We start from the raw sequence: 50,140 nt of genomic DNA, 5'->3' as shown, positions 1-50,140 counted from the left end.
TTTTAAATTATTTAATGGAAATTAAAAATTGATTTAACTTTGTGCCACTAAACCTAAAAAGGGGGTTAGTATATAATGCGTTTAATGTGATTGAGAAAGGCTAGTCTTTTCCAAATCATTAACTTATCAGATGGTTCTATTGATTAATTGTGATTGCTATGAGCAATATTTCCCTTACAAAAATCAATTGATAGATTTTCTTTTTACTTTTTACTTTTTTAATTTTTTTAAAATTTCAATTCATGATTGGAAAAAGTTCAATTTCATTTGAAGCTCCTTCTATCTGAACTTGCTAATGATATGGTACTTAAAACCGTATTATTATGAAAAAATTTATTCTATTTTATCGCGAAAATACCCGATGTTTGAATGGCTCCACGCCTGATTTGAATGGGGTGTTTAAAGTTTGGCGTAAAGCTTCCTCTTTGTTGGGAGCAGAATTTAATAAAAATTGGTTCTATCGATTTACAATTTTACTTTTAGTATTTGGTCAAGTTACTTTATATGGCCAGTCAAATACAAATAATTCACAATGGGGGAAAAACGGTCCTGCTTCAGCTCCTGTTAGTCCAGTTAATTGGGCAAATGGAAATGCGCAAGCAACAAATTCCCATTTTACAGAAGGACAGTCGATACCTACTCGTATTGAGTTAGATGGACTTACTCCGAATGTCCCTGCATCGGTTACATTTAATATTAATATTATTCAAGGAATACAGGTGGAGTTCCAGCGGGTTATTATAATGAAACAGCCCTAAAAATGGCATGTCAACAGAATGCAGATGCTGCTTTCCCAGATAAGAATTCCATTTGGATTTATAATGGAACTGTTTCAAATATTACCTACGTATGGGGAAATGAAGATGGTGCAAGTACACAACAGACTTATTGTACAGTAACATTTACTCCTACATCAACAAAAGCATTATTGGTATTAGGATGTCATATTGCCGCTGAACCTTCTTTTGCTTGTGCTGGTTGGGGGTCTGGAAACGGAGCTTCAACAATTAGTGGCTCTCCATATCACTTTCATATTGATAATATATGTTCGCCACTCAGTAACTGTGTTACCTTAGGAAGTCAAGATCAACAAATGGCATCTAACACAATCATTGTGCCGCCAACATGTTCAGTAACTCCTTCATCTGCCGAAATATGCGCAGGTGCAACAGCTATTTTTACCGCATCGGGAATTAATGGTTCGGGAGGTGCTCCTTATACTTTTGCTTGGACAGGTCCAAATGGATTTAGTGCCTCTACAGCTTCAATAAATGTTGGTGTAGCCGGAGTATATTCTGTCATAGTGAGCGATAGTAATGGTGTTCCAGCCGAGGCTCCTTGTACGGTAAATTTGGTTGTTAATGATAATCCTGTTCCATCTGTAGCAGATGAAGAAGCTTGTGTTGGTTCTACGGCAACTTTCAGTACTACATCAACTCCTGGTTATTCTTATCAATGGTATCTGAATAATGTTTTGATACCTGGAGCAACAAATAATAGTTATACAACTCCGATTTTATCTTTAGCTGATAATGGGGGCATATATAAAGTAATTGTTGTTGATGGTAATCATAATACCGATTGCGATGGAGAAGACTCTGGAATTTTAACCGTAAACGCTCTACCAACTGTTGTGGCTAATGACGCAGAAGTTTGTACAGGATTTACCGTTCAATTAACAGCAAATCCAGCAGGTGGAACATGGAGTGGTGCTAATGTAAGCGCATCCGGATTGTTCGATGCCTCAGGTTTGGTTGCAGGTCCATATAATGTTACGTATACTTATTCAGACGCAAATGAATGTACCAATAGTGATGGTGCAGTTGTCACCGTAAATGCTTTACCAACTATTGTTGCTAATGACGCAGAAGTTTGTACCGGATTCACAGTTCAATTAACAGCAAATCCAGCAGGTGGAACATGGAGTGGTGCTAATGTAAGCGCATCAGGATTGTTTGATGCCTCAGGTTTAGCTGCAGGACCATATAATGTAACGTATACCTATTCAGACGCAAATGAATGTGCCAATAGTGATGGCGCGGTTGTCACCGTAAATGCACTACCAACTGTTGCTGCCAATGATGCAGAAGTTTGTACAGGATTCACAGTTCAATTAACAGCAAACCCAGCAGGTGGAACATGGAGTGGTGCTAATGTAAGCGCATCAGGATTGTTTGATGCTTCAGGTTTAGCTGCAGGCCCATATAATGTTACGTATACTTATTCAGACGCAAATGAATGTACTAATAGCGATGGCGCAGTGGTAACCGTAAACGCGCTACCAACTGTTGTTGCAAATGACGCAGAAGTTTGTACAGGATTTATGGTTCAATTAACAGCAAATCCAGCAGGCGGAACATGGAGTGGTGCTAATGTAAGTGCATCCGGATTGTTTGATGCTTCAGGTTTAGCTGCAGGGCCATACAATGTAACATACACGTATTCAGACGCAAATCAATGTACTAATAGCGATGGCGCAGTGGTAACCGTAAACGCGCTACCAACTGTTGTTGCCAATGATGCAGAAGTTTGTACCGGATTTACAGTTCAATTAACAGCAAATCCAGCAGGCGGAACATGGAGTGGTGCTAATGTAAGCGCATCAGGATTGTTTGATGCCTCAGGTTTAGCTGCAGGACCATATAATGTTACGTATACTTATTCAGACGCAAACGAATGTACCAATAGTGATGGCGCAGTGGTTACCGTAAATGCTCTACCAACTGTTGTTGCTAATGACGCAGAAGTTTGTACAGGATTCACAGTTCAATTAACAGCAAACCCGGCAGGTGGAACATGGAGTGGTGCTAATGTAAGCGCATCCGGATTGTTTGATGCTTCAGGTTTGGCTGCAGGTCCATATAATGTTACCTATACGTATTCAGACGCAAATGAATGTACGAATAGTGATGGTGCAGTTGTCACCGTAAATGCACTACCAACTGTTGTTGCTAATGACGCAGAAGTTTGTACAGGATTTACAGTTCAATTAACAGCAAACCCAGCAGGTGGAACATGGAGTGGTGCTAATGTAAGCGCATCCGGATTGTTTGATGCTTCAGGTTTAGCTGCAGGACCATATAATGTGACGTATACGTATTCAGACGCAAATGAATGTACGAATAGTGATGGCGCAGTTGTGACGGTAAATGATTTTCCTGAAATTGTTTGTCCAAGTCCTGCTTTATTTGATGTTGATTGTGGTGTTTCAGCTAGTGTTGCCCAAGCGGCTACAGATTCGAAATTTAGTACTTGGTTTAATTCGTTTGCAGGATTAAATTCCGACCCTAATATTGAAATCGTGGCGGTACAATATGTGTACAGTCCATCTAGTGCAGATCCTGACGGAGATAGTAATGCTCCTTTAAATCCTATTATTGGAGTCCCAGGTAGTATAGAAACATCCGTAACAGTAACATGGACAATTCGTAATACTGATACTGGATGTGAATCCTCTTGCTCTTCAACTTTTACTATGTCATTTAACTGTAGAATTGGATGTCAAACAACACCAACACCTGTTGCTTGTAATGGAGAATCAAGTGGATCTATTCAAGTTCTAGGTTCAAACGGAATCCCGCCTTACAATTTCTATTTATACAATTCAAGCGATCTCAATAATGTAATTGATAGTGTAATGGGAGTTAATGATGAGCCAGGTGGAGCCCTATTTTCAAATTTACCAGCAGGTACATATACTATATTAATTACAGATGCGGTTCAAACATTAGAAGATGCAACGGTATGTGACGCTACAATAAGTCAGCCAGATGCTTTGTCGCTTTCTTTGCAAATGGAACCAGAAAATTGTATTGATACAGCAACAGGAAGTATTAGCGCTACTTTTTCGGGAGGAGTTTCTCCTTATATGGTAAGTATTGATAATGGTCCAGCTTCTGAGCAATTGTCGCCTTTTACTTTTACAGGTTTAAATACTGGAAATCATACGGTTAAAATTATTGACGCTAATGGTTGTGAGATATCAGAAGATATTGAAGTTGAACTAATTCCTTGTGATGATGCTCATTGTACTTATACTCAGGGTTTCTATGGAAATTATGGAGGTTTAGGTTGTGTGCCTGATTTAGGTAGTGTTAATTCTCAAATAATGATGATTAGAGCTTTAAATCAAGTAGGCGGATCATTTAATTTTGGAAGTGTAAATACAGGTAATTATTTTCTTCTAAAACTTTCTGATGTTAATGGTGTTTCAATACCAAGAGATAATAATATTTACAAGATGCTTCCAGGTGGTGGAAGTCCAAGAAAATTAGTTGGATTTGCTACCTACGATACTCCTGCAACATGGTCTGATGGTGATCCTATATACGCATCTGGTTCGAGAAAAGGTAAGATTAATAACAATTTATTAAGTCAAACAATGGTCTTATTCTTTAATCTTCAAATCAGTAATGCATTGGCTTCGGTTGAATTAGAATCTACTTTTGCAACTGCATCAGATGTAGAATGTGGTGCAAATATGCCTGATATGGAAACCGTTCAAATATTTAATATTCCACAAAATGTTATTGATTATTTGAATTTAAATGGTGGTGCTACAGTAGGTAACTTATTCATTTTAGCGAATAAAGCACTTGGAGGTGAATACATAAACGGTCTTTCTCATTCAAATATTAACGCCGCTGTTGATGCAATTAATAGAGGATATGATGAATGTAGAATTAATGTACCAGTACCTGAAGATATTGAAATTAAAACAGTTTCACTTTCTGATGGTTTAATTGTAACGGCTTATCCAAATCCATTTAAAGAATATTTAATGTTAAATTATAAGTTTAATTACGAATCAAATGTTGATATTCAGATTTTTGATACAAAAGGTTCTTTGTTGTATGAGTATAAAGATACAGACGCTTATTTTGGCAAAGAATTAAAACTAGATATTAATTTTAATCATGCTGGCGGAGAATTGTTTATTTTGAAATTAATGACTTCTAAAGAAGTGATTACTCATAAAATATTTTCTGCAAATCAATAGCTTGATTGTTTGACTTTTTTAAAGTAAGAGCCTCTTTTGCTTGTTATAGAAGACTTAGAGTTCTTTCTAATGCCATTCCTCTAGATCCTTTTATTAACATTAAACACTCAGCTGGTTGATTTGAACTAAAAAAAGCTGCAAAATTTTCAAAACTTTCGAAGAATTTTAAATGTGAGTTTGGTGTTTGGTTAGCATAAAAATCTTTTCCAATAAAATAAGTAGTTATCGTAGTTTCATTAATTAGTAAATCTACAATTTTCTTGTGTTCGATAAGACTTTCTTCTCCTAATTCAAACATATCACCAAGAATTGCAATTTTATTGCTTTTTTCTAATTGAATAAAATTAGTAATAGCTGCCGACATACTACTCGGATTTGCATTATAAGCATCTAGAATTATTTCGTTTCCGTTTTTTTGTATCAATTGGGAACGATTGTTTTCAGGAATATAATTTTCAATTGCCTCTTTAATTAACTCGTCTGTTACTTTGAAATACTTTCCAATAGTTATTGCAGCATTAATATTATTGGCGTTATAAATACCTATAAGATGTGAGTTGATGGTTAGGTTGTTATACAGAATTTCTACCATTGGATTTGCTTTTACATCTGTAATTCTAACATCAGAATTTGGATTATATGTCGAAAAACTAAATCTTTTTATGTTATTAGTTTTTTCAGTTTGAATAGTGTCATCTTCATTTATAAAAGCGATTTTGTCATTATTTCTTAGATAATCATACATTTCGCTTTTGCCTTTAATTACACCTTCAACTCCTCCAAAACCTTCTAAATGAGCTTTTCCAAAATTAGTGATATAACCATAATCTGGTTGTGCAATTTTACATAAGAATTCAATTTCTTTCTGGTGATTGGCGCCCATTTCAACAATACCAATTTCTGTTTCTTTTGTAAATCGTAAAAGAGTAAGAGGAACTCCAATGTGATTGTTTAAGTTTCCAATGGTAGCAAGGGTGTTATATTTTTTTGATAGTACAGCATGAATTAGCTCTTTAGTTGTTGTTTTTCCATTGCTTCCAGTTAAAGCTATAATTGGTAATCCTAAATAGGCTCTATGGTATTTGGCCAACTCTTGTAAGGTAACAAGTGAATCTTCTACTAATAAAGTACGTTCATCAATCTGATAGTTTGGGTTGTCAATAATCACATATTTAGCTCCTTTTTCTAAAGCTTCTTTTGAAAAGGTGTTGGCGTCAAAATTTTCACCTTTAAGCGCAACAAACAAACAATCGTTCTCTATTTTTCGTGTATCGGTTGAAACGCTAGAGCAGTTTAGAAATAAAGAATGTAATGTGGTAATTGTGATCATATTTGTTGTTTTAAATCGAAACGAAGATAAAAAAAAGCCCTTTCAAACGAAAGGGCTTTTTTAAGTATTTTGTATGAAAATTATTTTTTAGGATTTCCTCTAGGAGTCTTTTTGTTTGACTTAGGACCTACTTTAGACATCGCACATCTAAATCCGATGTAATCTGTAGCCATGTCTTGAGGGAAGAATCTTCTAGAAGCTGGGTCTAACCAGTATGCTCTATCTCTCCAAGAACCTCCTTTGTAAACTCTAACGTTGTCATCTACTAAAGTAGTTCTCTTGTCAGATTTATCAAATTTCTTGTCCATTTTGCCTAAACTATCAGCAGTGATAGAATGTTTAGGAGCTTCGTACATTCTGAATTTGTCTTCTCCACCTTCTTGCTCTTCTTCAGAACCTCCAAATTTGTAGAAACGTGTAGATTGTCTATCACCATCTCTGTAATTTCTGTTGTCTGAAGTTGAGAATTGAGTTCTTAAATAAGTTTCGTTTTCATCAACAGGAACTTGAGCAATTTGACCAGGGAAATTTCTAGCCATAATTCTACCATTACTCAATGTGTCGTAAGTGATATTGTCAGAAGTTACTAATTCAACAACTCCGTCTTCACCAATTTTATTTTTAGTATAAACGTTACCTCTAAAATAGTTAAAGTCATTTGCTTCATCATCTACCATTGGTCTGTAAACGTCTTGTACCCACTCAGCTACGTTACCTGCCATGTCGTATAATCCGAAATCATTTGGCGCATAACTTTTTACTTTGTTAGTAATATCAGCTCCGTCATCAGACCATCCAGCAATTCCTCCGTAATCTCCTTTACCTTGTTTAAAGTTAGCTAATTGGTCTCCTCTGTACTGTCTTTTAGCAGAACGAGTATATTGACCACTCCAAGGATATTTCTTTTGTCCTTTATAGATATTGTACTCTCTGTTTCCAACTAAAGCTACTGCAGCATATTCCCACTCAGCTTCTGTTGGTAGTCTATATTCTGGTAAAATTAAACCAGAACTTCTTTGAGCATAAACATTTTTAGCAGTATCTGCAGCAGGTCTTCTTCCACCACCCATTTCTTTTTTCAATACTACTTCTTCATTTCCACCAAACGCTTTTGAAGGTGTATTGATATAAGTTTCAGTACTGAATGAATTTTCAGCAGTTACGTCAGAACCTAATTTGATTTTGTTATCTTTCTTAAGGTAGCCTTCGCGCTCTAAAATGTTTTCATTTACACGGTCAGTTCTCCATTTGCTAAATTCAACTGCTTGAATCCAGTTAACTCCAACTACTGGGTAGTCAGCATAAGCAGGATGTCTTAAGTAGTTGTTAGTCATCGTTTCGTTATATCCTAAACGATTTCTCCATACTAAAGTATCTGGAATTGCTCCGTTATAAATATGTTTGTAATTTTCTTCTGTTGGAGGGAAAACTGTTTTTACCCAAAATAAGTATTCAGAATACATTTTGTTGGTAACTTCTGTTTCGTCCATGAAGAAAGATTGTACGTGTTGTTGGTTTGGAGAGTTATTCCAATCATGCATAACATCGTCTTGTACTTTACCCATAGTAAAAGTACCACCCTCAATAGAAATCATTCCTGGAGGAGTTTCTTGTTGTTTAAACTTGTCATTAAACTGGAAACCACCTTTTTTGTCATTGATTTTCCATCCTGTAGCCGTAGAACCACCTTTAGTGCTTCCTTTTTTGCTACAACCCGTAAAACCTAATGCCAGTGCTAATACTACTAACACTTTTAAAGCCATAATTTTCTTAATTTTCATACTTTAGTAGGTAATAAATTTAGTGTCGCAAGATAATAATTATGAATTAAAATGCAACATGTTTTTAAAATTTTGTAAAAAAAAATTAATGTTATGTTAAAATCCTTTCTCTTACAACGTTTTATCCTAAGTTTTATTGTAAAAAATTAGAATAAAATAAATAATTTTTTTCTCTTTGTAATATATATGTGTTAATCACGTTTTACTGCTAATGAAAAAAACTATTCTATTTTTGCTTTTATTGTCTATTTCGTTTGTTTTTTCTCAGCAAACGGAAAATGTATCTATTAATTGGAATTCTAATTTAGATTACAATACAGGTGATGTTTTAATTAAAGTTCCACAGTTTGATTTAGAATTTTATAATATTGATATTCCGTTACGAAAAATTCAATATAAGCAAGTGGTGCCAGTTTCTGCAAATGCAAATGCCTCAAGTTTAATTGTTACTAATGTGAATTATCAAACTATTAATGAGTCTGAGCTTTATGATTTAAACAAAACATTAATTCCACTTAAGATTGATGCAAAGCTAGAAATTGTTCGTGCACGTGACGTCTACAAAGGTGTTTTGGTTTTGAATCCTATTATAAAGGAAGGAAGTGTTTATAAGAAAGTTATTTCGTTTACTTATTCGTTTCAAGAAGGGCAAGCTAATAGGATCAATAATCAGAATGTAATTCAGAGTACTTCGAATTCGGTTTTAGCAACAGGAAATTGGCATCGTTTTTATGTTGAAAAATCGGGTGTTTACAAAGTTTCTAAGTCTTTTTTGCAAAGTATAGGCTTTAATGTAAATGTAGATCCGCGAAATATAAAGATTTATGGAAACGGTGGTAGAATGTTGCCTCTTGAAAATACATTGCCTTATCCAAATGATTTAGAAGAAAATGCAATTCAATTTGTTGGAGAAGATGATGGTGTTTTTGATAACAGTGATTATATTTTGTTTTATGCTGAAGGGGTTGATACTTGGAATACCGAGAGTTTAACCAGCGTGAATTTATTTGCTGATAAATCCTACTATTATATTACTTCTTTAGGTTCTTCGGGAAAAAGAATAGAACAGGCGCTTCAGCCGATTGCTTCGCCTACTCTAACTTTTACTCAATTTGATGATGTTATTTACTATGAAAAAGATTTATTAAACGCTGGAAAAGTAGGAAGAAGATGGTTTGGAGAACAGTTTAATATTGATGATACTCAAAATTTCGAATTCACTATTCCAAATCTAGACACTTCAGTTCCTGTTCAAATTAAAGTTAATACAGCATCAAAATCATTCGGAAGCTCTTCATTTAATATAAAGGCTAATAATATCGATTTAGGAACATTAAATTTTCCGCAATTAGTTACCGGAAGCGGAGTTGAAGGTTATGAATCTGCTTTGAATACTGTTTTTAATGCAACTTCTTCCTCAATAACGATTGCATTGGCTTACAATAATGGTGGTGTGCCAAGTTCTAATGGTTTTCTAGATTTTATAAGATTAAAGACAAAACGAAATTTGATGGGTTTTTCTAAACAGTTTTTGTTTTTCAATGATCAAGAGCAAACTAATATTGGTGTTGGAGAATATAGAATTTCAAATGCTTCAGGTATAGAACAAGTTTGGGATGTAACAGATTTGTACAACGTTGTTAGTTATCAAAATACAACAGGAGCTAATTTTAGTTTTAAAACAAATTTAGGAACGGCAAGAAAATATGTAGCGGTTGATTTGTCGGATACTTTTACGCCTTTGCGCGATTCAAATGCTGCTGTTCTAAATCAAAATTTGAAGGGAACTATTTTTAAAGATGCTCAAGGGAATTTTCAAGATATTGATTATCTAATTATAACACCTGATTTTTTAATTTCTCAAGCCGAACGTTTGGCAGATTTTCATCGAGTAAATTCTGGACTTGTTGTGAGAGTGGTTTCTTTGGAAAAAATTTATCATGAATTCGCATCCGGGAAGCAAGATATTGCTGCGATAAGAAATTTAATAAAGTATGTGTATTGGAATGCTTCAACTCCTGATAAAAGAGTAAAATACGTGAATCTTTTTGGAGATGCTTCTTATGATTACAAAAATCGATTATTCAACAATACTAATATAGTTCCAGTTTTTCATGGGTTTAATCCATTTGCTTCTGAAACTAATAATATTTCAAACTTCTCTTTGTTTTCTTCTTTTATGTCTGATGATTTTTTTGGTTTGATGGATGACAATGAAGGTACAATGTTAGGAGGTTTTGATGGAATTGACATTGCTGTTGGAAGAATGTTAGTCTCATCTGCTGGTCAGGCTAAAGAAATGGTTGACAAGGTAATAGAATATCATGATGAAAAATCATACGGAAGATGGCGAAATAATTATGTAATTTATTCAGATGATGCGGATAATCTTACCGATGCTACGCTGCAATTTGGGCTTGATAATTTAGCCAATACTTTAACAACTCAAAAACCTTTTGTTAATGTTAAAAAAATCCACACCGATTCGTATTTGCAGCAAGTAGCGGCTGGAGGAGAGCGCTATCCAGAAGCAAAAAATGATTTTTTAGACGCATTAGAATTAGGAGCATTAGTGTTTAATTATTTTGGACATGGTAATGAAGAATCGCTAGCAAGAGAAAGATTGTTTGAAAAAATTGAAGCTCAAAACTTAACGAATCGATACAGATATCCGCTTTTTATAACAATAACTTGCGAATTTACACGTTTTGATGATCCAAACCGTTTCACAGGTGGCGAGTATATGTATTGGAATAAAGCAGGAGGGGCAATTGGTTTGATTGCAACTACTCGTCAAATAGGTGTTACAACAGGTTTTGTAATGAATAATTTATTAAGCGAAGATTTGTATGCTTTTGGGTCAAATGATTATCCTTCAATTGCAGAAGCTTTACGTACAACAAAATTAAGTACTGGTTCAGATAACAGAAGGGTAGTTTTTTTTATTGGTGATCCAGCATTAAAATTAGCTATTCCAAAACCTAGAGTGGTGCTTACTAAAGTAAATGATGTTCCTGTAAGTCAGCCATTACCAGTACTTCAAGCTTTAAGTTTGGCTAAGATTTCTGGTGAAGTGCGTGATGAAAACGATGTTTTGTTGTCAAACTATAACGGAGATTTAGCAGTTCAAATTTTTGATAAAGATATTAACAGAAGTACTTTGGCTAATAATGGAGTCGCTGCTCCAAGTCCGGGAGGTACAAACATTATGGGGAATTTTTTCCCAGCAGGTCAATTAATAAAAATGAATTTTACAACTTTAGGCGAAACCGTTTTTAGAGGAAACGCCTCGGTTGTAAACGGACAATTTGAATTTAGCTTCGTGGTTCCGCAAGATATTAGAATACCAGTTGGAAATGGAAAGATTAGCTTTTACGCAAAACGTAATATGCCAAATCTCGAAAATCAAACAGGATATGATAGAACAATCCAAATAGGAGGTGTTAACGTAAATGCTGTAGCAGATTCAAGTCCGCCAAAAGTAAGGCTTCATATGAATGATGAAGGATTTGTTTCGGGTGGAATTACAAATTGTTCTCCAATATTGTTGGCTTTTTTAGAAGATGAAAATGGAATCAATACAGCAAGTGGAATTGGACATGATATTGTTGCAATTTTAGATGGCGATGAATCTAATCCATACGTTTTAAATGAGTATTATGAAACCGAAAATGATGATTATACTAAAGGATTTGTAAGATTCCCATTTAGAGATTTGACGCCAGGCTTGCATACGATTTTATTTAAAGCTTGGGATGTGTACAATAATTTGGTTACGGCAGAGATTCAATTTAACGCTATTTGTTCAGATGAAGGATTACGCATTGAGAAAGTATTAAATTATCCAAATCCATTTGTAAGTTATACCGAGTTTTGGTTTAATCACAATATGCCATTTGAACCGCTTGATGTACAAGTTCAAATTTTAACTATTTCAGGAAAGTTAGTAAAAACAATTAATCAGCAAGTAACAACAGATGGTTTTTTATGTAGAGATGTAACTTGGGATGGTCGTGATGATTTTGGAGATAGAATAGGTAAAGGAGTTTATGTTTATAAGCTCAAAGTAAGATCAACTTCAACTGGTAAATCTGTTGAAAAATACGAGAAACTTGTAATACTGTAATAAAATACTATATTTGTCAAATTAATTTCTATGAATACAATGAAAAAAATTGCTCTATTATTAGTCTTATTTTCTGTAGGACAATATGTTAAAGCGCAAGAAGATAATAGCCGAGTTATAACAACTGGAGTTCCTTTCTTATTAATTGCTGCAGATGCTCGTTCTGCGGGTATGGGAGATATGGGAGTTGCAACTTCTGCTGATGCTTTTTCGCAACAATTCAATCCTGCTAAATATGCCTTTTCTTTACAAAAACAAGGTTTCTCTATAAGTTATACGCCTTATTTATCTAGTATTGCTAATGATATTTCTTTAGGTCAGTTATCTTATTATAATAGAATTAATGAAAGAAGTGCTTTTGCAGCTTCTTTTCGTTATTTTGGTTTAGGTGATATTGATTTGAGACAAACGCCAGATCCTGATGAAGTGGTTAGAACTGTAAATCCAAACGAATTTGCATTAGATGGTTCATATTCATTAAAATTAAGTGAGCGTTTTTCAATGGCTGTTGGAGGAAGATTTATTCGTTCGGCATTAAGAATTCCAGATGAAAATAATGATGTGTCAGCAGCAACAACATTTGCAGTTGATATTGCAGGATATTACCAATCTGAAGAAATTGCTTATGATGATTTCAACGGAAGATGGAGAGGGGGATTTAATTTTCAAAATTTAGGTCCAAAAATTAGTTATGACAAAGACGATTTGAATGATAATTTCTTACCAGCCAATTTTAGATTAGGTGGAGGTTTTGATTTTATTTTTGATGAGTATAGTAAAGTTGGTGTAACTGCAGAAATCACTAAATTATTAGTGCCAACACCTCCAGCAAAAGTAGCGGCTATTGATGCTGATGGAAGTGGTGATATTGATGATGCAGAGCAAGATTTGGCAGACGATGCTTACAGTCAGGCATTATCAGATTACAGAAAGACTAGTTGGACAAGTGGTCTTTTTAAATCATTTGGAGATGCTCCAGATGGTTTTTCAGAAGAGTTAAAAGAATTTACATGGGCTTTAGGGGCAGAATATTGGTATCAAGATTCGTTTGCTTTAAGACTAGGTTACTTTAATGAGAACGAATTAAAAGGAGCAAGAAAATTCTTTACTTTAGGAGCAGGGTTTAAATATAACATCGTAAAAATTGATGTTTCCTATTTATTCTCAGCATCAAAGGTGAGAAATCCATTAGAAAACACATTGAGATTCTCTCTTACGTTTAATTTTGGAGATAACTACGATGAACTTTAAACAAAAAATAAATTAATAAACAATCCAAATTCTTATTTTAGAATTTGGATTTTTTTTCCTTACATATGAAGCAAATTTCAATAAACACGACCATTTCGGTACTATCAAAAGACGAATTATCTCAAGAAGAAACTAGTTTAATGTTGCAAGCATTTGAAGCGAGAAGTAAAGCTTATGCGCCTTATTCTAAATTCACAGTAGGAGCAGCAATTCTTCTAGATAACGGAGAAGTGATTCAAGGTTCTAATCAGGAAAACGCGGCTTATCCATCAGGATTATGCGCAGAGCGAGTAGCGATTTATTATGCGGGTGCAACTTATCCAAATGCAAAAATTGTAAAAATGTTCATCACGGCATCTCCACAAGACAGAGATTTAGAAGAGCCAATTCCGCCATGTGGAAGCTGTAGACAAGCAATTGCAGAATACGAATTTAAACAAGATTTGCCAATCGCTATTTTCTTTATGGGAGCAAAAGGGGATATTTATAAATCAGATTCTTTGAAAAATATCTTACCCTTAGTTTTCGATAAGAATCATCTATAACGATTTCGTAACTTTTTTTATTGATTTTGTTATAAAAAATACAAAAATCGTAGAATTTAATTTTTTCAATCAGGTTCTATGTAGTATTTTTGCTGTTCGTAAAATTGGGATTGACAAATAATGTCTTTCGCAATTCAATTGTATTAAAAAAACAAACCAAAATGAAACCAATTACAAGAGAAGTTTACCTAAAATGGTATGAAGACATGCTATTTTGGAGAAAGTTTGAAGATAAACTTGCCGCTGTTTATATCCAACAAAAAGTTAGAGGATTTTTGCACCTTTATAATGGTCAAGAAGCTGTTTTAGCTGGAGCTTTACATGCAATGGACTTGTCTAAAGATAAAATGATTACCGCTTACCGTAACCACGTTCAGCCAATTGGAATGGGTGTAGATCCAAGAAAAGTTATGGCAGAATTGTACGGAAAAGTAACAGGTACTTCAAAAGGTATGGGTGGATCGATGCATATTTTCTCTAAAGAACATGGTTTTTATGGAGGACACGGTATCGTTGGAGCGCAAATTCCAGTAGGAGCAGGTATTGCTTTTGCAGACAAATATTTTGAAACTGGTGGAGTTACTTTAACTTATTTTGGTGATGGTGCTGCGCGTCAAGGTTCTTTACATGAAGCTTTCAATATGGCAATGAACTGGAAATTACCAGTAGTATTTATTGTTGAAAACAATGGATATGCTATGGGAACTTCAGTTGAAAGAACGGCTAATCATACCGATATTTGGAAACTTGGTTTAGGATACGAAATGCCTTGTGGACCAGTTGACGGAATGAATCCAGTGAAAGTGGCTGAAGCAATGCACGAAGCAATGGAAAGAGCGCGTCGTGGAGACGGACCAACTTTCTTAGAAATGAAAACATACCGTTACAGAGGACACTCAATGTCTGATGCACAATTATATAGAACGAAAGAAGAAGTGGAAGAATACAAAAAAATCGATCCAATTATTCAAGTTTTAGATGTAATCAAAGAAAATAACTACGCAACAGAAGCTGAAATCGAAGTAATCGATCAAAGAGTAGCTGATTTAGTGGCTGAATGTGAGAAATTCGCTGAAGAATCTCCATTCCCAGAAGCACAACAGTTGTATGATGTAGTGTACGAACAAGAAAATTATCCTTTCATTCCACATAAATTATAAGAACTATGGCACAAATTATAACAATGCCCCGTTTGAGTGATACGATGACCGAAGGAGTTGTAGCAACTTGGTTAAAAAAAGTGGGTGATACAATCAAAACAGGTGATATTTTAGCCGAAATTGAAACAGATAAAGCTACAATGGAATTCGAATCTTTCTATGATGGTGTTTTATTACACATCGGAATTCAAGAAGGTCAATCGGCTCCAGTAGATTCTTTGTTAGCGATTATTGGAACAGCTGGTGAAGATATTGCTGCTTTATTAAGTGGTGGAACAGCGACTGAAACTAAAGAAGAAAAAGTAGTTGAAGAAGCAAAACCAACTTCAGCAGCAGTTGAAATTCCAGCTGGTGTAAAAGTAGTAACGATGCCTCGTTTGTCAGATACAATGACAACAGGAACAGTTGCAACTTGGTTGAAAAAAGTAGGAGATACTGTAAAAGAAGGTGATATTTTAGCTGAAATCGAAACGGATAAAGCTACTATGGAATTCGAATCTTTCAATGCAGGAACGTTATTATATATTGGAGTTCAAGAAGGTGATTCTGCTCCAGTGGATACAATTTTAGCTATTTTAGGTCCAGCAGGAACTGATGTTTCAGGAATTGCAGCTAATTATAAAGTTGGCGCTGTGGCTGAAGTTTCTAAAGAAGAAGAAAAAGTAGTTGCTCAAGCAGAAACTACTCCCAACTCCCAACTCCCAGCTTCTAACTCAGAAGGTAGAGTTTTCGCTTCTCCATTAGCTAAAAAAATTGCTCAAGATAAAGGAATCAACTTGTCTCAAGTTAAAGGTTCTGGTGAAAACGGAAGAATTGTAAAATCGGATGTGGAGAATTTCTCACCATCTGCAGTTGCAACTCCGTCTCAAGCCGTTGCAGAAGCTACAAATGCCGTTGCAGCAGTTAAACCATTTGTTCCAGCAGGAGAAGTATTCCAAGAAGAAATCAAAAATTCGCAAATGCGTAAAACCATTGCGAGAAGATTATCAGAATCTAAATTTACAGCACCGCATTACTATTTAACAATCGAGTTAGATATGGACAATGCAATTGCTTCAAGAAATATGATCAACGGATTGCCAGATACGAAAGTTTCTTTCAACGATATGGTAATCAAAGCGAGTGCGATGGCATTGAAAAAACATCCACAAGTAAATTCACAATGGAGAGAAGATGCAATGGTAATCAATCACCATGTGAATATTGGTGTTGCTGTTGCTGTTGAAGATGGTTTAATGGTTCCAGTGTTGAAATTTACAGACCAAATGAGTTTAACTCAAATTGGTGCAAATGTGAAAGACTTAGCTGGAAAAGCAAAATCTAAGAAAATTCAACCAGCTGAAATGGAAGGAAGCACATTCACGATTTCAAACTTAGGAATGTTCGGAATTCAATCGTTTACATCGATTATCAATCAACCAAATTCAGCTATTTTATCTGTTGGTGCTATTATTGAGAAACCAGTAGTTAAAAATGGTCAAATCGTAGTTGGAAACACAATGACAGTTACTTTAGCTTGCGATCACAGAACAGTGGACGGAGCAACAGGAGCTCAATTCCTACAAACGTTCAAAGCGTTTATGGAAAATCCAGTAACGATGTTAGCATAATAAGTGTTAAATTTATCATACAAAATCCCGATTTACTCGGGATTTTTTTATTTTTACTTAAAACTAAAAACTATGAAAAAAATCGTATTCCTAATTTCTTTCGTTGGATTGTCATTGCATGCACAAACTAATGTTTCATCAAAGAATATTTCAAATGCTAACTATCAAGTTGCAGAAGAAAATGTAATTAAAACTTTGTCTTATTTAACTTCTGATGAACTAGAAGGAAGAGATTCGGGTAGTTATGGAATTGAGAAAGCTTCTGTTTATTTAGAAAATCTTCTAAAAGAGAACGGAATAAAACCTTATTTTAAAACGTATCGCGATACACTTTCAAATTTTGATAAAACTTCATGCAATATCGTAGGTTATATCGAAGGAACAGATAAAAAACTAAAAAATGAATTCGTAATTATTGGTGCACATTACGATCATATTGGGAAAATTGCAGCTGTAAATGGCGATGATATTGGAAACGGAGCAAATGACAATGCTTCCGGAACCACAGCGGTAACCGAAGTAGCAAAATATTTCGCAAAATTTAAAAACAATAAGCGAAGTGTACTTTTTGTATTCTTTTCAGCAGAAGAAAAAGGACTTTTAGGTTCAAAGCATTTGGCAGCCAAATTGAGAGAACAAAATATGGATTTGTATTTCATGTTCAATTTTGAAATGATTGGTGTTCCAATGAAAGACAAAGGAATGGATTTCTATTTAACAGGTTTTGGTAAATCTAATATGGCAACCACAATGAATGAATATGCTGGTGAAAAATTAGTGGGATATTTGCCAATAGAAACCAAATACATGTTATTTAGAGCTTCTGATAATTATCCGTTTTTTACCGAATTTAATGTCCCAGCACAAACGGTGTCAACTTTCGATTTTGAAAATTTCCAATTTTATCACCAACCAGATGATGAGTTTGAAATGATGGATACCAAACACATGACAAAAGTAATTTCGAAAACAATTCCAGTTTTAGAAAAAATGATAAATGCCCCAAAAAAAGAAATCAAATTAAATGAAAAGTAAAAACATCATTATAACGGGAACTTCACGTGGAATAGGTTACGAGTTAGCGTTACAATTTGCCAATGCCGGACATCAAGTGTTAGCTATTTCTCGAAAAACACCAAAAGAGTTAATCGAAAATCCAAGCATTACATGTTTGTCAATTGATATTTCAAATCCAGAAGAATTGCTTCAGGTAGAAAATTTTATTAATAGAACTTGGAAAAAAGTGGATGTTTTAATTCACAATGCTGGAAGTTTATTGCATAAACAATTCACGCAAATTACTTCAGAAGAATTTCAAAACATATATAAAGTCAATGTTTTTGCTGTTGCCGAATTAACAAAAATCTGTATTCCTTTCATGGAAAAAGGAAGTCATGTAGTTACCATAAGTTCTATGGGCGGCATTCAAGGTAGCATGAAATTCGCAGGTTTAGCTGCTTATTCGTCAAGTAAAGGAGCGGTAATTACACTATCAGAATTGTTAGCAGAAGAATATAAAGAACAGGGAGTCGCTTTCAATGTTTTAGCACTTGGAGCTGTAAATACAGAGATGTTACAAGAAGCTTTCCCTGGCTACGAGGCGCCACTTTCAGCAAAAGAAATGGCCGATTATATTTTCAATTTTGCCTTGACTGGAAACAAATATTATAACGGAAAAGTATTGCAAGTTTCATCTTCAACGCCTTAAAATTGAGCGAAGTTTTACAAAAATATTTACCCGAACACGCAGTTCATCATTGTTTTGAGTTAATCAAAGCGAATCATGTACATCTTAAAATCGTTAATGAGCGTCAAACCCGTCATGGCGATTATCGAAAAGATGCGCAAGGCTATCATTTGATTACGGTTAACGCAAGTTTAAATAAATACCGATTTCTAATAACTCTAATTCATGAAATTGCACATTTAGTAGCTTTCGAAAAATATGGTCGTAACATAAAACCGCATGGCGATGAATGGAAACTCACTTTTCAAAGAATGATGGTGCCGTTTATTCGACCTGAAATATTCCCAAATCAATTGTTGCCATTACTTGCCAAGCATTTTAGAAATCCGAAAGCAAGTAGCGATACCGATGCTAAATTAGCCATCGCTTTAAAACAATTCGACCAAAAAGAAACCGATAAAAATTATATCTTTGAAATTCCAATGGGAAGTCATTTTAGAATTCACAACGGAAAAATTTTCAAAAAAATTGCATTGCGAGTTAAGCGATACGAATGTTTAGAAATAAGTTCTGGACGCTTGTATTTGTTTCAACCTAATGCCGAAGTAGAATTGTTGCCGAATTAGAAAAGCAATAAAAAATCTGTCAAAAAAAATGAACAAAAATTATTACGCAATATTAATGGCTGGTGGCGTTGGTTCTCGTTTTTGGCCAGTGAGTACAGCCGAGTTTCCTAAGCAATTTCATGACATGTTAGGAACGGGTGAAACATTGATTCAAAAAACGTTTACTCGTTTGTCGCAAATTATTCCAAAAGAAAATATTTTAATTCTAACGCATGAAGATTATAATAGCATAGTTTTGGAGCAGTTGCCAATGGTAAAACAAGAGCAAATTATTCTTGAACCAGTAATGCGAAATACGGCACCTTGTATTTTGTATGCTTCATTGAAAATTAAAAAACAAAATCCAGAGGCTATAATGGTTGTTGCTCCTTCAGATCATTGGATTGAAGATGAAATGCAGTTTTGTTCTAATTTGCAACATGCTTTTGATTTTTGTGAACGCGATGAAAACTTAATGACTTTAGGGATTTTACCAACATTCGCCAACACAGGTTACGGTTATATTGAATTTGATAAATTAGATTCTCGTCCAATCAAGAAAGTAAAACAATTCAGAGAAAAACCAGATTATGCTACAGCAAGAAAGTTTATTCAAAGCAGAAATTATCTTTGGAATGCTGGAATTTTTGTTTGGAGTGCTAAAACCGTTTTAAAAGCCTATGAAGAGTTTCAACCAGTAATGTATGATCATTTTATGAATGGTTATGAGGCTTTAAATACTGAAAAAGAAGCGTCATTTATCAAAGATAATTATCCGTTAGCTCAAAATATTTCGGTGGATTATGCTATTCTAGAAAAAGCACAAAATGTCTATGTGTTACCAGCAACTTTCGATTGGAACGATCTAGGAACTTGGGGTTCATTATACGATAAATTACCAAAAGACGAACAAGAAAATGCCGTAGTTAATGCTTCTGTTTATTTGGAAAATGCTACTAATAACATTATCAGAACTGAAGGAAAAAAACTCGTTGTTATTGATGGTTTAACCGATTATATTATCGTAGATAAAGATGATGTTTTGTTGATTTATCCAAAAAATAAAGAGCAAGATATTAAGCAAATAGTATCAAAATTAAAGTAACACTATTTTACATCATCTTCTAAATACATTTTTCGAACACGTTTGAATAACTCAGAAGAATATACAAAATCGGTAACGGCTTCGTTATCGGTTTTGAATATTTCTTTGTTAGAACCTTCCCATTCTAATAAACCATTTTTTAAGAACACAATTTTTTCGCCAATTTCCATTACCGAGTTCATATCGTGTGTGTTAATTACTGTGGTAATATTGTATTCTTGCGTAATTTCCTGAATCAAATTATCAATTACAATCGCAGTTTTTGGGTCTAATCCCGAATTTGGTTCATCGCAAAAAAGATATTTTGGATTATTTACAATCGCTCGAGCAATCGCCACACGTTTTTGCATTCCACCCGAAATTTCAGATGGTCGTTTTTGATGCGCATTAACTAAGTGAACTCTATCAATAACAAAATCTACGCGCTCTTTAATCTCCTTAACCGATTTATTGGTAAACATTTTTAGTGGAAATCCAATGTTTTCTTCAACCGTCATGCTATCAAAAAGGGCACTTCCTTGAAAAACCATTCCAATTTCGGTTCTCAATTCACGTCTCTCATCATTAGAAAGTTCGGAATAAATTCTACCATCAAAAGAAATAGTGCCGCTATCAGGCGTATGAATTCCTAATAATGATTTTAAGAAAACGGTCTTTCCAGAACCACTTTGTCCAATAATAAGATTGGTCATTCCTGCTTCAAAACGAGTGGAAACTCCTTTTAAAACGGTTTGTTCACCAAACTTTTTTACGATATTTTTTACTTCAATCATTAGCTTAAAAGAAGTTGCGTTAATATAAAGTTCATTAAAATGATTACTACCGATGTCCAAACGAATGAAACGGTACTCGCTTTTCCTACTTCTAAAGCGCCACCTTTCATGTAATAGCCATGAAACGAAGGGATTGTAGCTAAAATGAAGGCAAAAACAATAGTTTTAATGAAGGCATAAGCAATATGAAACGGAATAAATTCAGTTTGAAGTCCAGTTGTGAATTCGAAACTTGTAGTAAATCCTCCATAAACGGCTGCCATCCAACCTCCAAAAACGCCTAAAAACATACTTAATCCAATTACGAAAGGATATAAAAGTAAAGCAATTATTTTTGGAAAAACTAAGTAATTCAAAGAGTTAACTCCCATAACTTCTAATGCGTCAATTTGTTCTGTAACACGCATGGTTCCTATGCTTGATGTAATGAACGAACCCATTTTACCCGCCATAATAATGGAAATAAAAGTTGGAGCAAATTCTAAAACAACCGATTGACGTGTTGCAAATCCAATCAAATATTTTGGGATTAACGGATTGGTTAAGTTTAATGCCGTTTGAATTGCCACAACACCACCTACGAAAAATGATATAAAAGAAACAATTCCAAGCGAATCGATAATTAAATCATCAATTTCTTTAAGAATTAGTTGTTTCATTGCCGACCATTTAGTAGGCTTGTTGAAAATTTCTTTCAACATGATGAAGTATTTTCCTATTTGAGATAAGTAGCGAATGAGCATCATTTTGATAGTGTTCTGTATTCAGTTTCTAGTAAGCAGTAAAAATACTATATTTTGTTTGATTTTAGACTTAATTTTTAAACTCAATCCCAACTTTATATGTGTTTTGTCTTTTAATCATATAATCATATTTTTTCCACAAAGCAGTTTCACCTTCATGAAGATATCTAAAATAAGGTATAATTTTGTTGTCTTTTGAAACTCCAATTGTGGTTATTCCAGGAGGATAATCAAACCCTAATGCTTGATAGTCTTCTTCAGAAAGATTTTTAATGATAACGAAAATACCATTTGTAGGAAATTCAAATTCTTCTTCTTCTGAAAGTTCTAAAATAGCATAATCATCATCAATTTGACATGAAACTATGAAGTTTTCTTTAAATATTTTTTCATTTGGAACTTCATAAATAGAATCAACTGTATAAAAATTTACTTGAATAGGGCTAAACTTAGCATTTCTTCTTTTATTAGCTTTTTTAGTTTCTAGGTTTTCCAGAACTTTATAATCATTGGTGTAAATCTTTAATCTTTGAATAATATTGCTTTGTTTTTTTTCATTTGGAAAATAAAGTGCAATTTCCATGTTACTACTAATTGAACTACTTTTTCCAAAGTTCTCAGGCAGAATATTTCTTGAAGAAATCTTTGGAAATAATGATTCTGTTTTCTTTTTAGATTTAGAAGATGCAATTATTTCAATATCTTTCAATTCTTCAAGTTTTTCTTCTAGAAATAACGTGTCTTGATTTTTTATATTATCAAATGTTTTTAGTTTATATTTTACATGTCTTATTAAAATTGAAGAATTTAAGTCTACTTCTTTTATTGTAACACTTCCTAAACTATCTGTAATATATTTAGGAGAATTGTTAACAATTAGTAACGCATCTGTAATTGGAGATTTTAAAGTAGAAGCAACTGTGATTTTTTTTTGAGAAAAAACATTGCTGACAAAAAGAAGTGTAAATAAGATAATATTTTTCATTAACTAAGAACTAAAACAACTTCTCTTTCATCTTCTTCCAACGATATTTTCTAACAAATTTAGCTTGTTCAGGTGTAACCAACATGTTTTTGTTCTCTCTTTTTGCTTTCCAAAATCCTTTGATATAATCAATAAATAATAAAGGTTTCCCTTTTCGCATGGCTAATTTTAAAGAAGCTACAGCCGTGATGAATAATCCGTAACCTAACGTATAAAATGCTTCTCCTTGTTTGAATCTTGCGGCTTGATTGTAGCTAGCACCTGTAGGTTTTAGATGTTTTACGTGTAAACTTTCATCCGTTACGACTTTCCAATTGTAGAATTTACAAAGTAATTCGTCAACAGTGTCCCAACCCATTTGCGGTTGTAATCCGCCAATTTGTTTAAAGGTTTCTTTTCGATATGCTTTTAAGGCACCGCGTATATGGTCTTTATCCGTAAGGCTTTCTAAAATCCAATTGCCGTTTTTTTCGATATAACAAAAGCCACCCACCATTCCAATTTTTTCATCGGATTGAAAATGTTTGATTATGGTTTCGAAGTAATTCTTTGGAAAAATCAAATCGGCATCTACTTTTACAATGATGTCGTAATTGTCATCGATATTTTTTTCGCCTTCATGAAATGCTTGAATCACTTTACTTCCAGGCAAATGAATCGCATCTGATTTTTTATTCACTAAAGTGATAAATGGATATTTGGAAACGAATTCAGAAACAATTTCCGGAGTTTTATCGGTAGAATTATCATTCACCACTACAATTTTTGTTGGTAAAACGGTTTGTTCTACTAACGATTGTAAAGTTAAGCTCATAAAAGCTTCTTCATTGTAAGCAGGAATGATAACGTAATATTTCATCTGACTATTTTACTTTTTCAGCATAAACCAAATAATATCTCGGTGTAAACCATCTTAATAAAGGTCTAAATCCGATTTTTTTTACTGGATGAGTGAATTTTACTCTATCCACAATTTTAAAGCCTGCTTTTTCAAGTAGCCAATCCAATTGCCAATCTTCAAATTCATGATAATGTCTGTCCCACATATCGGTCTTGCTTCGATAAGCTGGAGAAAACCATAAACGTAAAGGAATCGAAATTAAAATTTTATCTGCTTTTACGTTTTGTAAAACAGTGTAAGGATTTAGTAAATGTTCGAAAATTTCAAAACCTGTAAACACATCGTAATTTTCAGTTTGAAGCGTCGATTGGTCGTTGTCAATGTCTTCACCTTTTGTGTTGATAACAGTATAACCATTATCTACCATGATTTTTGAAAAAGGATTTGGAACACCTAAGTCAAAAATGGTTTCAGAAGTTTTGATATGTTTTTTTAGAAAATCTAAAGTGATATTGAATCGTTTGCTCGGATATGTTTTTTCGTACATTATAAAGTTTGTTTCAAGTTTCAGGTTTCAAGTTGGAAACAGTTTGTAAAATTAGCAATTTAACCTGAAACTTTAAACTTGAAACAAAAAATTACATTTGATAAACAATCGCGTTAATATTCATTCCAGCACCAACAGATGCAAAAATAATAACATCGCCTTTGTTTAAATTTTGTCCTTCTAATTCACCATTTACAATTAAATCATATAGGGTTGGAACCGTTGCAACACTTGAGTTTCCTAATTTGTGAATACTCATTGGCATAATTCCTTCTGGAGTTTCCATTTTGTACAATTTGTAAAAACGATTGATGATAGCTTCATCCATTTTTTCATTTGCTTGATGAATTAGGATTTTCTTTACATCCGTTATAGCAATTCCGCTTTTTTCTAAGCAAGATGCCATTGCTTTTGGGACATTAGATAAGGCAAATTCATAAATTTTTCTACCATACATTTTGATATAGCGAATATTTGGATCTTCTTCTTTACTAAAAGAGTTTCCAAAATATAAAAACTTAGATTCATCAAAAGAAAAAGTTGCAGATTCGTGAGCTAAAATTCCGCCTTCATCATCAGTAGCTTCAATGATTGTTGCGCCTGCACCATCTGAATAAATCATGCTATCTCGATCGTGTCTGTCTACCACGCGTGACAACGTTTCGGAGCCAATCACTAAACATTTTTTAGCCATTCCAGCTTTAATAAATGCTTGTGCTTGAATAACGGCTTCTATCCAACCAGGACAACCAAAAAGCACGTCGTAAGCGACGCATTTTGGATTTTTAATTTGTAATCCATATTTAACACGAGTGGCTAAACTTGGAACAGTATCCGATTGAATGGTGTTAAATTTTATATCCCCATAGTTATGGGCTAAAATAATGTAATCTAATGTTTCAGGATCAATGCCTGATTTTTCAATAGCTTTTTTAGCTGCGATTATTGCCATGTCAGAATTAACCATATTGTCATCTGCATAGCGTCGTTCTATGATTCCTGTAATTTCAACAAATTTTTCTGCAATAATATCATTTGTCATATTAAAAGCAGTGCCGTCTTCGTTCAAAAAATCGTGTTGAGCAAAATCAGAATTCGTAACTTTTTTAGTTGGAATATAACTTCCTGAACCTGTTATTTTAATATTCATAATACGTATTGTTAATCTAACGAAATTATTAATTATTTTTTAAGATAAATACAAAACAGATGTTTTATTTGGTGTAATTATTGAATCGTCATTTTAAACTAAAAAAAATATGAAAATCAACTTTTTAATGGCTTTTAATTGAATTTTATCTGCATTATCGTTGCCATGCTCAACGCTTGCGTTTTCATTTGCTCGGCATATTTACCTGTAAAATGCTCATCAATTGTCGAATTAAAATGCGTTAACCAAGTATCGAAATGTTCTTTTTTGAAAGCATGTTTATCATGTACGTCTTTATGAATAGAAAACATATTATTAAAATAACCACCTTTTAAGAATAAAGATTGCTCCCAAAAAGTTGCTAAAATATCAAAATGCGCTTCCAAATGTTGGTCAACAGATGTTACTTTGGTAAAGAAAAAATTAATTGAATCATCGGCTAAAAGTTTGTCATAAAACTTGTGCATGATGAGTAAAATATCTTCTCGGGTTTCAATGTCGTTCATCTTTGTAAATGTTTTTAAGTTTCAGGTTTCAAGTTGGTAAAAAAAAGGTTCCAAATTAAAAATTTGAAACCTTTTATATACTTTGTATTTTCAACTTTGTACTTCGTAATTTGAATTACATGTAAGCCTCAATCGGAGCACAAGAACAAACTAAATTTCTATCGCCATACGCTTCATCAACACGACGAACCGTTGGCCAGAATTTATTCTCAGCAATATAATCTAAAGCAAATGCAGCTTGTTCTCTTGTATAAGGGAAAACCCATTCGTTAGCTGTAACCATTGCTAAAGTGTGAGGCGCATTTCTTAAAATATTATTATCATCCTCTTTTGAAGAAGCTTCAATTTCTTTACGAATTGAAATCATCGCATCACAAAAACGATCTAATTCTGCTAAATCTTCTGATTCAGTTGGTTCAATCATTAAGGTACCAGCTACTGGGAAAGAAACCGTTGGCGCGTGGAAACCATAATCCATTAAACGTTTTGCAATATCCGTTACTTTGATTCCTTTTTCTTCGAAAGCTCTACAATCTAAAATCATTTCGTGTGCTGCTCTTCCCATTTCTCCAGAATATAAAACCGGATAATGTTCGTCTAAACGTGCTTTCATGTAATTTGCATTTAAGATAGCATATTTAGTAGCATTGGTTAAACCTTCTGCTCCAAGCATTGTAATATAACCATAAGAAATTAAACAAACTAAAGCCGAACCATAAGGCGCAGACGAAATAGCTGTGATTGCTTGACTTCCTCCTGTTGGAATAACTGGATTTGTTGGTAAGAATGGAACTAATTTCTCATTTACACAAATTGGTCCAACACCAGGTCCACCACCACCGTGAGGAATAGCGAAGGTTTTGTGTAAGTTCAAGTGACAAACATCAGCACCAATTGTAGCTGGATTGGTTAATCCAACTTGTGCATTCATATTCGCGCCATCCATATAAACTAATCCGCCATTTTCGTGGATGATATTTGTAATTTCAATAATAGCACTTTCAAAAACTCCGTGAGTTGATGGATAAGTAACCATTAAACAAGATAAATTGTCTTTATGAAGAATTGCTTTTGCTCTTAAATCTTCTACATCGATATTACCATTATCCATTGTTTTAGTTACGATGATTTCCATTCCTGCCATAGCTGCAGAAGCTGGATTTGTTCCGTGAGCAGAAGCTGGAATCAAACACACATTTCTGTGGTTATCTCCTCTTGATTGGTGATAAGCACGAATAGCCATTAAACCAGCGTATTCCCCTTGAGCACCTGAATTTGGTTGTAACGTTGTTCCTTGGAAACCGGTTACTACATTCAATTGTTGCTCTAATTTTTTCAGCATGATTTGGTAACCTTCCGCTTGTTCAACTGGAGCAAAAGGGTGAATGCTGTTCCAATTTGCCATCGATAACGGCAACATTTCAGCAGCAGCATTTAATTTCATCGTACATGAACCTAATGAAATCATGGAATGATTCAACGATAAATCTTTACGCTCTAATTTTTTGATGTAACGCATCAATTGCGATTCTGAGTGATGGTTGTTGAAAACCTCATGTTGTAAGAAAGTTGATTTTCTCACTAAGTTTTCAGGAACCATTACTTCGTTAGCTAATTGATTAACTGTAATTTTTTCTTTTCCAGTTGCTTCTGCGAAAATTGCAATGATTTGATTAATGTCATTTACAGAAGTCGTTTCGTTGAATGAAATCGAAATCGTTTCAGCATCTGGATAGAAGAAATTTACTTCGTGTTTTTCAGCAATCGTTTTTACTTTATTCGCATCAGCTTTAACTAAAATCGTATCGAAGAATGCACTATTTGTTTGGTAAACTCCTAATTTATTTAAAGCATCAGCAGTTGTAACCGCAGAAGCATGAACTTTGTTAGCAATATATTGTAAACCTTTTGGTCCGTGATATACCGCATACATTCCAGCCATAACCGCCAATAAAACTTGAGCAGTACAAATGTTTGAAGTTGCTTTTTCACGTTTGATGTGTTGCTCGCGAGTTCCCAATGCCATACGTAACGCACGGTTTCCGTTTGCATCGATAGAAACACCGATGATTCTTCCTGGCATCGAACGTTTGTATTCTTCTTTCGTAGCGAAATATCCAGCGTGTGGTCCACCGTAACCCATTGGAATACCAAAACGTTGCGTAGTACCAACCACAACTGCAGCTCCCATTTCTCCTGGAGAAGTTAATTTTGCTAACGATAAAATATCAGCAGCAACTGCTACTTTAATTTCGTTTTCTGCTGCTTTTGCGATAAAACCAGCGTAGTCATATACTTGACCATATTTTCCAGGATATTGTAAAATAGCTCCAAAAAATTCTGTTGAAAAATCAAACGTTTCGTGATTTCCAACAACTAATTCAATGTTTAGTGGAGTAGAACGTGTTTGTAAAACTGATAATGTTTGTGGTAAAATTTCTTCTGAAACGAAGAATTTCTTCACGTTGTTTTTCTTTTGATCGCGAGTTCTTACGTCAAAAAGTAATGCCATTGCTTCTGCAGCAGCAGTTCCTTCGTCAAGTAAAGATGCATTTGCGATTTCCATTCCAGTTAATTCGATAACCGTAGTTTGGAAATTCAAAATTGCTTCTAAACGACCTTGAGCAATTTCTGCTTGATAAGGTGTGTAAGCTGTATACCATCCTGGGTTTTCAAAAATATTTCTTTGAATAACCGCCGGAACGATTGCTGGGTGATATCCTAAACCGATATACGATTTGAATACTTTATTTTTCTTTCCTAATTCTTGAATGTGAGTTAAATACTCATACTCAGTCATAGGAGCGTCTAAATTTAAGTCGTTTTTTAAACGAATATCATCTGGAATAGTTTCGAAAATTAATTGGTCTAAAGATTCTACACCAACCGTTTTAAACATGTGATTTAAGTCACTTTCACGTGGCCCTAAATGTCTCAAAGCGAATGCATCTGTTCTCATTTATTAAAAATGTGTATGTGTGTTATTATGTGTTGTTTTGGACAACAAAAGTAATTATTAATCTTGTAATTTTTTGTTTTTAAAATGTGAAATTTTGTGATTTTATCAACTAATTTCAAGTCTTATTAACAGATTGATTAATTTTGTTGAATGGTGGTTGTAAAGAAAATTCTCGATTTTTATATCAATAGCAGTTTGCACGTTGCATTATCTGCTTTTGCTCTAGTGTTGATGACGCAATATTTCTTTGATGTTAAGGATGATTTTTCGGTAGCTTTATTTGCTTTTTTTGGGAAAGTAGTTGGTTATAATTTCTTTAAGTACGATGCCATAGCAAGGTTAAACAAAACCGAAATCAAAAAAGAACTCAAAGCTATCGTTTTTTTGAGTTTTATTTCGTTGTTGGCTTGTTTTTACTTTTTCTTGCAATTGAGTTGGATTACAAAATTAAGTGCTTTTGCTTTTTTTGGACTAACACTTTTATACACTTTACCTTTTTTCCCAAACAAACAAAACGCCCGAAATTGGAAAGGTGTGAAAATCTATATTGTTGGAATTACTTGGGTAGGCGTAACCGTGATTTTACCTTTGGTAGAAGCTGGAATTTCGTTTTCAATTGATGTGCTTTTGATGGCAGTGCAGCGATTTTTATTAGTGTTCTCAATTGTTTTAGTGTTTGATATTGTAGATGTAAAGCACGATGATATTCATTTACAAACCGTTCCGCAGAAAATAGGGGTGGAGCCGACCAAAAGGCTTGGTTATGTATTATTGTTTTTATTGCTGTTTTTAGAATTTTTCTATACCAATAATCATCACTTTTTAACACTTTTTTTTAAACTTTTGGTTTGTGGAACGATTGCTGTTTTTCTCTTTTTTGCCAATGAAAATCGTTCCCGATATTATGCTTCGTTTTGGTTAGAAAGTGTTCCGATTTTGTGGTGGTTGGTGTTAATCCTGACAGGTTTCAAAAACCTGTCAGGATTGTGAAGTTACCCATTAATAACAATTCGTTGTTCTACTTGTGCTTGACTTGCTTTTCGTTTTCCTCTAAAAAAGAAATATAAGTTTAAGAACAGCATAATCCCCAAATAAATTGAAAATCCGCCGATTTTATAACTCAGTTTTTCTATTAGAATTTGATAAGTATCATCATACATATTCATTTCTAAAATCATTAAAGCGAATCCTAAATTCAATAAATAAAATCCTGTTTCGAATAATTTATTGGTAGCGTTGGCAATTTCTTCACGACCTTTAAAAATGTCTAACATATAAATTTTGCTATTTCTAAAAAGTGTTTTTGAAACATAGTAAGTTAAAAATAAAGCAATCGGAAGATAAATAGCATAACCGATTAAAATTTTTGAAGTTTCCATAATACGAGTGTTTAAATTAATTTTTTGATGTAATTCGTTAATAAAATAATATTGATGTAATGCATCACAGCAATCGCAATAATAATGAAAGCTGATTTTGAGGTAATTACTTCTATCAATTGAGTAATATTTTCAATCTTTTCCCAAGAAATTAGCGTCATGGCACAATACCCAATATTCAGTAAATAATAACCCACTAAAAGCACTTGATTTATTTTATGACACAAGTCTTCATGATTAGGAATTAATTGTGAAACGAAAATGTTTCCGTTCTGATAACAGATTTTCCCAACTTTCACAATGATGATACCTGTAATACTGAAATAGATTAGATAGGCGATGATGTTGAGGTTCATGATAATAGACTTTTAAACGTTTTTTCTAAATCGCCAAATTCAAATTCAAATCCGTTTTCAGTTAATCTTTTTGGGATAACATTTCTACTTTTTAAAACTAATTCAGTTTCAGTTTTGATGATTTTTGCTCCAAATTCCAACAATGTTTTTGGAATAGGTAATCCAAATGGAATTCCAATAGCTTTTTGAAGTTTTTTCATGAACTCTTCATTACGAATTGGTTTTGGAGAAACTACATTTATACTTCCTGAAAGTTCCTTTTCGATTATAAATTCGACAGCTCTTGCGAAATCTTTTTCGTGAACCCAGCTTATGAATTGTTTTCCGTCGCCGTTTTTTCCACCTAATCCAAGTTGGGTTAATTTCTTTAATGGAACAAAAGCGCCTCCGTTTTTGCCTAAAACAATAGATGTTCTGATTGCTGTTTTCAAAGTTTTTGGTGTTTCAACTTCATAAAATGTTTCTTCCCAAGATTTGGCAACATTCATAGAGAAATCATTACCAATTTCACCTGAATATTCATCCATTTCTTTATCTTCTGAATGACGATAAATAGTTGCAGTTGATGAGTTTATAAAATGTTTTGGTGGATTCTCATATTGTAAAATGGCTTCGTTTAAAATTTTGGTGCTATCTATTCTAGAGTCTAAAATTTCAGCTTTATTTTTTTCGGTATATCTACAATCAACGGATTTCCCGGCTAAGTTTATGACAACATCTGCATTTTCTAGTTCCTTTTCCCAACCTGAAAAAGATTTTGCATCCCAATTTATATATTTGATTCGGTTCTTAGTTTCAGATTTTCCTCGAGTAAGTACTATAATCTCCTCAAATTTATTTTTGAAATGTTGGATTAAAACGTTTCCTAAAAATCCTGTTCCGGCTGCTACGATTAGTTTATTTTTCATTTTGATTTACTATTTTATTTAACATGATTGTAAAATATATTGCTATTGTCATCGGTATAATTATAATAGTTGTAATCATTATTATGTAATTGTCCATTACATTTTTCTCTTCTAATAATATGTAAGTGAAAAAAGAAAAATACATTATGACATAAATCCAATAATTTATAACTTGATATTTAAGTTTTTTCTCAAGTTTTTTATAATTGAAAGAAATATATAACGCTATGCATAATTGTGTGAAGCCAAGTAAAATTTGGGCATATAACCCAAATAGGATTGTAAAGTCTAATATTATCGTTATTATTAATAGCGCTTTATTAATTTTATTAATTACTTTCATATTATCTATTATTTTAAACTTTCAGAAATAATTGAAAGTTTAGATTAAATTTTTTTATTGCTATTTCATTATTTTAACAACCAATTTTGCTAACCAATTGTCTTTATATTCTGTGATTTTATCCAAAACGTTATCTGCTTTTAAGACGAATTCGTACAATTTTGTGGTTTGATCTACAAAATGTCTTTCTGCTTCGGTGCCATCAGATTTAATGGTCGAAACTTCTTTTAAAACTTTCAAAGCGGGTTTGATTTCGCGTTTGCTTCTTTCTCTTGAAATTTTTACAGCTAATTCATCTAAATCTTTTTCAGCGGTGAAAAATTCACGTCGTTCGCCTGCTTTGTATTCTTTGTAAACGATACCCCAATCCATCAACGCTCTTAAATTCATAGAAGCATTACCGCGCGAAATTTGCAATTCTTCCATAATGTCTTCCATAGAAACCGGTTCGTGAGAAACCATTAACAACGCATGAATCTGTGCCATGGTTTTGTTAATGCCCCATTGAGAACCTAATGCTCCCCAAGTTTGTACGAATTTATTTTTTGCTTCTTTGAATTCCATGAGACAAATGTACAATAAAGTTTTTAAAGTTTCAAAAAAAAATGAAAGCTTATTTTAAAAAGAAACCGAAGTGATTAGTTTCGGTTTCTAAATATCTAAAATTCTAATTATCTAAATCAATCCAGCCCTTTTCAAAAGTGCCTCTACTTTCGGTTCCTGGCCTCTGAATTTTTTATACAATTCCATTGGTAATTCGGTGCCGCCTTTTGAAAGTACGTTGTCTTTGAATTTGGTTGCGACTTCTTTGTTGAAAATCCCTTTTTCTTGGAAATACGCAAATGCATCGGCATCTAAAACTTCAGCCCATTTGTAGCTGTAATATCCTGAAGAATAACCGCCTTGAAAAATATGCGAAAACGAAGTACTCATGCAATTTTCTGCAACATCTGGATATAGACTTGTGCCTTCCATAGCTTGTTTTTCAAAAGCTTTTACATCGTCAATAGTTTGCGATTTTCCGTGATAGGTCATGTCTAAAATTCCGAAACTCAATTGTCTTAAAGTCGCCATTCCTTCCAAGAAACTCGCACTTTCTTTAATTTTTTCTACATATTGTTGCGGAATAATTTCATCTGTTTCGTAATGTTTCGCAAACAGTGCCAAAGCTTCGGGTTCGTAACACCAGTTTTCCATGACTTGACTTGGTAATTCCACAAAATCCCAGTATACCGAAGTTCCTGATAAACTTGGATAAGTTGTATTGGCTAACATGCCGTGTAACGCGTGCCCAAATTCGTGAAACAATGTCGTGACTTCATTAAAAGTCAATAACGATGGTTTTGTTTCAGTTGGTGGTGTAAAATTACAAACAATAGAAACATGTGGTCGTTCGTTGATTCCGTCCTTTATATATTGTGGTTTGAAAGATGTCATCCAAGCGCCATTTCGTTTTCCTTTTCTTGGAAAGAAATCAGAATAGAAAACTGCAACTAATTTTCCTTCGAAATCTAATACTTCAAAAGTTTGAACTTCTTCGTGGTATTTGTCAATGTCAAAAACTTCTTTGAACGTGATTCCGAATAACTTTTTAGCAATCGTGAAAGCGCCGTTCAATACATTTTCTAATTTGAAATACGGTTTCAATAACTCATCATCCAAACTGAATAATTTTTGTTTTAATTTTTCCGAATAATATGCGCCATCCCATTTTTCTAATTGATCAATTCCGTCTAATTCTTTGGCAAAATCGGTTAATTCAGCAAATTCTTTTTGAGCCGCTGGTTTAGCTTTTTCCAATAAATCATTCAAAAACGATTGTACTTTTTCTGGATTTTGCGCCATTCGTTCTTCCAAAACAAAATGCGAATGCGATTGATAACCCAATAAATTAGCACGTTTATGTCGTAATTCGACAATGCGTTTTACATTTTCTTTATTATCGAATTCATTATCTTGAAACGATTTTTTTCCAGCAGCAATTGCAATTTCTTTACGCAATTCACGATTTTCGACATACGTTACAAAAGGCAAATAACTTGGAAAATCTAATGTAAAAATCCAACCTTCTAAATTTTTCGATTTGGCCAAACTCGCCGCCATTTCTTTTGTGCCATCAGGTAAACCTTTTAAATCAGCTTCGTTGGTAATATGTAATTGATAGTTATTGGTTTCAGCCAAAACATTTTCACCGAAAGTCAGTTTTATTTTGGCTAATTCGGTATCAATTTCGCGTAATTTTAATTTGTCATCTTCATTCAATAAAGCTCCATTTCTAGAAAAACCTTTGAATTTTTTATCTAATAAAGTGACTTGTTCAGTAGTTAATGTCAAAGTATCCTTTTGATCATAAACGGCTTTAACTCGTTTGAACAACTCTTCATTCATAGCAATATCATTACTGAATGCTGTAATTAATGGAGAAACTTCTTGCGCGATTTTTTGCATTTCATCGGAAGTTTCAGCCGAATTTAAATTGAAGAAAATATTGGACAATCTATCCAATTGTTCGCCAGAATAATCCAAAGCTTCAATTGTATTCGAAAAAGTAGGTGTTTCTGAATTATTTACAATGCTATCGATTTCAGTACGAGCGAGTTCGATAGTTTTTCCGAATGCTTCTTTATAATCTGAAAGATTAATCTTACTAAAGGGTGCTGTATTGTACTTTGTTGTAAATTTTTTTAAAAAAAGTGTCATAAAAATTTGTTTTTATCGATAAAGTGTATAATTTTGTCGATGAAATGATGTAGGAACATCCTTTTTGCCCCAAACAGAGAGAGAGTAGAATTTTTTTATAGTTGTCACTTAATTGTGAGTAGAAATCCCGAATTAGCAATAACTCGGGATTTTCTATTTTTATTTCAATCCTTCCGAAGCTTTTAAAACAGCTTGTTTCAATCCTTCTTTGTAAGCGATTATTTTATCTAAAACGCATTTATCAGAACTTCCGATAATTTGTGCGGCTAAGATTCCAGCGTTTTTTGCTCCGTTTAAAGCAACAGTTGCCACAGGAACTCCACCAGGCATTTGTAAAATTGATAAAACCGAATCCCATCCATCAATAGAATTGCTTGATTTCACTGGAACACCAATTACAGGAAGTGGCGACATAGAAGCAACCATTCCAGGTAAGTGCGCTGCGCCACCAGCACCAGCGATAATTACTGAAATTCCTCTTTCATGTGCATTTTTACTAAAATCAAATAATTTTTCAGGTGTACGGTGTGCCGAAACAATGTCTACTTCGGTTTCGATATCAAATCCTTTTAATATGTCGATGGCTTCTTGCATTACTGGCATATCCGAAATGCTTCCCATTATTATTGCTACTTTGCTCATTTATTTTTTTGTTTCAAGTTTAAGGTTTCAAGTTAATTTAGTTTTCAAAACTACCAACTAAGACTTATTACTGTTACTGAACACTGATTACTCTTATAGAATTCTTCACTTCCTCAGCAATTCTTCTTGCTTCTGTCATATCTTCATTTACAATTGTAACGTGTCCCATTTTTCGGAAAGGTCGGGTTTCTCTTTTTCCGTAAATGTGTGGCGTTACGCCGTCGATTGCCATGATTTTTTCTATGTTTTCGTAAACTACTTGTCCAGAATAACCTTCTTCACCAACCAAATTTACCATAATTCCGGCAACTTTGCTATCGGTGTTTCCTAAAGGTAAGTTTAAAATCGCACGTAAATGGTTTTCAAATTGCGAAGTATAACTCGCTTCAATCGAATAATGTCCAGAATTGTGTGGGCGAGGAGCAACTTCGTTTACCAAAATTTCATCGTCTGCTGTTTGAAACATTTCAACCGCCAATAATCCAACGTGATTAAAAGCTTCTGAAACTTTTAAAGCAACTTCTGTAGCTTTTTGTGCTACTTTTTCATCAATTCGAGCGGGACAAATTACATATTCCACTTGATTCGCTTCAGGATGAAATTCCATTTCTACTACTGGATAGGTTTTCACTTCTCCAGAAACAGAACGTGCTACAATTACCGCCAATTCATTTTTAAACGGAACCATTTCTTCTGCAATACATTCTACATCAGGAAGTTTTACCAAATCTAATGAGGAGCGACAAATTTTAACGCCATTGCCATCGTAACCAAACTGAGCGCATTTCCAAACGAATGGAAATTCTAATTCGTCTTTCGCTAAAGCGTTTCTTAAATCGTTTAAGTCAACAAAACGTTGGTGTGGCGAAGTGGGAATATCGTTTGAAACGTAATAATCTTTTTGTTTTCCTTTGTTTTGAATCAAACGCAAGGTTTTTGGCGAAGGATAAATCGGTAATCCTTCTTCTTCCAATTTGTCTAAAGCATCTAGGTTTACATTTTCAATTTCGATAGTTAACAAATTGACCATCTTGCCAAATTGGTAAACGGTGTCAAAATCCATTAAACTGCCTTTGTAAAATCCGTTGCAACTGTATCGTGCGGGAGCTTCTTCGCTTGGTTCTAAAACTAAAGTTTGAATATCGAATTTTCGAGTTTCAGTCAAAAGCATTTTTCCTAATTGACCTCCTCCTAAAATTCCCAATTTAAAATCAGAAGAAAAATAATTCATTTTGTTGTGTTGTTGTTTGCGCAAAGATACTCAGACAATTGATAATTAACAATTGATAATTAACAATTTGTTACTTGTTGAGTTTTTTCAAAAGATTTCGAGTTGCCGCTTGGTAAGCTGCACTGTGATTCGAATAATCTTGAGAAATAATGGTTTTTAATTCATCGTGAACCCAATCGTATTTCTTTCCTAATACAAAAAGTGCTTTCATCGCATACACTTTTGCGGCAACTTTTTCGTCTTGAATCAATCGATCAATTGAGGCTTCGATTAAATTGTGTTCTTGTTCTTGTGTGAGAGAAATGCCGTTTTTTCTGTGATTGCTTTTCGCTAAAAAGAATGCTATTTTAGTTGCTGGTCGCAATGCAGAATCATCTTTTATTTTTGGAAGAATGGTACAGAAATCTTCAATATAAGGAATAAATTGTTTTAATTTCTTTTCACAAACCAAATCCAAACTCCAAAATGCTTTTACATGTAATTCATGATGGATGTCAAAAGCTAATTCAATCATTTCACTAAGATTTTTTTCATCTTTCATGGCAAAATTGCTTACCATTTTTCGACTAGCTACATGACAAGTACTTTCTTCGATTTTCTGATACATTTGGCTTTTCATTCGGTAAATATATCAAATTTGCAAAAAAGTTGAAATACTTTGTAGCTATTCATTTGACTTTCTTAAATTTGTTGTTTATTTCTAAATCTAACAAAAAGTGATACAACTACACGATAAGAAATTTGAAGTTTTTATCTCGGGAGAGGAAATTAACTTCGCCATAGAAAACATGGTCAAACAAATTGAAGACGATTTTTGTGATGATGTTCCTGTTTTTATTGGAGTTTTGAATGGCGCTTTTATGGTCGTGGCTGATTTATTAAAAAAATACAGTCACAATTGCGAAGTTTCGTTTGTAAAAATGGCTTCGTATGAAGGAATGCAAACTACAAATGAAGTAAAAGAACTGATTGGTTTGAACCAAAGTTTAGAAGGTCGTTCTGTAATTATTGTGGAAGATATTGTAGATACTGGAAATACGATTGAAGAGTTAAAAGCAATTATGAAGCAACACAATGTGAAACATTTCAAAATTGCTACTTTATTCTTAAAACCGGAAGCCTATACAAAAGACATCAAATTAGATTATGTGGGCATTCGAATTCCAAATAAATTTATAGTAGGATATGGTTTAGACTACGATGGTTTAGGAAGAAATTTAAAAGACATATATCAATTATCAGAATAACTAACTATTACAACTTAACATAACAAAACAATGATCAATATCGTATTATTTGGTAAGCCAGGAGCAGGGAAAGGAACGCAAGCCGATTTTTTAAAGCATAAATACAATTTAGTACATTTATCTACTGGTGATATTTTTAGATTCAATATTAAAAACGACACGGAATTAGGAAGATTAGCTAAAACTTTTATGGATAAAGGTGATTTGGTTCCAGATGAAGTAACGATTAAAATGTTGCAAAGCGAAGTGGATAAAAATCCACAAGCAGCAGGTTTTTTATTTGATGGTTTTCCAAGAACAATTGCGCAAGCAGAAGCTTTGGATAAGTTCTTAGAAGGTAAAAATCAAGAAATTACTGCAACAGTAGCTTTAGAAGCGAATGATGAAATCTTAGTGCAACGTTTGCTAGAAAGAGGAAAAACTTCAGGAAGACCAGACGATCAAGACGAAGAAAAAATCAGAAATCGTTACCAAGAATACAACGAAAAAACCGCGCCATTAATGGATTATTATAAAGCGCAACACAAATTTTACGCAGTCGATGGTATTGGATCTATTGAAGAAGTAACTGAAAGATTAAGTTTGGTTTTAGATACATTTTAATTGAAAAATAAGGCTTTGATATAAATTTCGGGCTTTCATTTTTTTTTTCGATATTTGCACACAGAAAAGGAGCTATTTCCGTAATTTGGGATTTTAGCTCTTTTTTTATAATTTTAACTATGGAAATTTTAATCATTCTCTTTTTGATTCTTTTAAACGGTGTTTTCTCAATGTCGGAAATCGCATTGATTTCGGCTAGAAAGAATCGACTAGAAACTGCAGCTAAAAAAGGGAATAAAAATGCGAAAGTAGCATTAGATCTAGCCAATTCGCCAAACGAATTTTTATCAACCGTTCAAATCGGAATCACTTTAATTGGGATTTTAACAGGTATTTATTCAGGAGATAAAATCACTACAGATGTTCAAAATTTTGTAGCCACTTTTGAAGCATTAAAACCGTATTCGGAATCTATTGCCGTTGGAATTGTGGTTGTGGTATTAACGTTTTTCTCTTTAGTTTTAGGAGAATTGTTGCCAAAAAGAATCGGATTGAATTATCCTGAAGGAATTGCAAAAGCAGTCGCTGTTCCAATGAAGTTAGTTTCCACGGTAACGATGCCTTTTATATGGATGTTAACTACTTCAACTGAATTTTTATTGAAGTTGCTTCAAATAAAACCAACAGCTGACGGAAAAGTTACGGAAGAAGAAATCAAAGCCATTATTAAAGAAGGAACTGAAGTTGGTGAAGTTCAAGAAATTGAGCAAGATATTGTAGAACGTGTTTTTCATATTGGCGATAGAAAAGTCAATTCGTTAATGACGCACCGAAATTCAATTGTGTATTTGTCTTACGAAGATTCAATTGAAGAAATTAAAGCAAAAGTTTTAGATGAATTGCATTCGGTTTATCCGGTATGTGCGGATAATTTAGACGATGTAGAAGGGATTGTTTTGTTGAAAGATTTGTTTTCTAATTTCGAAAAAGGCAATTTCGATTTAAAAGCAATTACCAGAGAACCGGTTTATTTCATTGAACATACATCAGCATATAAAGCATTAGAAAATTTTAAAATTTCAAAAGTGCATTATGCTTTGGTTACTGATGAACATGGAGTTTTTCAAGGAATAATTACATTGAATGATATTTTAGAAGCGTTAGTAGGAGATGCGGCTGATTTCTATGAAGACGAATTTAAAATTGTAGCAAGAGAAGACGGTTCATGGTTAGTTGATGGACATTATTCGCTGCACGATTTCTTAACTTATTTCGATATGGATGAGTTAATAGGAGATTACGAAGTAACAACAGTAAGTGGATTAATCATAACAGAATTAGGAGTAATCCCAAAACAAGGACAAAAGTTAATTTGGAACAAACTAGAGTTCGAAGTTATCGATATGGACGGTGTTAAAATTGATAAAGTTTTAATTACCAATTTAAAAGAATAAAAGAAAAGATGACAGAAGGAAATTTTGTAGACTACGTAAAAATATATGTTTCTTCCGGAAAGGGAGGAAAAGGGTCGTCGCATTTACACAGAGAAAAATTTATTGAAAAAGGTGGGCCCGATGGTGGAGATGGTGGTCGCGGTGGACACGTATATATTAAAGGGAATAAAAATCTTTGGACTTTATTCCACTTGAAATTTTTGAAACACATGCGTGCTGGTCATGGTGGCGATGGAGGAAGTTCAAGAAGTACAGGTCATGATGGAGAAGATAAATACATTGAAGTACCATTAGGAACGGTTGTAAAAGATCAAGAAACGGGTGATGTTTTGTTCGAAATTACAGAACACGATGAGGTTCGAATTTTAGCAGAAGGAGGAAAAGGAGGATTAGGAAACTGGCATTTTAGAAGTTCAACCAACCAAACACCTCGTTATGCTCAGCCTGGTATGCCTGTAAAAGAAGTTGACGTTACTTTAGAATTAAAAGTATTAGCAGATGTAGGTTTGGTAGGTTTCCCAAATGCAGGAAAATCAACGTTACTTTCTGTTTTAACTTCAGCTAAGCCAAAAATTGCGGATTATCCGTTTACGACTTTAAAACCTAATTTAGGAATTGTAGCGTACAGAGATTTTCAATCGTTTGTAATGGCTGATATTCCTGGAATTATTGAAGGTGCAGCAGAAGGGAAAGGTTTAGGTCATTATTTCTTGCGTCATATTGAGCGTAATTCAACTTTGTTATTTTTAGTTCCTGCTGATGCTGATGATATTAAGAAAGAATACGAAATTCTGTTAGACGAATTACGTCGTTATAATCCAGAAATGCTTGACAAAGATCGTTTGATTGTGATTTCAAAATGCGATATGTTAGACGATGAATTAAAAGCAGAATTAAAAAAACAATTGGACAAAGAATTTAAAGGAACACCTTATATGTTCATTTCTTCTGTAGCTCAACAAGGTTTACAAGAGTTGAAAGACAAACTGTGGCAAATGTTGAATGTAGAAGAAAAATAAAAATATTTGGATATTCATATTGTTGATTACTATTGGTTTAGGTGATTTGGATTTGCTGTTTAACTTTTTTTAACAAAATTTTAATTTATTGTTGTTTTTTTGTTGATAAAGATTATATTCGCACAGTTAACCCAAATTTAATAAAATGAAAATCAAATTACTATTAGTTTTATTGGTTGCTCAAATTGGTTTCTCTCAAGAGAGAAGTTGTGCTGCAACAGAGAAAATGGAAGAGCTTTCAAATAATCCTAGGATGAAAGCTATTTACGATAGTCACAAAAGATTATTTGAGACAGAATTCGAGCGTCTTTCAAATGAAATTCCAAATGGAACCCATAGAAGAGTAACCCTGAGAATACCAGTTGCTGTTCATTTTCCTTCTGCTAGTGCAACTTTAACAGAATCTGAAAAACAATGTTTGAGAAATTTGGCTCAAAATCAGGTCGATATTTTAAACGCTGATTTCAATGCTACAAATTCAGATTTATCTATTTGGACAAGTAGTACAGGAGCTTTTTTTCCAGGAGTTAATACTGGTGCTTTAGATGTTAGTTTTGAAATTGCAAATGGAAATCATCCAGCTAGTACTGGTTTGGCTAACGGAGCTTTAGCGGTTACCTTTAGACAGGCGTTTGGTGGTGGTCCTGATGGAGATTGGGATCCAGATTGGGCAGGATATTTAAACCTTGTTGTTAAAAATTTATCTGGAGGAACGCTAGGATACGCTTATTTAGGGTCGTCGCCAGCGGATGGAGCTGCAGTATTTATTAATAGTTCAGCCTTTGGATCAGGAGCTGGATGTACAGGTTTTGTTCCTGGAGCGCCTTATAATTTAGGAAGAACTTTAACGCATGAATTAGGGCATTATTTGAATTTGAACCATATTTGGGGAGATGCTACTTGTGGTAATGATGGTGTTGCAGATACTCCACAACATAATACTTCAAATGGTGGTTGTCCTGCTATTTCACATTTGTCTACTTGTTCTGGTACGCCAAGAGAATTGACTATGAATTACATGGATTATACCAATGATTCTTGTATGTATATGTTGACACAAGGTCAGGCTACTCGTATGCAAGCTCATTTAAATGTAATTGCTTCTTCTTTTAATCAGGATACTTTGTTGTCTAATGGAGATTTTGATAAAAATAGTTTCGTAATTTATCCAAATCCTAACAAAGGTTCTTTTAACATTCAGTTTTCAGAAATTGTAAACGATTATTCTATTCAGATTTTTGATCATTCAGGAAGAATTGTTTTTGAAAATAAATATTCAGGAAATAGTAGTCTGAGTCAAGAAATGAATTTAAGCGCTACTGCAGCTGGAGTTTATTTTGTAACAATTAAATCGGATGACTTTATCACAACAAAAAAAGTACTTGTTCAATAAACGAGTTTAATAAAAGTAAGAAAAAGCATCTTCTATTTGAAGGTGCTTTTTTGTTTTTAATGCAGTTATTGTAATAAAAAGTTAAAATTGCTTTAATCTAACTTGATTTTGAAATGATAATTTTAACGAAATCGTATTTTTAAGTATATTCGCCACACAAATCAAAAGAACACAGATTTATTATGAAAAAATTATTATTATTTGTCGTTTCTGCAATAATGCTTGTGCCAGCTTCGGTAAAAGCGGATGAAGGAATGTGGTTTTTAATGTTCATAGAGCGTTTAAATCACCGCGACATGCAAAAAATGGGCTTGCAATTAACAGCCGAAGAAATCTACAGTATCAACAATCACAGTTTAAAAGATGCAATTGTACAATTTAACGGTGGATGTACAGCTGAAATGATTTCAAAAGACGGATTAGTTTTAACCAATCACCACTGTGGATACGATGCCATTGCAGAATTATCTTCAGCAGAAAAAAACTATTTAAAAAATGGATATTGGGCAAAAAACAGAGCTGATGAATTAAAACCATCAAGTTTATATGTGCGTTTCTTTGTTCGTATGGATGATTGTACAAAAAGAATTTTATCTGTAGTTAATCCAAGTATGAGCGAAGCAGATAGAGAAAAAGCTATCAATGCTGAAATCGCTAAAATTGAAAAAGAAAACAACGAAGGAGGAAAATATACAGTTTCTGTTCGTCCATTTTTCCAAGGAAATGAATATTACTATTTCGTTTACCAAGATTACAAAGACGTTCGTTTAGTAGGAACTCCACCAGAAAGTTTAGGAAAATTTGGTGGTGATACAGACAACTGGGAATGGCCACGTCATACAGCAGATTTCTCTATGTTTAGAGTGTATGCTGATGCAAACGGTAATCCAGCTGAATACTCTACAAACAACGTTCCTTTAAAACCAAAACATTATTTACCAGTAAACATTGGTGGAGTTAAAGAAAATGACTTCGCAATGATTTTAGGTTATCCAGGTAGAACTAACCGTTGGATGCCAGCAGGTGGTATTGAGCAAAACGTAAAATTTGCTTATCCAGCTTGGGTTGAAGGTTCTAAAACCGGAATGGACAACATGAAAAAATACATGGTTCAGTCTGATGCTTTAAACCTTATTTATGCTTCTAAATTTGCAGGAGTTGCTAACTACTGGAAAAACCGTCAAGGAATGATCGATGCGTTATCAAAATTTGGTACTGCTAAAACGAAAGCGGCTCAAGAAGCTAAATTCCACAAATGGGCTAATAAGCCAGAAAATAAAGCAAAATATGGAAATGTAGTTCCTACAATCAATAAATTTTATGCTTTAACGAACGAAAAATCGCGTCATGATAACTATATGATGCAATTATTTAGAACTTCTGCTTTTGGAACAGTAAGTAGAGGTTTAGGAAGACAGTTAGAGAACTATGCTAAAGCAGATGCTACTAAGAGAGCAGAAATGGCTCCAGCTATTTTAGAGATGGCTCAAGGAATGCATAGTGAATTACATATTCCAGCTGAAAAAGATATTTTAGCAGCTCAATTGAATTTATATGCTAAAAAAGCAGGATATAAATTAGCTCCAATGGTTGAGAAATTAGCTGCAGAAAACAATGGTGATTTTACTAAATATGTAAACGCAGCATTCGATTTAAGTATTTTTACTTCTGTTGATAGAGTAAAAGCTTTCTTAGATTTACCATCTGAAGAGTTACTTAAAAACGATCCACTTTACGTTTTAACGAATGACTTATTAACTCATTACAGCTTTAGAAGTGAAGAATTAATCAAATCTCAAAATGATTTTGGTGCTTCTTTCCGTTTATTAGTTGAAGGTTTAAGAGAATCTAAAATTGGAGAAATCAAATATCCAGATGCAAATTCAACTTTACGTTTAACGTATGGAAAAGTTCGTTCTTTACCAGCTGACAAACGTAATGATGCTACAATTAACAACTACACAACATTGGCTGGTCAAGTTAAAAAATACAAAAAAGGTGATTTAGAATTTGATTTACCTACAAGAGTATTAGAAATGAACGCTGCTAAAGATTTTGGTCGTTATGCAGATAAAGATGGTTCTTTACACGTAAACTTCTTAACAGATAATGATATCACAGGTGGAAATTCAGGTTCGCCAGTATTAAACGGAAAAGGAGAATTAATCGGTTTAGCATTCGACGGAAACATCGAAGCTATGGCTGGTGACGTAATCTTTGACAAAAAATTACAAAGAACAATCAACGTTGATATTCGTTACGTGTTATGGGTAATTGAGAATTTCTCAGGAGCTAAACACATTGTAGATGAAATGACAATTGTGAAGTAATTTTCAAATACAGTATAATGAAAAACGACTTGAGAAATCAAGTCGTTTTTTTATGCAAATTATCCAAAATCATTTCACTATTTTTGAAAAATGAAATCGCTACTAAAAAAAGTTTGCATAAGCAAACACCATTAATAAAAGGGCGATACCATATGTTACCTGTAAAAATATGATATAAACATATGAAAATTATCCAAATCTTTTTTCTATTGCTTTCGTTTTCAGTCTTTTCTCAATCAACGTTTGAAAAGGCCGAAAAATTGTATGTTCAAAAAAAATACAACGAAGCAGAAAAGCTATTTTCAGAGTTCTTAAAATCACAACCGAATCACACCAAAACAATTGAATATCTTGGCGATATTGCTGGTTATCAGAAAAAATGGGATGAGGCAATTACTAACTATAAGAAACTAAAAGTTAGTTATCCAAAAGTTGCAAATTATTGGTATAAATACGGTGGAGCACTTGGAATGAAAGCCAAAGAGTCTAATAAATTCAAGGCTTTAGGAATGATTGGCGAAGTAGAAGAATCATTTTTAACCGCTGCGAAATTAGATAGTAAACATATAGAAACTCGTTGGGCATTAGTAATGTTATACATCGAATTACCCGCAATGATTGGTGGAAGCGAAAAAAAAGCCCAAAAATATGCCGATGAATTAATGGCACTTTCAAAAGTCGATGGTTATTTAGCAAAAGGTTATATCGATGTGTATTTCAGTCGTTATGCGAAAGCAGAAATTAATTATAAAAAAGCACACGAAATTGGTAATTCAAAAACCACTTTTGAAAAATTATATGACTTATATTTGAACAAGCTGAAAGATAAAGCAAAAGCGAGTAAGTTAAAAGAACAATTTGAAAAATAGGTTAAATGGTTATAGGTTCAATAGTTTAAAGGGCAATGTCTCAAAACTCTTAAACTCATAAACTTTTTAACTCATAAACTATAAAAATGAGAACACATTTCATAGCCATCGGCGGAGCAGCCATGCACAATTTAGCATTAGCTTTACACAACAAAGGATATCATGTAACGGGTAGCGATGACGCTATTTTTGAACCTTCAAAATCTCGTTTGGAGAAAAAAGGGTTGTTGCCAGCAGAAGAAGGTTGGTTTCCCGAAAAAATCACAACGGATATTGAAGCGATTATATTAGGAATGCACGCCAAAGCGGATAATCCAGAATTGTTGAAGGCGCAAGAATTAGGGTTGAAAATATATTCGTATCCCGAATTTTTATACGAACAATCGAAAAATAAAACCCGAGTAGTTATTGGTGGATCGCACGGTAAAACGACGATAACTTCGATGATTTTACACGTAATGCATTATCACAATATCGAAGTGGATTATATGGTGGGAGCTCAATTGGAAGGTTTTGATACGATGGTACATTTAACCGAAAATAATGATTTTATCGTGTTGGAAGGTGATGAATATTTAACTTCTCCAATCGATTTGCGACCAAAATTCCATTTGTACCAACCGAATATTGCATTATTGTCTGGAATTGCTTGGGATCATATCAATGTGTTTCCAACGTTTGATAATTATGTAGAACAATTTAGAATTTTCGCTAACCAAATCACGCGTGGTGGAATTTTAGTTTACAACGAAGAAGACGAAGCTGTAAAAGCAGTAGCTGAAGGAACCGAAAATCCAATCCGAAAAATTGCCTACCAAACGCCAAGTTACTCTGTAGAAAATGGAACGACTTTATTAGATACGCCAGAAGGTTCAATGCCAATTGAAGTTTTCGGGGCGCATAATCTTAGCAACTTAGCCGGCGCCAAATGGATTTGCCAATGCATGGGCGTAGACGAAGCTGAATTTTACGAAGCTATTGCCAGTTTCAAAGGTGCATCCAAACGATTAGAAAAAATTGCCGAAAGTGCGAACAAAGTTGCGTATAAAGATTTTGCACATTCGCCAAGTAAAGTTTCAGCTACCACAAAAGCCGTAAAAGCACAATATCCAGATAGAAAAGTAGTCGCTTGTTTAGAATTGCATACGTACAGCAGTTTAAATGCCGAGTTTTTAAAAGAATACCAAGGCGCTTTAGATGCAGCCGATGTAGCAGTTGTTTTCTATTCACCAGACGCAGTAAAAATCAAACGTTTGGAAGAAGTAACGTACGACCAAATCGCACAATCCTTCCAAAGAGAAGATTTGATTATTTATACCAATCCAGTCGAATTCAAAGACTTTTTATTCAGCCAAAATTTAGAAAATTCCGCTTTACTCTTAATGAGTTCAGGAAATTATGGTGGATTGAATTTTGATGAGGTGAAAGGGTTGATAAAATAAAAGTGTAATTTGTCATTTCGACGAAGGAGAAATCACATAAATATGATTGTTGTAGTTTTAAAATGACTTCAAAAAAGTAAATTAATCTCTTAATATAGAGTTTGATAAAGAATAATTTTTAAAATATAAATTATTTATGAAGCAAAAAATAAAAATAAAAATAAGAGATTTTTATATTGATGATGTTAATAGATGTTTGGAGGGTAAAGTAGAGTCTTCAAAATTTAATTTGCTAGGATCTAAAATAATAATTTTAAATCATCCTGAAATTGAGGGTTTTGTTTTTGAACTGTTTAAAGTAATTGATTTAAATCATGTAAAAGAGAGAGCTAAAGGAATTGAATTTAATATAGGTGACATATACCTAAAAATATTAATTGATAAAGGCTGGGATACTTTTAATGAATTAATAATTGAAGATTTTTATTTAGAAGAAAGTACTAAAGAAATAAATCAACAAAGCTTTGAAGAGATAAAAAAGAATAACGCAAAGTCTATTCTGTTTGAATTTAAAAACATGAGTAATCTGTTTTTTGCAAATTTTTATTTAGACTTAAGAGGTGGTGAAACTGGTGGAGTTGGAAGGAATGAACATGGAGAGCCTCATTTTCATATTATTTCGAGAAAAGAAAATAGAGATATTGGAAAGGTTTTTTTTCCAACGATTGAAGACTATAAAACTAATAATTCGCAACTCGTTTTTTCATCTAATATCAACAGAAAAATAAAAAAACAAATAACTGAATGGGTTTTCAAAGATGATTTAAAGAATCTGGAAGAATTAAATAAATCGTGGGTAGAGCAAAATAGACATAATAATAGAGTTTTAAAACAATAACATTAAACGCTCTTTTGTCACTTCGAAGGAGTCTCTTTGGTTGCTCAAATTATGAGATTCCTATGGAATGACAAGTTTTCGGCTATTTCCCATACCTAAAATGCCCCACAATTTTCCAACTGAACAAGCAATCTTCTAAAACTTGTCCGCTTCCTACGTTGTGCACAATCATAGGATTACCATTGCTTGATTTTATGTGCGTTACAATACCAATATGAGGCAGTTTATCGTTAATCATCCAAGTCACTAAATCGCCTGTTTTGTAATCTTTTAGGTTTTGTGTAATCGGTAAAGTTGCTCCTTTTCGGGTAAAGAAAACCTCTAAATTAGGAACTCTTCTATGGTCGATGTTTTTATCGGTAGTTTTTAAACCCCATTTTTCTAAATTCGGATACAAAGAAAAGTTGGCTTTCATGTCTTCATGTACTTCTTTTTGCAAATCAATGCCTAATTTTCGATACGCACGAATGACTACATCTGTACAAACGCCCGTTTTTGCAGGAACATCACCATTTGGATATTTTATTCCAACATAAGCCGGCGTGTAAACCACTTCAGGATCAATTATCGAAATCGCTGCATTGGATAATTTTTCATAGAAATTAGTTGGGTTCTCAATGAGTTGAGTTGTTGGTTTTGATTCTGTTATTTTTTCAGCAATGGTTTCAGATTTCTTACATCCAAAAGAAAAACAGATTAAAAGTAGAGGAATAAATAGTTTCATGGTTTGTTATTTGTTGTAGATTGAAACGCAATTTTTAAGCCATTTATTTTGAAGGTTTTTTTAAAACCACATAGAAACATAGAAAAATAAGAATTTCATAGTCAATAAATTGATTCATTTAGCTTCTCTGTAACCTAACTAAAATGCCTTATTAAATAAAAAACAAACCTATGTTTCTATGTGGTAAAAGTTTAGATTTTTTTCATTTTTTAGATTTTTTAATTAGCTTTGTTCTTATAAACGCCAAAATAAAAATCTTATGTACACGCCAATCAACCAATGGGCCGAAGACGATCGCCCTCGTGAAAAATTTCTTCTAAAAGGTAAGTCTACCTTATCTGATTCCGAATTGCTTGCTATTTTAATTGGTTCCGGTTCTCGAAATGAGAGCGCGGTACAATTGTGCCAACGCATTTTAGCTTCTTCCGAAAACAATCTAAACACTTTAGGAAAAATGTCGGTTTCCCAACTTATGCAATTCAAAGGAATTGGAGAAGCCAAAGCCATTTCCATCGCCGCTGCATTAGAATTAGGAAGAAGACGAAGAGCTGAAGATGCAATCGAACTCAAAAAAATCACATCCAGTAAAGCGGTTTTTGATATCATGCAACCCATCATTGGCGAATTGCCTCACGAAGAATTTTGGGTATTGTATCTCAATAATTCCAATAAAGTCATTTACAAAGCCCAACTCTCAAAAGGCGGAATCACAGGAACAGTTGTAGATATTCGAATTATTTTTAAAATGGCATTCGAACAAAATGCAACGGGTTTAATTCTTTCCCACAATCATCCCTCAGGAAAATTAATCGCTAGTGAAGCCGATTTAAAAATCACAAAACGTATCAAAGAAGCAGGACAAACCTTAGAAATTCAAGTTTTAGATCATCTTATCATTACCGAAAATGGCTATTTGAGTTTTCAGGATGAAGGGATTTTTTGATTTTTTTTCTAAACACATAGTCACATAGTTTTTTTATTATGACAAAAAAGGGAATTGATGATTTGTCGTTTCAGATAATTGGAGCGGCAATTGAAGTGCATAAAAATTTGGGAGCAGGTTTGTTAGAATCTGTTTATCATGAATGCATGAAAGAAGAGTTGCGATTGAGGAAAATAAATTTTCACACAGAGAAAATTGTGCCTATTATTTATTAAAGGAAATCGGTTAGAAGCTAGTTTAAGATGTGATTTGTATATCGAAAATAATATTGTTGTAGAATTAAAATCTACTCTAGAAATGCATAAAGTTTTTGAATCTCAAATTTTAACTTATATGAATTTACTCAATGCTCCTAAAGGAATTTTGATCAATTTTAATTGTAAAAATATTTTCAAAGAAGGGCAAAAAACATTTGTAAATGAAATCTACAGAAATTTACCATAAAGCTATGTTTTTCTAATGGCAGAGTGAAACGACTTTTATACACAATCCTAAACTTATGTGTCTATGTGTTTCAAAAATAAACTAAACACATAGGCACATAGTTTTTAATAAAATTTTCATTGCGAACTTTGCGAAAAAACTTAGCGTCTTTGCGTTTAAACCCAATAATTATAGAAATTTTAAGAATTCTTAATTTTTTATCTAATCTATAAGCCGTAATTTTATCAAAAATATAAACATCATGAAGAACATAAAACTTTTAGTTGCAACACTTTTAGTAACATTAACAGCATCGGCGCAGTTTACACAAAAAGCTTTACCTTATGCTTATAATGCTTTAGAGCCATTTGTAGATGCACAAACAATGGAAATTCATTACAGCAAGCATCATGCAGCTTATGTAAAAAATCTAAATACAGCTTTAGCAGGAACTGCAGATGAAAAATTAAGCTTAAACGAGATTTTTGCAAAGATTTCTACTATGCCAGCAGCAGTTCGTAATAATGGAGGTGGACATTACAATCACGAGTTGTTTTGGTCAGTTTTAACACCTGAAAAAAACACTAAAATGTCGGCTGAATTAGAAAAAGCAGTGATTGAAACTTTCGGAAGTTTAGACGGATTGAAAGAAA

The 50,140-nt window shown here is 33.4% G+C and carries 44 protein-coding genes; 25 read left to right on the top strand and 19 right to left on the bottom strand.

The window, feature by feature from the left end:
* Positions 1-323: 323 nt before the first annotated feature.
* Together L6Q46_RS00485 and L6Q46_RS00480 are read left to right on the top strand one after the other, a co-directional pair.
* Positions 324-758, top strand: coding sequence for a hypothetical protein (locus L6Q46_RS00485; protein WP_291282640.1), 435 nt, complete (start codon positions 324-326; stop codon positions 756-758).
* Positions 759-760: 2 nt separating this feature from the next.
* Positions 761-4,999, top strand: coding sequence for a hypothetical protein (locus L6Q46_RS00480; RefSeq protein WP_291282639.1), 4,239 nt, complete (start codon positions 761-763; stop codon positions 4,997-4,999).
* 43 nt (positions 5,000-5,042) lie between these two features.
* Here L6Q46_RS00480 and murF read toward each other — a convergent pair whose 3' ends face one another.
* Positions 5,043-6,326, bottom strand: a complete 1,284-nt coding sequence (gene murF / locus L6Q46_RS00475; protein ID WP_291282642.1) for a UDP-N-acetylmuramoyl-tripeptide--D-alanyl-D-alanine ligase — start codon at positions 6,324-6,326, stop codon at positions 5,043-5,045.
* 83 nt (positions 6,327-6,409) lie between these two features.
* Positions 6,410-8,110, bottom strand: coding sequence for a gliding motility lipoprotein GldJ (gene gldJ, locus L6Q46_RS00470; protein WP_291282638.1), 1,701 nt, complete (start codon positions 8,108-8,110; stop codon positions 6,410-6,412).
* 211 nt (positions 8,111-8,321) lie between these two features.
* Here gldJ and porU point away from each other — a divergent pair, with 211 nt between their 5' ends.
* The 9 genes from porU (at position 8,322) to L6Q46_RS00425 (ending at position 20,199) form a co-directional block, all read left to right on the top strand.
* Positions 8,322-12,236, top strand: coding sequence for a type IX secretion system sortase PorU (porU, locus tag L6Q46_RS00465; RefSeq protein ID WP_291282637.1), 3,915 nt, complete (start codon positions 8,322-8,324; stop codon positions 12,234-12,236).
* Between the two features lie 39 nt (positions 12,237-12,275).
* Positions 12,276-13,487 (top strand): type IX secretion system outer membrane channel protein PorV, encoded by a 1,212-nt coding sequence (porV, locus tag L6Q46_RS00460; RefSeq protein ID WP_111567031.1) that lies wholly within the window; start codon positions 12,276-12,278, stop codon positions 13,485-13,487.
* Positions 13,488-13,552: 65 nt separating this feature from the next.
* Complete coding sequence (gene cdd, locus L6Q46_RS00455) at positions 13,553-14,032, top strand: cytidine deaminase (RefSeq protein ID WP_291282636.1); 480 nt, start codon at positions 13,553-13,555, stop codon at positions 14,030-14,032.
* A 161-nt stretch (positions 14,033-14,193) separates the two neighbouring features.
* Positions 14,194-15,192 (top strand): pyruvate dehydrogenase (acetyl-transferring) E1 component subunit alpha, encoded by a 999-nt coding sequence (pdhA, locus tag L6Q46_RS00450; RefSeq protein WP_026725694.1) that lies wholly within the window; start codon positions 14,194-14,196, stop codon positions 15,190-15,192.
* Positions 15,193-15,197: 5 nt separating this feature from the next.
* The gene (locus tag L6Q46_RS00445) at positions 15,198-16,802 is read left to right on the top strand and encodes a 2-oxo acid dehydrogenase subunit E2 (RefSeq protein WP_291282635.1); all 1,605 of its coding nucleotides are present in this window, start codon (positions 15,198-15,200) and stop codon (positions 16,800-16,802) included.
* Between the two features lie 72 nt (positions 16,803-16,874).
* Positions 16,875-17,837, top strand: a complete 963-nt coding sequence (locus tag L6Q46_RS00440) for a M20/M25/M40 family metallo-hydrolase (RefSeq protein WP_291282634.1) — start codon at positions 16,875-16,877, stop codon at positions 17,835-17,837.
* Complete coding sequence (locus L6Q46_RS00435; protein ID WP_291282633.1) at positions 17,827-18,510, top strand: SDR family oxidoreductase; 684 nt, start codon at positions 17,827-17,829, stop codon at positions 18,508-18,510. The genes L6Q46_RS00440 and L6Q46_RS00435 overlap by 11 nt, the downstream gene beginning before the upstream one ends.
* Before the next feature lie 2 nt (positions 18,511-18,512).
* Positions 18,513-19,115, top strand: a complete 603-nt coding sequence (locus L6Q46_RS00430) for a SprT-like domain-containing protein (protein WP_111567004.1) — start codon at positions 18,513-18,515, stop codon at positions 19,113-19,115.
* 28 nt (positions 19,116-19,143) lie between these two features.
* Complete coding sequence (locus tag L6Q46_RS00425; protein ID WP_291282632.1) at positions 19,144-20,199, top strand: mannose-1-phosphate guanylyltransferase; 1,056 nt, start codon at positions 19,144-19,146, stop codon at positions 20,197-20,199.
* A gap of 2 nt (positions 20,200-20,201) precedes the next feature.
* Here L6Q46_RS00425 and L6Q46_RS00420 read toward each other — a convergent pair whose 3' ends face one another.
* From L6Q46_RS00420 to gcvP, 8 genes are all read right to left on the bottom strand, one after another.
* Positions 20,202-20,972 carry an ATP-binding cassette domain-containing protein gene (locus L6Q46_RS00420; protein WP_111567002.1) on the bottom strand — a complete coding sequence of 257 codons (771 nt, stop codon included), beginning with the start codon at positions 20,970-20,972 and terminating at the stop codon, positions 20,202-20,204.
* Positions 20,972-21,718 (bottom strand): ABC transporter permease, encoded by a 747-nt coding sequence (locus L6Q46_RS00415; protein ID WP_291282631.1) that lies wholly within the window; start codon positions 21,716-21,718, stop codon positions 20,972-20,974. Before L6Q46_RS00415 ends, L6Q46_RS00420 begins: the two co-directional genes overlap by 1 nt.
* A gap of 67 nt (positions 21,719-21,785) precedes the next feature.
* A complete protein-coding gene (locus L6Q46_RS00410; protein ID WP_291282630.1) occupies positions 21,786-22,700 on the bottom strand; it encodes a hypothetical protein in 915 nt (304 codons plus the stop codon).
* A gap of 10 nt (positions 22,701-22,710) precedes the next feature.
* Positions 22,711-23,559 (bottom strand): glycosyltransferase family A protein, encoded by an 849-nt coding sequence (locus L6Q46_RS00405; RefSeq protein WP_291282629.1) that lies wholly within the window; start codon positions 23,557-23,559, stop codon positions 22,711-22,713.
* Positions 23,560-23,563: 4 nt separating this feature from the next.
* A complete protein-coding gene (locus tag L6Q46_RS00400; protein WP_291282628.1) occupies positions 23,564-24,088 on the bottom strand; it encodes a methyltransferase in 525 nt (174 codons plus the stop codon).
* 91 nt (positions 24,089-24,179) lie between these two features.
* Positions 24,180-25,238 (bottom strand): ketoacyl-ACP synthase III, encoded by a 1,059-nt coding sequence (locus L6Q46_RS00395; RefSeq protein WP_291282627.1) that lies wholly within the window; start codon positions 25,236-25,238, stop codon positions 24,180-24,182.
* Between the two features lie 134 nt (positions 25,239-25,372).
* Positions 25,373-25,744: a group III truncated hemoglobin gene (locus tag L6Q46_RS00390; RefSeq protein ID WP_291282626.1), complete on the bottom strand. Its 372-nt coding sequence runs from the start codon at positions 25,742-25,744 to the stop codon at positions 25,373-25,375.
* A gap of 115 nt (positions 25,745-25,859) precedes the next feature.
* On the bottom strand, positions 25,860-28,703 hold the full coding sequence (gene gcvP, locus L6Q46_RS00385) for an aminomethyl-transferring glycine dehydrogenase (RefSeq protein ID WP_291282625.1): 2,844 nt from the start codon (positions 28,701-28,703) through the stop codon (positions 25,860-25,862).
* Positions 28,704-28,853: 150 nt separating this feature from the next.
* Here gcvP and L6Q46_RS00380 point away from each other — a divergent pair, with 150 nt between their 5' ends.
* Positions 28,854-29,693, top strand: a complete 840-nt coding sequence (locus L6Q46_RS00380) for a hypothetical protein (protein ID WP_291282624.1) — start codon at positions 28,854-28,856, stop codon at positions 29,691-29,693.
* A 2-nt stretch (positions 29,694-29,695) separates the two neighbouring features.
* On the opposite strand, the gene L6Q46_RS00375 is transcribed toward L6Q46_RS00380, so the two are convergent.
* The 8 genes from L6Q46_RS00375 to L6Q46_RS00340 form a co-directional block, all read right to left on the bottom strand.
* Positions 29,696-30,082, bottom strand: coding sequence for a hypothetical protein (locus L6Q46_RS00375; protein WP_291282623.1), 387 nt, complete (start codon positions 30,080-30,082; stop codon positions 29,696-29,698).
* Between the two features lie 11 nt (positions 30,083-30,093).
* A complete protein-coding gene (locus L6Q46_RS00370) occupies positions 30,094-30,438 on the bottom strand; it encodes a hypothetical protein (protein WP_291282622.1) in 345 nt (114 codons plus the stop codon).
* A complete protein-coding gene (locus L6Q46_RS00365) occupies positions 30,435-31,346 on the bottom strand; it encodes a TIGR01777 family oxidoreductase (RefSeq protein ID WP_291282621.1) in 912 nt (303 codons plus the stop codon). The genes L6Q46_RS00370 and L6Q46_RS00365 overlap by 4 nt, the downstream gene beginning before the upstream one ends.
* A 403-nt stretch (positions 31,347-31,749) precedes the next feature.
* Positions 31,750-32,253: a MarR family transcriptional regulator gene (locus L6Q46_RS00360; protein ID WP_291282620.1), complete on the bottom strand. Its 504-nt coding sequence runs from the start codon at positions 32,251-32,253 to the stop codon at positions 31,750-31,752.
* 111 nt (positions 32,254-32,364) lie between these two features.
* Complete coding sequence (locus tag L6Q46_RS00355; RefSeq protein WP_291282619.1) at positions 32,365-34,389, bottom strand: M3 family metallopeptidase; 2,025 nt, start codon at positions 34,387-34,389, stop codon at positions 32,365-32,367.
* Between the two features lie 159 nt (positions 34,390-34,548).
* Positions 34,549-35,031 (bottom strand): 5-(carboxyamino)imidazole ribonucleotide mutase, encoded by a 483-nt coding sequence (gene purE, locus L6Q46_RS00350; RefSeq protein ID WP_008254544.1) that lies wholly within the window; start codon positions 35,029-35,031, stop codon positions 34,549-34,551.
* A 73-nt stretch (positions 35,032-35,104) separates the two neighbouring features.
* Positions 35,105-36,262, bottom strand: a complete 1,158-nt coding sequence (locus tag L6Q46_RS00345; protein WP_291282618.1) for a 5-(carboxyamino)imidazole ribonucleotide synthase — start codon at positions 36,260-36,262, stop codon at positions 35,105-35,107.
* 70 nt (positions 36,263-36,332) lie between these two features.
* On the bottom strand, positions 36,333-36,869 hold the full coding sequence (locus tag L6Q46_RS00340; RefSeq protein ID WP_291282617.1) for a hypothetical protein: 537 nt from the start codon (positions 36,867-36,869) through the stop codon (positions 36,333-36,335).
* A 109-nt stretch (positions 36,870-36,978) separates the two neighbouring features.
* Between L6Q46_RS00340 and hpt the strand changes: the two genes are divergently transcribed.
* The 9 genes from hpt (at position 36,979) to L6Q46_RS00295 (ending at position 47,397) form a co-directional block, all read left to right on the top strand.
* On the top strand, positions 36,979-37,509 hold the full coding sequence (hpt, locus tag L6Q46_RS00335) for a hypoxanthine phosphoribosyltransferase (protein WP_291282616.1): 531 nt from the start codon (positions 36,979-36,981) through the stop codon (positions 37,507-37,509).
* A 30-nt stretch (positions 37,510-37,539) separates the two neighbouring features.
* Positions 37,540-38,112: an adenylate kinase gene (locus tag L6Q46_RS00330; protein WP_026725666.1), complete on the top strand. Its 573-nt coding sequence runs from the start codon at positions 37,540-37,542 to the stop codon at positions 38,110-38,112.
* 119 nt (positions 38,113-38,231) lie between these two features.
* A complete protein-coding gene (locus L6Q46_RS00325; RefSeq protein WP_291282615.1) occupies positions 38,232-39,506 on the top strand; it encodes a hemolysin family protein in 1,275 nt (424 codons plus the stop codon).
* A gap of 8 nt (positions 39,507-39,514) precedes the next feature.
* Positions 39,515-40,525 (top strand): GTPase ObgE, encoded by a 1,011-nt coding sequence (obgE, locus tag L6Q46_RS00320; RefSeq protein ID WP_133609546.1) that lies wholly within the window; start codon positions 39,515-39,517, stop codon positions 40,523-40,525.
* Positions 40,526-40,670: 145 nt separating this feature from the next.
* On the top strand, positions 40,671-41,918 hold the full coding sequence (locus L6Q46_RS00315; RefSeq protein ID WP_291282614.1) for a zinc-dependent metalloprotease: 1,248 nt from the start codon (positions 40,671-40,673) through the stop codon (positions 41,916-41,918).
* Positions 41,919-42,100: 182 nt separating this feature from the next.
* Positions 42,101-44,248 (top strand): S46 family peptidase, encoded by a 2,148-nt coding sequence (locus L6Q46_RS00310; protein ID WP_291282613.1) that lies wholly within the window; start codon positions 42,101-42,103, stop codon positions 44,246-44,248.
* Positions 44,249-44,430: 182 nt separating this feature from the next.
* Positions 44,431-45,117, top strand: a complete 687-nt coding sequence (locus tag L6Q46_RS00305; RefSeq protein WP_291282612.1) for a hypothetical protein — start codon at positions 44,431-44,433, stop codon at positions 45,115-45,117.
* A gap of 86 nt (positions 45,118-45,203) precedes the next feature.
* On the top strand, positions 45,204-46,559 hold the full coding sequence (locus L6Q46_RS00300) for a Mur ligase family protein (RefSeq protein WP_291282611.1): 1,356 nt from the start codon (positions 45,204-45,206) through the stop codon (positions 46,557-46,559).
* A gap of 136 nt (positions 46,560-46,695) precedes the next feature.
* Entirely contained in the window at positions 46,696-47,397 is a 702-nt protein-coding gene (locus L6Q46_RS00295; protein WP_291282610.1) for a hypothetical protein, read from the top strand.
* Positions 47,398-47,479: 82 nt separating this feature from the next.
* Here the strand turns inward: L6Q46_RS00295 and L6Q46_RS00290 are convergent, their stop codons facing one another.
* Positions 47,480-48,121, bottom strand: a complete 642-nt coding sequence (locus L6Q46_RS00290; protein ID WP_291282609.1) for a DUF1287 domain-containing protein — start codon at positions 48,119-48,121, stop codon at positions 47,480-47,482.
* 259 nt (positions 48,122-48,380) lie between these two features.
* Here L6Q46_RS00290 and radC point away from each other — a divergent pair, with 259 nt between their 5' ends.
* From radC to L6Q46_RS00270, 4 genes are all read left to right on the top strand, one after another.
* A complete protein-coding gene (gene radC, locus L6Q46_RS00285; RefSeq protein WP_153207758.1) occupies positions 48,381-49,064 on the top strand; it encodes a DNA repair protein RadC in 684 nt (227 codons plus the stop codon).
* A gap of 38 nt (positions 49,065-49,102) precedes the next feature.
* Positions 49,103-49,279: a GxxExxY protein gene (locus L6Q46_RS00280; RefSeq protein ID WP_291282608.1), complete on the top strand. Its 177-nt coding sequence runs from the start codon at positions 49,103-49,105 to the stop codon at positions 49,277-49,279.
* Positions 49,260-49,508 (top strand): GxxExxY protein, encoded by a 249-nt coding sequence (locus L6Q46_RS00275; RefSeq protein WP_363315803.1) that lies wholly within the window; start codon positions 49,260-49,262, stop codon positions 49,506-49,508. Before L6Q46_RS00280 ends, L6Q46_RS00275 begins: the two co-directional genes overlap by 20 nt.
* A 241-nt stretch (positions 49,509-49,749) precedes the next feature.
* A partial coding sequence (locus tag L6Q46_RS00270; protein WP_291282607.1) for a superoxide dismutase occupies positions 49,750-50,140 on the top strand: 391 nt, incomplete at its 3' end.

Origin of the sequence: Flavobacterium sp., assembly GCF_023151265.1 — a bacterium.
Taxonomy (GTDB): domain Bacteria; phylum Bacteroidota; class Bacteroidia; order Flavobacteriales; family Flavobacteriaceae; genus Flavobacterium.
This window is presented reverse-complemented; position numbering and strand designations above follow the sequence as displayed.

What these genes read in the sequence shown, in the direction of transcription:
- obgE (WP_133609546.1), top strand. Translation starts at nt 39,515, where the DNA reads ATGACAGAAGGAAATTTTGTAGACTACGTAAAAATATATGTTTCTTCC.
- L6Q46_RS00280 (WP_291282608.1), top strand. Translation starts at nt 49,103, where the DNA reads ATGACAAAAAAGGGAATTGATGATTTGTCGTTTCAGATAATTGGAGCG.
- L6Q46_RS00330 (WP_026725666.1), top strand. Translation starts at nt 37,540, where the DNA reads ATGATCAATATCGTATTATTTGGTAAGCCAGGAGCAGGGAAAGGAACG.
- L6Q46_RS00405 (WP_291282629.1), bottom strand. Translation starts at nt 23,559, where the DNA reads ATGAAATATTACGTTATCATTCCTGCTTACAATGAAGAAGCTTTTATG.
- L6Q46_RS00435 (WP_291282633.1), top strand. Translation starts at nt 17,827, where the DNA reads ATGAAAAGTAAAAACATCATTATAACGGGAACTTCACGTGGAATAGGT.
- porU (WP_291282637.1), top strand. Translation starts at nt 8,322, where the DNA reads ATGAAAAAAACTATTCTATTTTTGCTTTTATTGTCTATTTCGTTTGTT.
- L6Q46_RS00480 (WP_291282639.1), top strand. Translation starts at nt 761, where the DNA reads ATGGCATGTCAACAGAATGCAGATGCTGCTTTCCCAGATAAGAATTCC.
- L6Q46_RS00345 (WP_291282618.1), bottom strand. Translation starts at nt 36,262, where the DNA reads ATGAATTATTTTTCTTCTGATTTTAAATTGGGAATTTTAGGAGGAGGT.
- purE (WP_008254544.1), bottom strand. Translation starts at nt 35,031, where the DNA reads ATGAGCAAAGTAGCAATAATAATGGGAAGCATTTCGGATATGCCAGTA.
- pdhA (WP_026725694.1), top strand. Translation starts at nt 14,194, where the DNA reads ATGAAACCAATTACAAGAGAAGTTTACCTAAAATGGTATGAAGACATG.
- L6Q46_RS00440 (WP_291282634.1), top strand. Translation starts at nt 16,875, where the DNA reads ATGAAAAAAATCGTATTCCTAATTTCTTTCGTTGGATTGTCATTGCAT.
- L6Q46_RS00305 (WP_291282612.1), top strand. Translation starts at nt 44,431, where the DNA reads ATGAAAATTATCCAAATCTTTTTTCTATTGCTTTCGTTTTCAGTCTTT.
- L6Q46_RS00380 (WP_291282624.1), top strand. Translation starts at nt 28,854, where the DNA reads ATGGTGGTTGTAAAGAAAATTCTCGATTTTTATATCAATAGCAGTTTG.
- L6Q46_RS00340 (WP_291282617.1), bottom strand. Translation starts at nt 36,869, where the DNA reads ATGTATCAGAAAATCGAAGAAAGTACTTGTCATGTAGCTAGTCGAAAA.
- L6Q46_RS00425 (WP_291282632.1), top strand. Translation starts at nt 19,144, where the DNA reads ATGAACAAAAATTATTACGCAATATTAATGGCTGGTGGCGTTGGTTCT.
- L6Q46_RS00375 (WP_291282623.1), bottom strand. Translation starts at nt 30,082, where the DNA reads ATGGAAACTTCAAAAATTTTAATCGGTTATGCTATTTATCTTCCGATT.
- radC (WP_153207758.1), top strand. Translation starts at nt 48,381, where the DNA reads ATGTACACGCCAATCAACCAATGGGCCGAAGACGATCGCCCTCGTGAA.
- L6Q46_RS00295 (WP_291282610.1), top strand. Translation starts at nt 46,696, where the DNA reads ATGAAGCAAAAAATAAAAATAAAAATAAGAGATTTTTATATTGATGAT.
- cdd (WP_291282636.1), top strand. Translation starts at nt 13,553, where the DNA reads ATGAAGCAAATTTCAATAAACACGACCATTTCGGTACTATCAAAAGAC.
- L6Q46_RS00300 (WP_291282611.1), top strand. Translation starts at nt 45,204, where the DNA reads ATGAGAACACATTTCATAGCCATCGGCGGAGCAGCCATGCACAATTTA.
- L6Q46_RS00370 (WP_291282622.1), bottom strand. Translation starts at nt 30,438, where the DNA reads ATGAACCTCAACATCATCGCCTATCTAATCTATTTCAGTATTACAGGT.
- L6Q46_RS00325 (WP_291282615.1), top strand. Translation starts at nt 38,232, where the DNA reads ATGGAAATTTTAATCATTCTCTTTTTGATTCTTTTAAACGGTGTTTTC.
- gcvP (WP_291282625.1), bottom strand. Translation starts at nt 28,703, where the DNA reads ATGAGAACAGATGCATTCGCTTTGAGACATTTAGGGCCACGTGAAAGT.
- L6Q46_RS00365 (WP_291282621.1), bottom strand. Translation starts at nt 31,346, where the DNA reads ATGAAAAATAAACTAATCGTAGCAGCCGGAACAGGATTTTTAGGAAAC.
- L6Q46_RS00415 (WP_291282631.1), bottom strand. Translation starts at nt 21,718, where the DNA reads ATGATGCTCATTCGCTACTTATCTCAAATAGGAAAATACTTCATCATG.
- L6Q46_RS00360 (WP_291282620.1), bottom strand. Translation starts at nt 32,253, where the DNA reads ATGGAATTCAAAGAAGCAAAAAATAAATTCGTACAAACTTGGGGAGCA.
- L6Q46_RS00355 (WP_291282619.1), bottom strand. Translation starts at nt 34,389, where the DNA reads ATGACACTTTTTTTAAAAAAATTTACAACAAAGTACAATACAGCACCC.
- L6Q46_RS00310 (WP_291282613.1), top strand. Translation starts at nt 42,101, where the DNA reads ATGAAAAAATTATTATTATTTGTCGTTTCTGCAATAATGCTTGTGCCA.
- L6Q46_RS00485 (WP_291282640.1), top strand. Translation starts at nt 324, where the DNA reads ATGAAAAAATTTATTCTATTTTATCGCGAAAATACCCGATGTTTGAAT.
- L6Q46_RS00390 (WP_291282626.1), bottom strand. Translation starts at nt 25,744, where the DNA reads ATGAACGACATTGAAACCCGAGAAGATATTTTACTCATCATGCACAAG.
- L6Q46_RS00315 (WP_291282614.1), top strand. Translation starts at nt 40,671, where the DNA reads ATGAAAATCAAATTACTATTAGTTTTATTGGTTGCTCAAATTGGTTTC.
- L6Q46_RS00445 (WP_291282635.1), top strand. Translation starts at nt 15,198, where the DNA reads ATGGCACAAATTATAACAATGCCCCGTTTGAGTGATACGATGACCGAA.
- L6Q46_RS00395 (WP_291282627.1), bottom strand. Translation starts at nt 25,238, where the DNA reads ATGAATATTAAAATAACAGGTTCAGGAAGTTATATTCCAACTAAAAAA.
- L6Q46_RS00400 (WP_291282628.1), bottom strand. Translation starts at nt 24,088, where the DNA reads ATGTACGAAAAAACATATCCGAGCAAACGATTCAATATCACTTTAGAT.
- gldJ (WP_291282638.1), bottom strand. Translation starts at nt 8,110, where the DNA reads ATGAAAATTAAGAAAATTATGGCTTTAAAAGTGTTAGTAGTATTAGCA.
- L6Q46_RS00290 (WP_291282609.1), bottom strand. Translation starts at nt 48,121, where the DNA reads ATGAAACTATTTATTCCTCTACTTTTAATCTGTTTTTCTTTTGGATGT.
- porV (WP_111567031.1), top strand. Translation starts at nt 12,276, where the DNA reads ATGAAAAAAATTGCTCTATTATTAGTCTTATTTTCTGTAGGACAATAT.
- L6Q46_RS00420 (WP_111567002.1), bottom strand. Translation starts at nt 20,972, where the DNA reads ATGATTGAAGTAAAAAATATCGTAAAAAAGTTTGGTGAACAAACCGTT.
- L6Q46_RS00410 (WP_291282630.1), bottom strand. Translation starts at nt 22,700, where the DNA reads ATGAAAAATATTATCTTATTTACACTTCTTTTTGTCAGCAATGTTTTT.